At 73.3% G+C, this 56,040-nt stretch carries 53 protein-coding genes and 2 pseudogenes (1 of these 55 only partly in view); 28 read left to right on the top strand and 27 right to left on the bottom strand.

Features of this window, described 5'->3' with window-relative positions; all coding sequences use genetic code 11:
* A pseudogene (locus ABD323_RS07825) lies at positions 1-198 on the top strand (hypothetical protein); the annotation flags it as partial.
* 43 nt (positions 199-241) lie between these two features.
* On the opposite strand, the gene ABD323_RS07830 reads toward ABD323_RS07825, so the two are convergent.
* Positions 242-1,234, bottom strand: a complete 993-nt coding sequence (locus tag ABD323_RS07830) for a GlxA family transcriptional regulator (protein ID WP_344440499.1) — start codon at positions 1,232-1,234, stop codon at positions 242-244.
* 150 nt (positions 1,235-1,384) lie between these two features.
* Here ABD323_RS07830 and ABD323_RS07835 point away from each other — a divergent pair, with 150 nt between their 5' ends.
* From ABD323_RS07835 to ABD323_RS07850, 4 genes are all read left to right on the top strand, one after another.
* Positions 1,385-1,975, top strand: coding sequence for a cysteine hydrolase family protein (locus tag ABD323_RS07835; protein WP_344440500.1), 591 nt, complete (start codon positions 1,385-1,387; stop codon positions 1,973-1,975).
* Between the two features lie 283 nt (positions 1,976-2,258).
* Positions 2,259-5,075 carry an AMP-binding protein gene (locus ABD323_RS07840; RefSeq protein WP_344440501.1) on the top strand — a complete coding sequence of 939 codons (2,817 nt, stop codon included), beginning with the start codon at positions 2,259-2,261 and terminating at the stop codon, positions 5,073-5,075.
* A gap of 90 nt (positions 5,076-5,165) precedes the next feature.
* Positions 5,166-5,783, top strand: a complete 618-nt coding sequence (locus ABD323_RS07845; protein ID WP_344440502.1) for a malonic semialdehyde reductase — start codon at positions 5,166-5,168, stop codon at positions 5,781-5,783.
* An 89-nt stretch (positions 5,784-5,872) separates the two neighbouring features.
* Positions 5,873-6,898: a methyltransferase gene (locus tag ABD323_RS07850; protein WP_344440503.1), complete on the top strand. Its 1,026-nt coding sequence runs from the start codon at positions 5,873-5,875 to the stop codon at positions 6,896-6,898.
* A gap of 60 nt (positions 6,899-6,958) precedes the next feature.
* Here ABD323_RS07850 and ABD323_RS07855 read toward each other — a convergent pair whose 3' ends face one another.
* The 9 genes from ABD323_RS07855 to ABD323_RS07895 form a co-directional block, all read right to left on the bottom strand.
* On the bottom strand, positions 6,959-8,404 hold the full coding sequence (locus ABD323_RS07855) for a cytochrome P450 (protein ID WP_425555907.1): 1,446 nt from the start codon (positions 8,402-8,404) through the stop codon (positions 6,959-6,961).
* Complete coding sequence (locus tag ABD323_RS07860; protein ID WP_344440505.1) at positions 8,398-9,027, bottom strand: GTP-binding protein; 630 nt, start codon at positions 9,025-9,027, stop codon at positions 8,398-8,400. Before ABD323_RS07860 ends, ABD323_RS07855 begins: the two co-directional genes overlap by 7 nt.
* Positions 9,008-9,391, bottom strand: coding sequence for a DUF742 domain-containing protein (locus ABD323_RS07865; RefSeq protein WP_344440506.1), 384 nt, complete (start codon positions 9,389-9,391; stop codon positions 9,008-9,010). The genes ABD323_RS07860 and ABD323_RS07865 overlap by 20 nt, the downstream gene beginning before the upstream one ends.
* On the bottom strand, positions 9,388-9,774 hold the full coding sequence (locus ABD323_RS07870; protein WP_425555908.1) for a roadblock/LC7 domain-containing protein: 387 nt from the start codon (positions 9,772-9,774) through the stop codon (positions 9,388-9,390). The genes ABD323_RS07865 and ABD323_RS07870 overlap by 4 nt, the downstream gene beginning before the upstream one ends.
* A 17-nt stretch (positions 9,775-9,791) precedes the next feature.
* A complete protein-coding gene (locus tag ABD323_RS07875) occupies positions 9,792-11,309 on the bottom strand; it encodes a sensor histidine kinase (RefSeq protein WP_344440508.1) in 1,518 nt (505 codons plus the stop codon).
* A gap of 413 nt (positions 11,310-11,722) precedes the next feature.
* Entirely contained in the window at positions 11,723-13,900 is a 2,178-nt protein-coding gene (locus ABD323_RS07880; protein ID WP_344440509.1) for a TerD family protein, read from the bottom strand.
* Positions 13,901-13,997: 97 nt separating this feature from the next.
* Entirely contained in the window at positions 13,998-15,677 is a 1,680-nt protein-coding gene (locus ABD323_RS07885; protein ID WP_344440510.1) for an alpha/beta hydrolase, read from the bottom strand.
* A gap of 103 nt (positions 15,678-15,780) precedes the next feature.
* A complete protein-coding gene (locus tag ABD323_RS07890) occupies positions 15,781-16,425 on the bottom strand; it encodes a response regulator transcription factor (protein WP_344440557.1) in 645 nt (214 codons plus the stop codon).
* Between the two features lie 77 nt (positions 16,426-16,502).
* Positions 16,503-17,831: a sensor histidine kinase gene (locus ABD323_RS07895; protein WP_344440511.1), complete on the bottom strand. Its 1,329-nt coding sequence runs from the start codon at positions 17,829-17,831 to the stop codon at positions 16,503-16,505.
* A 77-nt stretch (positions 17,832-17,908) separates the two neighbouring features.
* Between ABD323_RS07895 and ABD323_RS07900 the strand changes: the two genes are divergently transcribed.
* The 4 genes from ABD323_RS07900 (at position 17,909) to ABD323_RS07915 (ending at position 22,150) form a co-directional block, all read left to right on the top strand.
* Positions 17,909-18,466 carry a GNAT family N-acetyltransferase gene (locus ABD323_RS07900; protein ID WP_344440512.1) on the top strand — a complete coding sequence of 186 codons (558 nt, stop codon included), beginning with the start codon at positions 17,909-17,911 and terminating at the stop codon, positions 18,464-18,466.
* A 31-nt stretch (positions 18,467-18,497) separates the two neighbouring features.
* Positions 18,498-19,067 carry a TetR/AcrR family transcriptional regulator gene (locus ABD323_RS07905; protein WP_344440513.1) on the top strand — a complete coding sequence of 190 codons (570 nt, stop codon included), beginning with the start codon at positions 18,498-18,500 and terminating at the stop codon, positions 19,065-19,067.
* Between the two features lie 158 nt (positions 19,068-19,225).
* Positions 19,226-20,569, top strand: coding sequence for a carotenoid oxygenase family protein (locus tag ABD323_RS07910; RefSeq protein ID WP_344440514.1), 1,344 nt, complete (start codon positions 19,226-19,228; stop codon positions 20,567-20,569).
* A 102-nt stretch (positions 20,570-20,671) separates the two neighbouring features.
* Positions 20,672-22,150, top strand: coding sequence for an MFS transporter (locus tag ABD323_RS07915; RefSeq protein WP_344440515.1), 1,479 nt, complete (start codon positions 20,672-20,674; stop codon positions 22,148-22,150).
* Here ABD323_RS07915 and ABD323_RS07920 read toward each other — a convergent pair.
* The 7 genes from ABD323_RS07920 to ABD323_RS07950 all read right to left on the bottom strand — a co-directional run bounded on the left by ABD323_RS07920 (position 22,132) and on the right by ABD323_RS07950 (position 28,982).
* Positions 22,132-23,142, bottom strand: a complete 1,011-nt coding sequence (locus tag ABD323_RS07920) for a TauD/TfdA family dioxygenase (protein WP_344440516.1) — start codon at positions 23,140-23,142, stop codon at positions 22,132-22,134. The two genes, ABD323_RS07915 and ABD323_RS07920, sit on opposite strands and share 19 nt — an antisense overlap.
* A gap of 42 nt (positions 23,143-23,184) precedes the next feature.
* The gene (locus ABD323_RS07925) at positions 23,185-24,243 is read right to left on the bottom strand and encodes a hypothetical protein (RefSeq protein ID WP_344440517.1); all 1,059 of its coding nucleotides are present in this window, start codon (positions 24,241-24,243) and stop codon (positions 23,185-23,187) included.
* A gap of 205 nt (positions 24,244-24,448) precedes the next feature.
* Positions 24,449-24,868, bottom strand: a complete 420-nt coding sequence (locus ABD323_RS07930; RefSeq protein WP_344440518.1) for a hypothetical protein — start codon at positions 24,866-24,868, stop codon at positions 24,449-24,451.
* Between the two features lie 219 nt (positions 24,869-25,087).
* Positions 25,088-26,776 carry an FAD-binding protein gene (locus ABD323_RS07935; RefSeq protein ID WP_344440519.1) on the bottom strand — a complete coding sequence of 563 codons (1,689 nt, stop codon included), beginning with the start codon at positions 26,774-26,776 and terminating at the stop codon, positions 25,088-25,090.
* Between the two features lie 133 nt (positions 26,777-26,909).
* On the bottom strand, positions 26,910-27,122 hold the full coding sequence (locus ABD323_RS07940) for a DUF397 domain-containing protein (protein ID WP_344440520.1): 213 nt from the start codon (positions 27,120-27,122) through the stop codon (positions 26,910-26,912).
* Positions 27,119-27,931, bottom strand: coding sequence for a helix-turn-helix domain-containing protein (locus ABD323_RS07945; RefSeq protein ID WP_344440521.1), 813 nt, complete (start codon positions 27,929-27,931; stop codon positions 27,119-27,121). The genes ABD323_RS07940 and ABD323_RS07945 overlap by 4 nt, the downstream gene beginning before the upstream one ends.
* Positions 27,932-28,082: 151 nt before the next feature.
* Entirely contained in the window at positions 28,083-28,982 is a 900-nt protein-coding gene (locus ABD323_RS07950; protein ID WP_344440522.1) for a hypothetical protein, read from the bottom strand.
* A gap of 208 nt (positions 28,983-29,190) precedes the next feature.
* On the opposite strand from ABD323_RS07950, the gene ABD323_RS07955 reads away from it, so the two are divergent.
* Positions 29,191-29,664 (top strand): ATP-binding protein, encoded by a 474-nt coding sequence (locus ABD323_RS07955; RefSeq protein ID WP_344440523.1) that lies wholly within the window; start codon positions 29,191-29,193, stop codon positions 29,662-29,664.
* Between the two features lie 164 nt (positions 29,665-29,828).
* Here ABD323_RS07955 and ABD323_RS07960 read toward each other — a convergent pair whose 3' ends face one another.
* On the bottom strand, positions 29,829-30,791 hold the full coding sequence (locus tag ABD323_RS07960) for a protein kinase family protein (protein ID WP_344440524.1): 963 nt from the start codon (positions 30,789-30,791) through the stop codon (positions 29,829-29,831).
* Between the two features lie 32 nt (positions 30,792-30,823).
* Here ABD323_RS07960 and ABD323_RS45920 point away from each other — a divergent pair.
* Positions 30,824-31,021: pseudogene (locus ABD323_RS45920) on the top strand (IS701 family transposase); the annotation flags it as partial.
* A 224-nt stretch (positions 31,022-31,245) separates the two neighbouring features.
* Here ABD323_RS45920 and ABD323_RS07965 read toward each other — a convergent pair.
* Both ABD323_RS07965 and ABD323_RS07970 read right to left on the bottom strand, forming a co-directional pair.
* Complete coding sequence (locus ABD323_RS07965; RefSeq protein WP_344440525.1) at positions 31,246-32,577, bottom strand: esterase/lipase family protein; 1,332 nt, start codon at positions 32,575-32,577, stop codon at positions 31,246-31,248.
* Between the two features lie 306 nt (positions 32,578-32,883).
* Positions 32,884-33,750: an alpha/beta fold hydrolase gene (locus tag ABD323_RS07970; protein ID WP_344440526.1), complete on the bottom strand. Its 867-nt coding sequence runs from the start codon at positions 33,748-33,750 to the stop codon at positions 32,884-32,886.
* Between the two features lie 136 nt (positions 33,751-33,886).
* On the opposite strand from ABD323_RS07970, the gene ABD323_RS07975 reads away from it, so the two are divergent.
* Positions 33,887-34,501 (top strand): TetR/AcrR family transcriptional regulator, encoded by a 615-nt coding sequence (locus ABD323_RS07975; RefSeq protein ID WP_344440527.1) that lies wholly within the window; start codon positions 33,887-33,889, stop codon positions 34,499-34,501.
* A gap of 6 nt (positions 34,502-34,507) precedes the next feature.
* Here ABD323_RS07975 and ABD323_RS07980 read toward each other — a convergent pair whose 3' ends face one another.
* Positions 34,508-34,891, bottom strand: a complete 384-nt coding sequence (locus ABD323_RS07980) for a DUF488 domain-containing protein (protein WP_344440528.1) — start codon at positions 34,889-34,891, stop codon at positions 34,508-34,510.
* 160 nt (positions 34,892-35,051) lie between these two features.
* A complete protein-coding gene (locus tag ABD323_RS07985) occupies positions 35,052-35,681 on the bottom strand; it encodes a TetR/AcrR family transcriptional regulator (RefSeq protein ID WP_344440529.1) in 630 nt (209 codons plus the stop codon).
* Between the two features lie 105 nt (positions 35,682-35,786).
* On the opposite strand from ABD323_RS07985, the gene ABD323_RS07990 reads away from it, so the two are divergent.
* From ABD323_RS07990 to ABD323_RS08005, 4 genes are all read left to right on the top strand, one after another.
* A complete protein-coding gene (locus ABD323_RS07990; protein ID WP_344440530.1) occupies positions 35,787-37,382 on the top strand; it encodes a CocE/NonD family hydrolase in 1,596 nt (531 codons plus the stop codon).
* A 29-nt stretch (positions 37,383-37,411) separates the two neighbouring features.
* Positions 37,412-37,846 carry a DUF6069 family protein gene (locus tag ABD323_RS07995; RefSeq protein ID WP_344440531.1) on the top strand — a complete coding sequence of 145 codons (435 nt, stop codon included), beginning with the start codon at positions 37,412-37,414 and terminating at the stop codon, positions 37,844-37,846.
* An 82-nt stretch (positions 37,847-37,928) separates the two neighbouring features.
* Entirely contained in the window at positions 37,929-38,396 is a 468-nt protein-coding gene (locus tag ABD323_RS08000; protein ID WP_344440532.1) for a cupin domain-containing protein, read from the top strand.
* Between the two features lie 96 nt (positions 38,397-38,492).
* Entirely contained in the window at positions 38,493-39,371 is an 879-nt protein-coding gene (locus ABD323_RS08005; protein WP_344440533.1) for a class I SAM-dependent methyltransferase, read from the top strand.
* Here ABD323_RS08005 and ABD323_RS08010 read toward each other — a convergent pair.
* A complete protein-coding gene (locus ABD323_RS08010) occupies positions 39,352-39,972 on the bottom strand; it encodes a TetR/AcrR family transcriptional regulator (RefSeq protein ID WP_344440534.1) in 621 nt (206 codons plus the stop codon). The two genes, ABD323_RS08005 and ABD323_RS08010, sit on opposite strands and share 20 nt — an antisense overlap.
* Before the next feature lie 141 nt (positions 39,973-40,113).
* Here ABD323_RS08010 and ABD323_RS08015 point away from each other — a divergent pair, with 141 nt between their 5' ends.
* Positions 40,114-41,304: an FAD-dependent oxidoreductase gene (locus tag ABD323_RS08015; protein WP_344440535.1), complete on the top strand. Its 1,191-nt coding sequence runs from the start codon at positions 40,114-40,116 to the stop codon at positions 41,302-41,304.
* Between the two features lie 19 nt (positions 41,305-41,323).
* On the opposite strand, the gene ABD323_RS08020 is transcribed toward ABD323_RS08015, so the two are convergent.
* On the bottom strand, positions 41,324-41,782 hold the full coding sequence (locus tag ABD323_RS08020; protein ID WP_344440536.1) for a cupin domain-containing protein: 459 nt from the start codon (positions 41,780-41,782) through the stop codon (positions 41,324-41,326).
* A 289-nt stretch (positions 41,783-42,071) separates the two neighbouring features.
* Here ABD323_RS08020 and ABD323_RS08025 point away from each other — a divergent pair, with 289 nt between their 5' ends.
* Positions 42,072-42,788: a DUF6193 family natural product biosynthesis protein gene (locus ABD323_RS08025; protein ID WP_344440537.1), complete on the top strand. Its 717-nt coding sequence runs from the start codon at positions 42,072-42,074 to the stop codon at positions 42,786-42,788.
* Between the two features lie 211 nt (positions 42,789-42,999).
* Here ABD323_RS08025 and ABD323_RS08030 read toward each other — a convergent pair whose 3' ends face one another.
* The gene (locus ABD323_RS08030) at positions 43,000-44,208 is read right to left on the bottom strand and encodes an IS701 family transposase (RefSeq protein ID WP_344440538.1); all 1,209 of its coding nucleotides are present in this window, start codon (positions 44,206-44,208) and stop codon (positions 43,000-43,002) included.
* 55 nt (positions 44,209-44,263) lie between these two features.
* The gene (locus ABD323_RS08035; RefSeq protein ID WP_344440539.1) at positions 44,264-47,080 is read right to left on the bottom strand and encodes an AfsR/SARP family transcriptional regulator; all 2,817 of its coding nucleotides are present in this window, start codon (positions 47,078-47,080) and stop codon (positions 44,264-44,266) included.
* Positions 47,081-47,391: 311 nt separating this feature from the next.
* Between ABD323_RS08035 and ABD323_RS08040 the strand changes: the two genes are divergently transcribed.
* Entirely contained in the window at positions 47,392-47,919 is a 528-nt protein-coding gene (locus tag ABD323_RS08040) for an RICIN domain-containing protein (protein WP_344440540.1), read from the top strand.
* 84 nt (positions 47,920-48,003) lie between these two features.
* On the opposite strand, the gene ABD323_RS08045 is transcribed toward ABD323_RS08040, so the two are convergent.
* Positions 48,004-48,381: a hypothetical protein gene (locus ABD323_RS08045; protein WP_344440541.1), complete on the bottom strand. Its 378-nt coding sequence runs from the start codon at positions 48,379-48,381 to the stop codon at positions 48,004-48,006.
* Positions 48,382-48,578: 197 nt separating this feature from the next.
* Between ABD323_RS08045 and ABD323_RS08050 the strand changes: the two genes are divergently transcribed.
* From ABD323_RS08050 to ABD323_RS08090, 9 genes are all read left to right on the top strand, one after another.
* Complete coding sequence (locus ABD323_RS08050; protein ID WP_344440542.1) at positions 48,579-49,571, top strand: GlxA family transcriptional regulator; 993 nt, start codon at positions 48,579-48,581, stop codon at positions 49,569-49,571.
* A 193-nt stretch (positions 49,572-49,764) separates the two neighbouring features.
* Entirely contained in the window at positions 49,765-50,520 is a 756-nt protein-coding gene (locus ABD323_RS08055) for an MBL fold metallo-hydrolase (protein WP_344440543.1), read from the top strand.
* 215 nt (positions 50,521-50,735) lie between these two features.
* Positions 50,736-51,533: a GNAT family N-acetyltransferase gene (locus tag ABD323_RS08060; RefSeq protein WP_344440544.1), complete on the top strand. Its 798-nt coding sequence runs from the start codon at positions 50,736-50,738 to the stop codon at positions 51,531-51,533.
* Positions 51,534-51,568: 35 nt separating this feature from the next.
* A complete protein-coding gene (gene infA / locus ABD323_RS08065) occupies positions 51,569-51,793 on the top strand; it encodes a translation initiation factor IF-1 (RefSeq protein WP_344440545.1) in 225 nt (74 codons plus the stop codon).
* A gap of 251 nt (positions 51,794-52,044) precedes the next feature.
* Positions 52,045-53,199: an inositol-3-phosphate synthase gene (locus ABD323_RS08070; protein WP_344440546.1), complete on the top strand. Its 1,155-nt coding sequence runs from the start codon at positions 52,045-52,047 to the stop codon at positions 53,197-53,199.
* Positions 53,196-54,275: an anthranilate phosphoribosyltransferase gene (trpD, locus tag ABD323_RS08075; protein ID WP_344440547.1), complete on the top strand. Its 1,080-nt coding sequence runs from the start codon at positions 53,196-53,198 to the stop codon at positions 54,273-54,275. The genes ABD323_RS08070 and trpD overlap by 4 nt, the downstream gene beginning before the upstream one ends.
* Positions 54,272-54,682: a RidA family protein gene (locus tag ABD323_RS08080; protein ID WP_344440548.1), complete on the top strand. Its 411-nt coding sequence runs from the start codon at positions 54,272-54,274 to the stop codon at positions 54,680-54,682. The genes trpD and ABD323_RS08080 overlap by 4 nt, the downstream gene beginning before the upstream one ends.
* Positions 54,679-55,626, top strand: a complete 948-nt coding sequence (locus ABD323_RS08085; RefSeq protein WP_344440549.1) for a carbohydrate kinase family protein — start codon at positions 54,679-54,681, stop codon at positions 55,624-55,626. Before ABD323_RS08080 ends, ABD323_RS08085 begins: the two co-directional genes overlap by 4 nt.
* A protein-coding gene (locus ABD323_RS08090; RefSeq protein WP_344440550.1) for a dTMP kinase crosses the window boundary here: on the top strand, positions 55,617-56,040 show its 5' portion. 239 nt of this gene lie beyond the right edge of the window; 424 of the gene's 663 nt are visible here — the first part of the coding sequence; its start codon is at positions 55,617-55,619; its stop codon lies beyond the right edge, outside the window. Before ABD323_RS08085 ends, ABD323_RS08090 begins: the two co-directional genes overlap by 10 nt.

Here is a 56,040-nt window from a genome sequence, read left to right on the forward strand (position 1 = left end):
TACTGGAGCGCCGGCTCGCCGGTCCCCGGCCGGGTCACCGCGGGCGTCGCGGCGCTGTCCCCCGTGCTGCTGCTGGTGCAGCAGGCGGCGGTGCTGCTGCCACTGGCCCGGTTCACCGGTCTGGCCTGGCTGATCGCCGCCGGCTTCCTGCTGCCCACCCGGCGCGCCCGCCGCGCGGCGGGCCCGAGCGCGCAGTGAGCGCCGCCGCCCTGGCCCGCGGGGGCCGCCGCCCGCCGCCGGCTCAGCCGGGGACGGTGCGGAAGCGGAGCCGGTACTCGGTGGGCGTGGTGTCGAGCCGGCGGCGGAACGCCCGGACCAGCGTGTCCGTCGTGCCGAACCCGCAGTCGGTCGCGACGCGCTCCAACGTCACGTCGCTGGACTCGAGTTGGTTGCGGGCCCGCTCCACCCGGGCCGACTCGACGTAGGCGCTGGGGGTCGTCCCGAGTTCGGCCTTGAAGATCCGGGTCAACTGTCGCTCGCTGACGCAGGCGTGCGCGGCGAGGTCGGCGACGCTCAGCGGCCGGGCCAGGTTGCGCGCGATGTGGTGGCGCAGGTCCTCGGTCCGCCGGGTGGTGGAGGGGGGTTCGAGCGGGACGCTGAACTGGCTCTGCCCGCCGGGCCGCTTGAGGTACATCACCAGCTGCCGGGCCACCCGCAGCGCCGTCGTCTCGCCGAAGTCGTCGGCGACCAGGGCGAGCGACAGGTCGAGGCAGGCGCTGATGCCCGCACCGGTCCACACGTCGCCCTGGCGGATGAAGATCGGGTCGGCGTCCACCTCGACGGCCGGGTGGTCGGCGGCCAGTCGCCCGGCGGTCGACCAGTGCGTGGTGGCGCGCAAACCGTCGAGCAGTCCCGCCGCGGCGAGCAGGTGCGCTCCCACGCAGACCGAGGCGACCCGGCGGGACCGCGCGGCCAGCACCTTCACCCAGGCGACCACCGTCGGGTCGGTCAGCGGGTGGACCCGGCGCCGGCTGTCGACCTCGACGGCGCCGGGCACCAGCAGGGTGTCGATCCGTCGCGCCGCCGCCTGCTCGAAGGTGAGGTCCGGCAGGATCCGCACGCCGGCGGAGGTGGTGACGGGGTCCATCGCCGCGGCCGCGAGGACGACGTGGTAGCCCGTCGCGTCGTCCGTCTCGCGGTGGAGCAGGGAGAACACCTCCGGCGGCCCGGTGACGTCGAGCAGGTCGACGCCCTCGAACAGGAGGATGACGACGAGTCGTCCGACGGTGCCCACGGAACCCCCATCCGGTCGGCCGATGCGATGTCGGTATCTGCGGGTCGGATGACATTGCCGACACGTCAGCACCGACCCTAGCGTTTCCGGTGCGGCCCACCCCCGGGTGGGCCCCCCGACATCCGGCACGGAATCCGAGGCGGTACAGCCATGCCCACCACCACCCTGCGCGCCCTCAACGGCTTCGACGAGACCCCCGCGTCCCTCGCCGGCGCGACCCTGATCCTGATCGACTACCAGAACACCTACGTGGGCGGCGTCATGGAGCTGGCGGGCTGGCGGGCCGCGCTGGAGTCCGGCGCCGCGCTGCTGGAACGGGCCCGGGCGGCGGGCGCGAAGGTCGTCCACGTCGTCAACGACGGCGGCGCGGGCACCCCGTACGACATCCGGGCGGAGATCGGGCGGATCCACCCGAGCGTGGCGCCCCTCGAGGGCGAGCCCGTCGTCGTCAAGCGGGTGCCGGACGCGTTCGTCGGCACCGACCTGGCCGAGCACCTCGACGCCGCCGGCCACCAGGACGTGATCGTGGCCGGATTCATGACCCACCTGTGCGTGGCGTTCACCGCGGCCGGCGCGTTCCTGCGCGGAAACCGGCCCACCGTGGTCGCCGACGCCTGCGCGACGCGCCCGCTCGCCTCGGCGGTCGGTGAGCTGACGGCCGAGCAGCTCCACCAGGGCGCACTGGCCACGATCGCCGACCTGTACGGGGTCGTCGTGCCGTCCCACACGTCCCTGAGCTGAGCATATTCACCACGCGCCCCACCTGAGGGAAGGCCCGGTTCACCCGCGTCCGACGGACCGTCGGGTGAACGGGCCTCAGGTGAACGAAGGTCAACTGTCGGATGGCCACGGCACGAAGACCGGGCGCACCATCCGGATGCTCCGCACGCCATCCGTGATGGCGACTCATGAGACGGTCCAGGTCGGGAGTACCGCGGGCGGGGAGTCCCACGTATCCTCTGCTGGACCTTGTTGGGTCCGCGACAGCTTCGGCGGACCCGTCTTCGTGCATCGAGGGGCAGCCATGAGCACCGAAAGTGCGTACGCGAACGCCGTTCGTCCCACGCCCGCCCATCGCCAGGACGTCGGCATGCTGGCCGAGTTGCTGCTGCTGGCCGCCCGCGACGCGGCCGACCGCGGGGTGGGCTACTGCACCTCGGACGCGGTGACCCGGGTCGGCTACCCGCAGCTGCTGGACCAGTCGCTGCGCCTGCTGGCCGGGCTGCGGGCACTGGGGGCCGAACCCGGCCGGACGGTCGCGCTGCTGCTCCAGCGTCCCGAGGAGTTCCTGCCGGCCCTGTGGGCCTGCCTGCTGGGCGGACTGACGGTCTGCCCGCTGGTGCCGATCCGCGAGGACGAGCCGCGCTGGGCCGCCCAGCTGACGCACGTGAACACCCTGCTGGACGGTCCGCTGCTGCTCACCTCCGAGCAGCTGCTCGCCGAACTGCCGGCGGTGGCGGGCCTCGCGGTGGCCACCGTGGACGAGGCCTCCCGGCACGGCGTGGACATATCCGCGGCCGAGGTGGCGATCCACCCCTCGCACCGCGACGACGCCGCGCTGCTGGTGCTCACCTCGGGTTCGACCGGGAACGCCAAGGCCGTCGTGCTCACCCACGCCAACCTGCTGGCCTCGATGGCGGCCAAGGCCGAGGTGCAGCGGCTGACCGGCGAGGACGTGACCCTCAACTGGGTCTCCTTCGACCACGTCGCCGCCCTGCTGGAGACCCACCTGCTGCCGCTGTCGGTCGGCGCGGCGCAGTTCCACACCACCGCGGACTCGGTGCTGGCCGAGCCGGCCCGATTCCTGAGACTCGTCGACACCCACCGGGTGACGATGACCTTCACCCCCAACTTCCTGCTCGGCCTGCTCAGCCGCACCCCGCTCCAGCAGTTCACCGGGCTCGACCTCTCCAGCCTGAAGAAGATCATCTCGGGTGGGGAGGCCAACCCGGTCGCCACCGGCCGCGCGTTCCTGGACCGGCTCGCCCCCTTCGGCCTGGCGCCCGACGCCCTGTGGCCGGCCTTCGGCATGACCGAGACCTGCGCCGGCAGCATCTACAACCGCACCTTCCCCGAGGGCGACGCGGGCGCCGAGTTCGCCGCCGTGGGCCGCCCGGTGACCGGCCTGCGGATCCGGGTGGCCGGGGCGGACGGGGGCGGGCCGGAGGGAGTCCTCGCGCTGCCCGAGGGGGAGGTCGGCGAGGTGCAGCTGCACGGCCCGATGGTCACCGGCGGCTACCACAACGACCCCGCCGCCACCGCCGCCGCCTTCACCCCCGACGGCTGGTTCCGCACCGGCGACCTGGGCCGGCTCCACGAGGGCCGGCTCACCCTGGTGGGCCGCAGCAAGGACAGCGTCATCGTCAACGGCGTCACCTACTACAGCCACGACCTGGAGTCGGTGCTGGAGCAGTTGGACGGCGTCGAGCGGTCCTACGTGGCCGCCTTCCCCACCCGCCCGGCGGGCAGCGACACCGAGCAGCTGGCCGTGCTGCTGGCCACCGACCCGCCGCAGCAGGACGAGGCGGCGCTGCACCGGCTGCTGATAGCCGTGCGCAACAGCGTCGTGCTGCACTGGGGCTTCCGGCCCGCCGTGGTCCTGCCGCTGCCCCGGGAGGAGTTCGCCAAGACCAGCCTGGGCAAGATCCAGCGCAGCCTGCTGCGCCGGCGCCTGGAGGCCGGTGAGTTCGGCCGCGAGCGGGCCCGGGTGGAGGAGTTGGTGACCCGCCAGCTCGGCGGCCTCGTGGTGCCGGCCGAGGGTACCGAGCAGGCGCTGGCCGAGCTCTACGCGGAGATCTTCGACACCCCCGCGGGCGGCATCAGCGCGACCGCGAGCTTCTTCGACCTGGGCGGCACCTCGCTGGACATCCTGCGGCTGAAGAGCCTGATCGGCGCCCGGTTCGACGTCGAGCTGCCGGTGCTGGCGATCCTGCGGGCGCCGAGCGTGCGCGCGCTCGCCGGGCAACTGGCGACGGCGGCGAGCCGGGGCGCGGGTGTGCCCGAGCCGTACGACCCGATCGTCACCCTGCAGTCCGGCGGCGAGCGCACCCCGCTCTTCTGCGTCCATCCCGGGGTCGGCGAGGTGCTGGTCTTCGTCAACCTCGCCAAGTACTTCGTCCACGAGCGCCCCTTCCACGCGCTGCGGGCCCGCGGTTTCAACCCCGGGGAGAAGCCCTTCGAGAGCTTCGAGGAGATGGCCCGCTGCTACGCGCAGGCCATCCGCGCCGTCCAGCCGCACGGGCCGTACGCCCTGGCCGGCTACTCCTTCGGCGCGGCCGTCGCCTTCGAGGTCGCCAAACTGCTGGAGGAGCAGGGCGAACGGGTCGACTTCCTGGGCAGCTTCAACCTGCCGCCGCACATCAAGTACCGGATGAACGAGCTCGACTACGTCGAGACCGCGGTCAATCTCGCCATGTTCCTCGAACTGGTCTCCAAGCAGCAGGCCGAGGAGCTGCCCGACCAGCTGCGCCCCTTCCCCCGCGAGGAGCAGCTGGCCCGGCTGCTGGCCCTGGCGCCCGCCCACCGGCTGGCCCAACTCGACCTGGACCTGGAGCGGTTCGGCGCCTGGGCGGACCTCGCCGACGGCCTGACCGACCTCGGCCGCGGCTACCAGCCCAGCGGCACGGTCCGCTCGATGAGCGTCTTCTACGCCGTGCCGCTGCGCGGCACCAAGGAGGAGTGGCTGGCACGGGAGTTGAGGCGCTGGGACGAGCACACCAGCGAGCCCAACCGCTACCTGGACGTGCCCGGCGAGCACTACACGCTGATGGGCCCGCGGCACGTCGCCGCCTTCCAGTCGATCCTGCGCGCCGAACTCGACCGCGCCCTGGACGGCAACTGACCCCACCCGAGCACCACCCGCACGACCCGTACGACCCCGCACCACCGGCACCACCGGCACCACGTTCAGAACTCATCGAGGCGGTCTCCCGTGAACTCCCTGCCCCACTCCCCCGACGACCTGCTCGCGCTCGACCCCGCCGCCCAGGACCTGCTCTTCCGGGCCGCGCACACCGCGCACACCTTCACCGACGAGCCGGTGACCGAGGAGCAGATCGAGGCCGTGCACCGGCTCGTCCGCTGGGCCCCCACCGCCGTCAACGGCCAGCCGCTGCGCGGGGTGCTGGTCCGTTCCGAGCAGGCCCGCGAGCGGCTGCTGCCGCACCTGTCCCCCAAGAACCAGGAGAAGACCCGCCGGGCGCCGCTGGTCGCCGTGCTCGCCGCCGACCTGGACTTCCACGAGGAGCTGGACCGGCTGGTGCCGTTCCTGCCCGGCGCGAGCGCGCTCTTCGCCGACCAGGCCGTGCGCCGCCAGGTCGCGGTGCACAACGCCTACCTGCAGATCGCCTACCTCACCATCGGGGTGCGCGCCGCGGGCCTGGCCGCCGGGCCGATGGGCGGCTTCGACGCGCCGGCGGTCACCAAGGAGTTCTTCCCCGACGGCGCCCACGAGGCCCTGGTGGTGATGAACATCGGCCGGCCCGGCCCCGACGCCTTCCACCCGCGGGCTCCGCGCCTGGAGTTCGCCGAGGTCTTCAGCACCGTCTGAGCGCAGCCGGCCGCGCGAGCGGCCCCGCCGCCCGGGCCCGGTGACCGGCCCGTCCTTTCCTCACCCACCGCAACGACCTGGAGAGTGCCATGACCGACAGCCAACCCCAGCCCGGGCAGCGGATGTTCCAGCTGATCTCCGGCTTCTGGGTCGCGCACGCGATCCACGCCGCCACCCAGCTGGGCCTTCCCGGCCACCTGGCCGAAGGGCCGCTGACTCCCCAGGAGTTGGCCGAGCTCACCGGCACCCACCCGCAGTCCCTCTACCGGCTGCTGCGGGCGCTGGCGGGGTACGGCGTCTTCCACGAGGACGAGCGGGGAGCCTTCGCGCTGACCGACCTCGGCCACACCCTGCGCCCCGACGTGGCCGGCTCGCTGGCGCCGTACGCGCAGATGCACCTCAGCGACGCCCACCGCTCGGCCTGGGGCGAGCTGGTCCACTCGGTGCGCACCGGCGAGCCCGCCTTCGACAAGGCCGTGGGGCAGCCGGTCTGGGAGTTCTTCGCGCAGAACGCCGAGATGGCCGCCCACCTGAACCGGGCGATGCACGGGCTGACCGAGCTGACCGTCAAGGCGGTGCTGGAGACCTACGACTTCACCCCCTACCGGCACCTGGTGGACGTCGGCGGCGGCGAGGGCGGCCTGCTCACCGGCCTGCTGGCCGCGCTGCCGCAGGCCACCGGGGTGGTCTTCGACCTGCCACGGGTGGTGCCCGGCACCGGCGAGCGGATCGCGGCCGCCGGGCTGGCGGACCGCTGCGAGGCCGTCGGCGGCGACTTCTTCGCCGAGGTCCCCGGCGGCGGCGACCTGTACCTGCTCAAGTGGGTGCTGCACGACTGGAGCGACGCGGAGAGCGTCGAGATCCTGCGCAACTGCCGCAGCGCGATGGGGCCCGAGGGCCGGCTGCTGATCATCGACACGGTGGTGCCGACCGGCAACGAGCCCGCCCCGGGCAAGCTGATCGACCTGACCATGATGGTGCTCAGCACCGGCCAGGAGCGCACCGCGGCGCAGTTCGAGGCGGTGCTGCGCGAGGCGGGCTTCGAGCTCACCCGGATCCTGCCCATGCACGGCTCGCCCAGCAGCGTCGTCGAGGCCCTCCCGCTGCCCTCCTGAGGGCCCACGGGCGCCACCGGGTCCCGCTGCGCCCCGCCGGCGGGGCGCAGCGGGCCGCGGTCAGCTCACGCCGCGCCCGGTGAGCCGGGCCCACCAGCCCCGGCGCGGGGCCCGGTCGACGGGCACCGGCTGGGCGTACGGCGACACCGGCTGCGCGTAGGGCGACAGCGGGGTCACCGGCGCCGCCACCGGCGCACTGCGCTGCCCGGGCACCGGTGCGGCGGCGGACCGGGGCCGGGTCGCGGTGAACCGGGTGGGCAGTGCCACCAGGTGCCGGGCCATCCAGGAGGAGGTCCAGCGCAGCTCCGACTCCGGCACGCCCAGCCGCAGGTCCGGCAGCCGGGTCAGCAGCACGTCGATGCCGGTCTCGGCGATCGCCCGGCCGATGTCCTGGCCGGGGCACTCGTGCGGGCCGGCGCTGAAGGCCAGGTGCGCCCGGTTGCCGTACAGCGGCTCGGAGAGGTCGGGGCGGATCGCCGGGTCGACGTTGCCCGCCGCCACGCCGAGCAGGAGCATGTCGCCCTCCCGAATCGGCTGCCCGGCCAGCTCGGTGTCCCCGGTGGCCCACCAGCCGGTGACCACCAGGGCCGGCGGGGAGTCCCAGAGCACCTGGTCCAGCGCCTCCAGCAGGGTGCGCTGGCCGCCGGAGAGGTTGGCCCGGAAGCGCGGGTCGGTGAGCACCGTCCACAGGGTGTCGGCGATCAGGTTGATCGTGGTGACGTTGGAGGCGCTGAGGATCAGGCGCAGGTGCGCGATCACCTCGTCGTGGCTCAGCTGCGCCTCGTGGCGCAGCAGCCAGGAGGTGATGTCGGCCCCGGGCGTCTGCGCCTTGCGCTCCACCAGCTGACGCAGCGTGGAGACCACGTAGTGCTCGCTGGTGATGGCCGTCTCGGTGGCCTTCATCAGGTCGAGCGTGGCGTTCACCAGCTGCGGCCCGTTCTCCTCCGGCATCCCCAGCAGCTGGGTCATCACCAGCATCGGCAGCCGCTCGGCGAACTGCGCGATCACGTCCGCGCTGCCGGAGCCGGCGAACTCGTCGATCAGCTGGTCGGCGAAGCGGGTGACGTGGCGCCGCACGCCGCGCCGGTCCAGCTGCTCCAGGCTGTCGGTGACCGCCTTGCGCAGCCGCAGGTGCTCGGCGCCGTCCACGCAGACCGTCACCGGCTGCCAGGTGACCATCGGCAGCAGCGGGGAGTCGGCCGGGACGAGGTTGTCCCGGAACGCGCTCCAGCGGCGCGAGTCGCGCGAGAAGCGCGAGGGGGTCCGGGCCACCTCCAGGGCCTCGCGGTGGCCCAGCACCAGCCAGACCGGCAGGTCGCCGTGGAGCAGCACCGGCGCCACCGGGCCGTAGTCGGCCCGCAGCGTGGCGTACAGACCCATCGGGTCGGACTCGGCCTCGGGCCCGTACAGCCGCCGCAGGCCGCCCGGACCCAGGCCGTGCGCGGGGCACCCGGGCGGCGGGGTGAGGGCCGGGTCTGCGGTGGTGTGGTCTGCCGTGGTCACGATCGCTCCGAGGAGAGGGTGAGGGAGTGGAGGTAGCGCATCAGGGCCATCAGCACGTCCCGGCTGGACTCCCGGCTGCGGGCGTCGCACAGGACGATCGGCACCTCGTACGGCAGGTCCAGCGCGCCGCGGATCTCGTCGATCGAGTGGCTGGGCGACTGGGGGAAGTCGTTGATGGCGACCACGAACGGCACGCCGCGCTCCTCGAGCCGCCCGATCACGTCGAAGCTGACCTCCAGCCGGCGGGTGTCCACCAGCACCACCGCGCCCAGCGCCCCCTCGAAGAGGCCGTTCCACAGGAACCAGAAGCGCTGCTGTCCGGGGGTGCCGAAGAGGTACAGCACCAGCTCGTCGGTGATGCTGATCCGGCCGAAGTCCATGGCGACGGTGGTGGCCGTCTTGCGCTCCACCCCCGAGGTGTCGTCGACGTCGGCACCGGCCTGCGTCATCGTCTCCTCGGTGGTCAGCGGGCGGATCTCGCTCACCGCCCCGACCAGGGTGGTCTTGCCGACTCCGAAGCCACCCACGATCACCACCTTGACCGCGGTGGCGGCCGACGACGGCAGACTGTCCTCGTGCCGTGGCCCGACCGGCCCGACGGCCGTCTCAGAGTTTCTGAAGTCCACGCATCACCGCCTCAATCAGGGCACGGTCAGGAAGTTGGGCCTTGGGAACGGGTGCGCGTGCCTCAACCCGTTTCTCGGCCAGCAGGTCGGCGAGCAGCACGGCCGTCGCGCTCATCGGCAGACCCAGGTACGCGGAGATCTCGGCGACCGACAGCGGCGAGTGGCACATCCGCAGGATCGCCGCGTGTTCGGGCTGCATGGTCGGCGCGGGCTCGGTCCGGGCGACGATCAGGGTCACCAGGTCCAGCCGGACGGCCCGTTCGCTGCCCTTCTCGGCGGCTAACGAGGCACTGCGCCCGCGGGTGATCACATACAGCCGCTCAGGGTTGCCCTCCTGCCAGTCCGCCCCCCTGCGGCCACTCATGCGCCCTGCTCACCGGCGCGCGGTGGTGTGCTCAGGTGCTCGCCGATCCTGGCCACCAGGTCGCGCATCCGCTGGCCCATCAGTCCGGCGTCCACGCCCTCGTCGGCCAGCACCGCGAGGTAGGCGTGGCTGCCGGCCGCCATCAGGTAGAAGAAGCCGCCGCCCATCTCGATCACCACCAGCCGCATCCGTCCGTCCCCGTGCGGGAACTCGGCGGCCACCGCGCGTGCCAGGCTCTGCAGGCCCGCGCAGGCCGCGGAGAGGCGGTCGGCGGTGTCGGTGTCCGTGCCGTACTGGCCCATCCGCAGGCCGTCGGCGGAGAGCACCACCACGTGCCGGGTCTGCGGAACGCTCTCGGCCAGATCCTTGAGCATCCAGTCCATGTTGGCCCGCTGCTGAATCACTGCTCACCCTTACCTGACGACTGGTCACTGTTGCCGCCCTCGGCACGGTTCTCCGGTGCCAGGCCGTTCACCCCGCTCTGGAAGGCCGCCAACCACATGCCGGGCTGCACCGGCGCCGCGGGGGCCTGCGCCACCGCCGGGGAGGCGGCGACCTCGGGGGTCACCTCCGGGGCCGCGTGGCGCCGGCGCCGCTGCGGCAGCCCGTTGGGCGTGCGCTCGTCGACCACCACGACCTCCTCGGGGTCCACCGCCGGCGCGCCCTGCGGCCCGGCGAAGGACCGGGCGGTGGCCGGCGCGGCCGGCGCGGCCGGCGGCGGCACCGCGCGCGGGCCCGAGGAGGTGCCGATGCCGTGCGCCCGCCCGGTGGCGGCCGCCGTGGTGATCAGCTCCTGCGGTACCACCAGGATGGCCCGCACCCCGCCGTAGGCCGAGGGCCGCAGCGAGACGTGGAACCCGTACGCCTGCGCCAGGCGGCCGACCACGGCCAGGCCCAGGCGCGGCGTCTCACCGAGGTCGTTGAGGTCGATGCCGGCCTGCGCCTCCTGGAGCATCCGCTCGGCGCGGGCCCGGCCCTCCTCGCTCAGGCTCAGGCCGCCGTCCTCGATCTCCACCGCGATGCCGGTCTGCACCTCGACGGCGGTCAGGTGGACCCGGGTCTGCGGCGGCGAGTAGCGGGTGGCGTTGTCCAGCAGCTCGGCCAGCGCGTGGATCAGCGGCTCGACGGCGGGACCGACGACGGCGACCTCGGAGACCGGGTGCAGCTCGACCCGCTGGTAGTCCAGGATCCGCGAGACGGCGCCGCGCAGCACGCTGTACAGCGGCACCGCCTTGCCCCACTGACGGCCGGGGCGGGCACCGCCGAGCACCGCGATCGAGTCCGCCAGGCGGCCGACCAGCGCGTTGCCGTGGTCCAGGCGGAGCAGGTCGTCGAAGACGGCCGGGTCGTTGCCGTGCCGGTCCTCCATCTCGCGCAGGTCCTGGGCCTGGCGGTGGACGATCGCCTGCACGCGGCGGGCGATGTTCACGAAGGCGCGCTGCGCGGACTCGCGCAGGCCCTCCTCGGCGTCGACCGCCTCCAGCACGCTGCGCAGCACCGCCTGACGGGCGGCCAGGAACTCCGGCGCGATGGTGCCGTCCTGGGCCTCGACGTCCTTGAGCACGTCCTCGACGAACTCGCCGTGCTGCATCCGGGCCACCGCCGAGGGCAGCAGCGACTCGGCCAGCTCCAGGGTCTGCGCCTCCTGCTGGGCCAGCCGCGAGAGCAGGTGGGTCTCGCGCTGCGCGGAGCGGCTCCGCAGGTCGGCGATCACCCGCCCCCGCCGGGCGGACTCGGCCGCCAGCACGCCGACCGCCACGGTGGCGACGCCCCCGCAACACGCGACGGCGACCCACGCTCCGGGACCGGTCAGCACCGCGGCGACCGCCGTGGCGGCCGCCGTCAGTACCGGGGGAAGAATCCACCCCACGGCAGGAGCGGAGCGCCTGCCCTCGGGCGACGATCCATCACGAAGCATCAGCGTCCTCAAACGATCGAAGGTCGTGGAACAACGAGCGAGAGAGGCCACAGCAGTGTGCGGGCGACGCGCGACATCGCAAGCCGTCCGGGTCCCCCCGGGGACACGAAAAGGATTGACATGGCGTCATGAGGGTGCAGCCTGCTGAGCCCGAAGTAGCATAGCCGGTTCTTCAGATCATCCTGACGGTGCCTCAACAAGGCGGCCCTCATAGTGCAATCTTGAACAATTGATGCCCTCTCAATTCACCGTGAATTCATCCGAATCCGGGACACCGGGCGCCGAAACGACGACGCCGGGGTGCTGGTGGGCACCCCGGCGTCGGACGAGAGGGCGAGGAGAGCGGAGGGACTAGTTTCAGGGAGTTTGAGAAGGAAGTCCGTCCATGGCCTCGCCGGGGCCAACGGTAGCAGTCAGCCCGGGATCAGGTCGCGCAGGTTTTCCGGGGTGATGACCCGGGAGTCCGGGTGCAGTCCCTCCGGGCGCTGCAGGCCGAGGTAGGTGACCGGGCCCGGCGGGACCGTCGTGCCGTCCCAGGGTGTGCTCGCGGTGGCGCGGTCGGCCATCAGGTCCAGGAGGTAGCGGACCGTGAGGTGCTCGCGCTCGACGATGCCGCGCAGCAGCGTCGCCACCGACACCCGGTTCTCCTCCACCCGGTTGGCGTTCGGGCTGCCCTGGAGGTACAGGTGCAGCCACTTGGCGCGCCAGCGGCCGTCGTCGCGCACGAACGCCAGCGGCAGCGCGACTCGGCCCGCGCCGCGCAGGTCCGACTTCATCCGCACGGTGCGCGCCTCGAAGGGCCGGCCCCGCTGCTCGCCCTCGCGCAGCATGAAGCCGAAGAACGACTCCTCGACCTCCTCGAAGCCCTCCCCCGCGTAGATGTTCACCTGCGGGACGATGAAGGTGCCGCGCACGGCGCCCAGGCGCAGGTTGATGAACTCCGAGGCGCCGTGGCGCGCGCTCGTGATGTCGCCGGAGTGCTCGCCCTCGACCGCGGTGAGGGCGGTGTACGAGAGCCAGGTGACGGTCTCGTAGGAGGCGTCCAGGATCAGCGCCGACAGGTCGAAGTCGGTGGTGCGGCTGGTCTGCTTCCAGTAGACGAAGAACCGCAGCAGCTCGCCGTCGACCGGCGAGAGCGAGCCCCGGGGCAGCACGCCGAGCCCCGCGCCGGTCGCCCGGCCGCTGAGCGGGAGCGCGACGTCCAGGACGTCCGGGTCGATCAGCAGGTGCCCGGGGTCCGGCAGGCGGCGGCGCACCTCGGCGTCCAGCAGCGCGATCAGTCGCTCGCGCTCGGGCGCCGGCACGGGCGGGCGGGTGTCGGCGGCGACCCAGGCGCGGCCCAGGCGGTTGACGAAGACCCGGCGCTCGTCGGCCTCCTGCGCGCGGTTCTGGAGGTGCTCGCGGACCGAGAGCAGGACCCGGCCGGCGGCCTCGGGGGCGGCCCGCTCGGCGGCGGCCAGCACCGCGTCGCGCTCCTGCTGGGTGCGGCAGGCGCGCAGCAGGCGGTCCACGGCGCGCAGCAGCCGGCCCGGGCCGGCCAGCAGCAGCCGCCCGGCGCCGGTGACGTCGCCGGCGCCGAGCAGCTCCTCCAGGTGGCTGTCGAAGGAGCGGGCCCGCTGCTCGCCGCGGGCCACCGCGAACACCTGGGCGGCGTGCGGCCAGCGCGGGTACTCGTGCGGGTGCAGGCGCTCGCCCAGGCGCTTGAAGGCCTCGCGGTTGGTCTGCACGTCGGCGAGCTTGGCGGGGCCGGCCGCCAGCACCGCGTCCAGGCCGGCGAGCAGGGCGCGGCGCACCGGTCGCCGCAGCGCGCGGAACCGGGTCGGGGTCAGCAGGCCCACGTCGCCCTCGCAGAGCGCGCAGGCCAGCCGCAGCACGTCGGTGACGGTGTCCAGCAGGAGGTCCGCGCCGGCCTCCAGGCGGGCCAGGTTGACCACCGCGCGGTTCTCCCGCACCGGTATCGCCTCGGGCTGCGGGCCCGCCACGCAGTGCCGGGCGAGGATCCCCAGGTCCCGCAGGGCCTTCTCGCCCAGTGGGGTGCCGCTGCCCGCCAGGGCCAGGTACAGGTCGCTGACCTCCTCCTCCGCGCCGCCGCCCAGGTGAAGGACCGTCAGGCGGTCGCCCGCGGCGGCGATCAGCTCGTCGTGGGCGGCCAGCATCTCGGCGTAGGTGTGCCGGTAGTCGCCGTAGGACGGCAGGGTCAGCAGGTCGACGACCCCGGTGCGCAGCTGGGCGAGGGTGCCCGCGCGCGCGGCGTCGTCCGTGAGGGCCTCGGCGATGCAGCGCATCCAGAAGTCGAAGGTGTCCGGCACGTTGAGCGGGAAGTCGATGAAGTAGACGTTGTGCCCGACGTGGTCGCCGGCCATCGCGCGCACGGTCTGCAGCGTGCGCGCGGCGGTCTCGAGGACGCTCTCCTCGCCGAGCTCCGACAGCCGCTCCAGCAGGTCCGCGGAGAGCTTGAAGCCCACCGACATCAGCGCGGCGTCGAACTGGCGCGCCGCGACGTCGCCCGGCCCGCGGGAGCCGGTGGCGCCGGTGGGGTCCGGGAGGCGGTGGGTGTGGCGGATGACCAGCGGGGTCAGTGGGTGGGCCATCCGGGCATGATCCCAGACCCGAACGCGGCGCCGCACGGGGGTTTTCGGGCCGGTTCCCGGTCGGGCGGCCGGCACGCGGGGCGCCGGCCCCCCGCGGTCAGCCGGTGGCGGGGGCGAAGGGCTGGACGTCCCCGCGGCAACGGGTGGTCGCCGGCGCCGGGGCCAGCGGGTGGAGCAGGTAGCCGTACATCGCGTCCGTGACGCAGCCGGACGTCAGCAGCGCGCCGTGCCCCCAGTTGTCGCTGGCGACCAGGCGGCTGTCGGGCAGCAGACGGGCCACCTTCACCGCGCTGTCGTAGCTGGTGGCCGGGTCCCAGGTGCTGCCGACCACCAGGACGGGCGCGGCGGTGCGGCGGTTGAACGGCCCGCGGTAGACGTCCCCGTCCCGCGCGGTCCAGGTGTCCTGCGCGCACTGGACGGTGGACCAGGCCCACAGCGCGCCGAAGTACGGGCTGCGGCGGTCGGCGGCGTCCGCGGCGGCGGGCCAGGAGGCGGCGTCCGCGGCGTGCAGGCCGTCGGCGCAGACCACGCCGGAGACGGCCTCCAGGCGGTTGTCGTAGCCCGGCCCGGACGGCTCCTCGACGCGCCGGAGCAGGAAGCGCCGCACCACGGCGGCGGTGTCGGGGCCGGTGGTGTCGGGCGCGGCCTCGCCGGGCGCGGTGAGCTGCGCCAGGTCGGTCAGGTCGGCGAACAGGTCGCGGTAGCCCTCGGGGTCGCGCAGGCGTTGCCCGGTGTCGGCGATCAGCCGCGCGTAGGTGTAGTCGCTCACCGTGCCGTCGGCGGCGACCAGCCGCAGCGGCCGGGTCCGCAGCCGGTCGGCCAGCCGGTCGAACCGGGCCTGGGTGTCGGTGTCGGCGAAGGAGCACCGCTGCGGGCCCACCTGCTGGCAGCGCGTCAGCAGCTCGTGCAGGGCGCGGTAGCTGGCGGCGGCCGAGCCCATCCGCTCGAAGACGGGCCGGCTCGCGGTGGTGGGCGTGCCGACCCAGGCCTGCGGGTCGACGACGCCGTCGATGGCCAGCGCCCGGACCCGGTCGGGGAACAGGTTCGCGTAGACCTGCCCGAGGTAGGAGCCGTAGGACAGGCCGAGGAAGCTCAACCGGGTGTCGCCCACCGCGCGTCGCAGCACGTCCAGGTCGCGGGCGTCGTCGGTGGTGGACATGGCCGAGGCGATCGGGCCCGCCGTGGTGGAGCAGGCCCCACCGAGCGTCCGGGCGGCGTCGGTCCAGGCGCGCTGCTCGTCCGCGGTGACGGGGAACGGGGTGGCGGTGAGCGGGGCCAGCGCCCGGCTCTGCTCCTGCGGGTCGGCGAAGCAGCGGATCTGCCGGCTGCCGCCGACCCCGCGCGGGTCGACGCCGACCACGTCGAACCGCTCCAGCAGGTCCTCGCTGAGGAACTGCGGCGCCTGGACGGCCAGGTCCTGGGCGGAGTCGCCCGGTCCGCCGGGGTTGACGAAGAGGGTCCCCAGGCGGTGGCCGGGATCCTTGGCCGCGATGCGCAGCAGGGCCACCTCGACGCTCGCGCCCTGCGGATCGTCGTAGTCCAGCGGGAGCTGGACGGTGGCGCACTCGGCGGTCTGCCGACAGGTCGTCCAGTGCAGGGCGGGGGTGGGGACCTGGTCCACCCGGCGGGCCTCGGCGGGGGTCGTCCGGTCGGCCGCGGGAGTGGGGGCGGTGGCGGGGGCGGGAGTGAGGGCGAGGCAGGGCAGCGCCAGGGTCAGGAGGGCCGCGGTCACGATCCGGCGGGCACCATGGCGGTCAGCGGTTGCGGTGGCTGTCATGCCGTCCACCGTCGCCCGCCGGCGCCGCGCGATCACCGGAGCGGGCCGGACACCTGGGGGTGGGGCAGGCCACACCCCCGACCCCGCGCTCGGCCCCGCGCGGTCAGCCGCCGAGGTAGGCCAGGACGGCGAGCACCCGGCGGTGCTGGGCGCCGTCCGGCGGCAGGCCGAGCTTGGCGAAGATGTTGCCGATGTGCTTCTCCACCGCGCTGGCGGAGAGCACCAGGCGCCCGGCGATCGCGGTGTTGGACCAGCCCTCGGCCATCAGCGCCAGGAGCTGCCGCTCCCGCGCGGTCAGCACCTCCAGCGCGCCGGCGCGGCGCCGCCCGGCCAGCAACTGGGCGACCACCTGGGGATCGAGGACCGTCGCGCCGCGGGCGACCCGGTGCAGCGCGTCCAGGAACTCCGCGAGCCGGGCGACCCGGTCCTTGAGCAGGTACCCGACCGCGCCGGAGCCGTCCGCGAGCAGGTCACCGGCGTAGGAGGCCTCCACGTACTGGCTGAGCATCAGCACCGGGGCGCCGGGCCGGTGCGAACGGGCGGTGATCGCCGCGCGCAGGCCCTCGTCCGTGTGGGTCGGCGGCATCCGCACGTCGACCACCGACACGTCCGGGTCGTGGGCGAGGACCGCCTCCACCAGGGCCGTCCCGTCCCCGACGGCGGCCACCACCTGGTGACCGTCCTCGACCAGCAGCCGGACCAGGCCCTCGCGCAGCAGCACCGAGTCCTCGGCCACCACGACCCGCAGCCCTCCGCGCGCCGCGCCCGCCGCCGACGGCTGGGGCCCGGGTCCGGGCGTGGCCGCGTTCGGCGCCTGGCCCGGGGTCAGCAGCACGGCAGCTCGGCGGTGATTATGGTGGGCCCGCCACCGGGACTGCTGACCCGCAGCCGGCCGCCGAGGGCGAGCAGCCGCTCCTGCAGCCCGCGCAACCCGTGCCCCTTGTCCGGCGCGGCGCCGCCCACGCCGTCGTCCGTCACCCAGACCCTCAACGTTCCCGCCCTGTGCCGTAGTCCGATCGCACACCGGTGCGCGTGGCTGTGCTTGGCCACGTTAGTCAGGCTCTCCGCGACGACGAAATACGCGGCCGTCTCGACGTCGGCGTCCGGCCGGCACTCCAGCGCGCCGAGGTCGAGTTCGACCGGGACGGTGCAGCGCGCGGCCAGCGCGGTGAGCGCCGCCGGCAGACCGCGGTCGACGAGGATCGGCGGGGCGATGCCGCGCGACAGCGCCCGCAACTCCTCCAGCGCCTCCTGGGTCTGCCGGATCGCGTCGGCCAGGGCTCCCCGGACGGCCTCCGGCCTGCTGTCGAAGTAGTGCTGGGCGCGGCCCAGTTCCAGTGCCAGGCGGACCAGTCGCTGCTGGGGCCCGTCGTGGATGTCGCGCTCCAGCCTGCGCAGCGCCCTCGCCTCGGCCGGCGCCGCGGCGGGCGTCCGTTCCCCTTCCGGTCGGCCGATCCCGTGCCGCGGCGCGGGCGCGTCCCCGAGCAGCGCCCGCCCCAGCCCGCTCTGGGCGGCGGCGCACGCCCGGGTCACGAACGGCAGGGTGAGGAGCAGCAGCAGGCCGACCGCGGTCCCGAAGGCGACCCGCCCGGCCGGCGACACCAGCCCCAGGCTCACGCTGATGTGCGACTGCGCGTCGCCCGCGCTCAGCGAGATCGGGCGCAGCGGGGTGGACGGTGCGTACCGGCCGCGCAGCGCGCAGGTCGCGGCGGCCAGGCCGACGAACCACCACAGCGCCGTCAGCACCGAGGTGACCAGAGCGACCGGGAGCACCAGCACCGCGTGCGCCGCGTCCAGCCACGGCCCGCGGCCGGGGCCCGGAACCGGCGCGCCCGCCCGCCGCCGCTCCCCGCGCTCCGCCCCGGCGACCGGGTGACGCACCCTGGCGATCCGCCACCACTCCAGCTCGGCGAACCACCGCGCCGGCGCCAGCGCCCCGGCCACCACCGGTGAGCCGCCGGGCAGCAGCAGGCCGGCCGTCGCGAGGACCGCACCGCCGAGCGCCGGCAGCAGCCCGGCCGCGGCCGTCACCGGCGCGGTGAGCAGGTAGAGGGTCTCCACGAGCGCGTGCCGCCGGCCGCGGCGACACGACCCCGCGCCCAACCACCACCTCCACCACTGCCACCGGCCCGCGGCGGAAAGCGACTTGGTCATGCCCCCACGGTAGGGCGTGCATCGAGGGTGCCCGTCGGGGATGGCGCGCAGCCCGTGGGGTGATCCAGGATGACCGGATGGTCACACTCGAGACTCCCCGTCTGATCCTGCGTCGCTGGCGCGAGGAGGACATCGCCCCCCTGGCCGCGATCCACGCCGACCCCGAGGTCATGCGGTGGATCCGTGACGGCAGCGTCCGTGACGAACAGCAGACGCGCAGCGGGGTCCAGGCCTGGGAGAGCGAGTGGGAGGCCGAGGGCTTCGGCCTCTTCGCCGTGGAGATCCGGTCCACGGGTGAGCTGGCCGGGTTCACCGGGCTGTCGGTGCCCCACTTCCTGCCGGAGGTGCTGCCCGCGGTCGAGGTCGGCTGGCGGCTGGGGCGGGCCCACTGGGGACGGGGCCTGGCCACCGAGGCCGCCGCGGCCGCCGTGCGGTTCGGCTTCGAGGAGCGGGGGCTGGAGCGGATCGTCAGCATCGCCCAGGTGGGCAACGACGCCTCCGAACGGATCATGACCAAGCTGGGGATGCGGCCGGTCCGGGAGACCGTCAACCCCACCTGCGGTCGGCGCGTGCGGGTGCACGCGGTGTCGTCGTCGGAGTACGCCCGCGGCCTGTCCCGTGCTCCCGAGGCTTGACCGGCAAAAGTGTGAGTGGTTTATTACTCCTATGCCCACGCCAGCGAGCCGCCGACAGCTCTCCACCGCCGACGAGCGGCGCGAGGTGGTGCTGCGCACCGCCATCAGCGCCTTCGCGGTGCGGGGCTACTTCGGGACGACCACCACCGAGGTGGCCCAGAGGGCGGGGATCTCGCAGGCGTACGTCTACCGGCTCTTCCCCGACAAGGAAGCGCTGTTCACGGCCGTGGTGGAGTACTGCTTCGCACGGATCCGGGACAGCCTGACCGACGGCGCCGCCGCGGCCACCGGCAGCTCCCCCGACGCGGTCCTGGACGCGATGGGCGAGGCCTACGCCCGCCTGATCGCCGACCGGGACCTGCTGATGGTGCAGCTGCACGCCCAGTGCGCCGCCGCCGGGGAGCCCGCGATCCGCGAGGTCGTCCGTAGCGGGTACGCCCGCCTGGTGGAGTACGCGCGGGGCGTGTCCGGCGCCGACGAGGCCGACGTCCAGCGCTTCTTCGCCACCGGCTCGCTCTGCCAACTGGTCGTCACCATCGGCGCCGAGGAGGTCGACGCCCCCTGGGCGCGAACCCTGTCGGCAGGGATCCGGCACTACTGACGGGGCCGGCGCACGCCGCCGGCCCTTCGTCCGGCCCGGCAAGTGAGTAATCAACCACACACCATGCTCCACACCGCACCCCTCCCCAGAACCCCCTTGCACTCGCTCGCCCTTGGAGTGAGCGATCGACCACTCATTCATCCGAAGGGACACCTCCGATGACCCAGCCCTACCTGACCGGCCACTACACGCCGCACGTCGACGAGATCACCGCGCGGGACCTGCTCGTGGAGGGCCGGATCCCGCCGGAGCTGACGGGTCGGCTGGTCCGCAACAGCCACAACCCGAAGCCCGGCGTCACCCCGGCGCACTGGTTCAAGGGCAGCGGGATGGTGCACGGCCTGCGACTGCGGGACGGCCGCGCCCAGTGGTACCGCAACCGCTGGGTGCGCACGCCGGCCCTGGAGGGCGCGCCGTACCTGACCGAGCACGGTCCGGACCTCACCGCGAGCACCGCCGGCACCCAGGTGATCGAGCACGGCGGCCGACTGCTGGCGCTCTGCGAGTCCAACCTCCCCTTCGAGCTCACCGCCGAGTTGGAGACCGTCGGCCCCTACGACTTCGACGGCAGGCTGACCACCGCGATGACCGCTCACCCCAAGAGCGACCCGGTCACCGGTGAGCTGCACTTCTTCGGCTCCTCGCCCCTGCCGCCCTACCTGACCTACCACGTCGCCGACGCCCAGGGCGCGATCACCTCCAGCGAGGAGGTGCCCGGCGCCTCCGCCGCGCTCAAGCACGACTTCGCCGTCACCGAGCGGTACGTGGTCTTCATCGAGGGATCGGTCACCTTCGACCACACCGAGGCCTCGGGCATCCCGTACGCGTGGAGCGACGCCCAGGCCGCCCGCATCGCGATCATGCCGCGCGGCCGGGGCGGCGCGGCCCGGGTGCGCTGGTTCGACATCGAGCCCGGCAGCCTGCTGCACGCCGCCAACGCCTACGAGGACCGCGAGGGCCGCGTCGTCCTGGAGGGCCCGGCGGTGGACCGCGAGGGCTTCCGGCGCTCCTGGAACTGGTGGACCGGCCGGCCCGGCCGCGGCACCGAGCCGAACTCCCGGTCGCTGACCCACCGCTGGACCGTCGACCTGGGCACGGCCCGGGTCACCGAGTCCGTCGTCGACGACCTGGTGGTGGAGTTCCCCACCATCAACGACGCCTGGCTCGGCCGGGAGCACCGCTACCAGTACGCCGTCAGCTTCCCCGACGACCGCGGCCTGGGCGGCTACGGCGTGGTCAAGTACGACCGCGCCACCGGCGCCCGCCAGGTGCGGGAGGTCGGCGACGGGCGTCTCCCCAGCGAGGCGGTCTTCGTCGCCGCCGCCGACGCCCGGGGCGAGGACCACGGCTACCTGCTGACCGTGGTGAGCGACCTGAAGCAGGACGCCTCCCAGCTGCTGGTGCTGGACGCCACCGACCTCACCCGGGACCCGCTCGCCACCGTCCACCTGCCCCGCCGCGTCGTGGCCGGCATCCACGGCTCCTGGATCCCCGAGGAGTGACCCACCCTCCCCCACCGCGGCGGCGGGCCGGACCTGTCCCCTTCCCCGCCGCGGTGGGGCCCCTGTCCCGCGCCGCCCCCCGACGTCCGCAAGGAGTGCACCGTGCCCGTCCCCTCAGCACCCGGCGGAGCGGCCGGCCCGGCCACCCCACCGGCCCCTCACATCACCCGCCGCGGCCTGGCCCTGGCCGGCCTGGCGACGGCGCAGTTCATGGTCGTCCTGGACTCCTCGATCGTGAACGTGGCGCTGCCCTCGATCCGGCGGGGCCTGGACCTGACCCCCGCGCAGCTGTCCTGGGTGGTCGACGGGTACCTGGTCGCCTTCGCGGGCCTGCTCCTGCTGGGCGGACGGCTGGCCGACGTGTTCGGCCGGCGCGCGGTGCTCCTCGGCGGCCTGACGGCGTTCGCGGCGGCCTCGGCCCTGTGCGCGCTCGCCCCGAACGGGCCGGTCCTGGTCGGCGCGCGGATCGCCCAGGGGGCCGCCGGGGCCGTCATGGCGCCGGCCGCGCTGTCGATCGTGATGACGCTCTTCCCCGACGGTCCCGACCGGGCCCGCGCGCTGGGGGTCTGGGGCGGGGTGTCCGGCGCGGGAGGCATCGCCGGGGTGCTGCTGGGCGGCGTCCTCAGCCAGACGCTCGGCTGGCCGTGGATCTTCGTCATCAACGTCCCGGTGGCGCTCGCGGTGGGCGCGGTCGTGCTGGTGTCGGTCCGCCCGTTCCCGGCGGCCGGCGGCTCCTTCGACATCGCGGGCGCGGTCACCGTCACGCTGGCCATGGCGGGCCTGGCGCTGGGCGTGGTGATGGGCTCCGACGCCGGGTGGACCGCGCCGGTCACGCCGGCCGCCCTCGTGCTGGGCCTGGCCGCGCTGGCCGCCTTCGTCGCCCTGGAGCGCCGCGCCGCACGGCCGTTGGTACCGCTGCGGGTGCTCGCCCGGCCCCGCCTGGCCGTGGCCAACACCATCATGCTGCTGCTCGGCGCCACCGCGGCCGGCCTCTTCTACTTCCTGCCCCAGTACCAGCAGAACGTGCTCGGGATGAGCCCCCTGACGACCAGCCTCACCCAGCTGCCGATCGCGCTGACCATCACCGCCGGCGGGCTGCTCGCGCCCCGCGTCGCCGCCGTCCTCGGCGTCCGCCTCGCGCTGACCACCGCGCTGGCGTGGCTCGCGGTCGGACTGGCGTGGCTGGCCCGGGCCGACCCGCACGCCCGCTTCCTCGACGGCCTGCTCGGCCCGTTCCTGCTGATCGGCGCCGGCCTCGGCACCGCCTTCGTCTACGTCACCACGCTGGCCGTCGCCGGCTCCGCCCCCGGCGAGACGGGCCTGGTCAGCGGCCTGGTCAACACCGCGCGCCAGATGGGCGGCGCCGTCGGCCTGGCCGCCCTGGTGGCCCTCGCCACGGCCACCGGCACCCCTGCGGGCACCGGGACCCCCGCGGGCCACCAACCCAACCTCACCGCCGCCTTCCTGGGCGCCGCGGCGCTCGCCGCCACCGCCCTGCTGCTCTCCCTGACCAGCGCCCTGCACCACCCGGCCCCCACCGCCGCCTCCCCCCTGCTGCCCGGTCAGCGCACCAGCACCTGACCGTCGCTCGGACGGTGGTCGCGGGAGCGGCGCAGGTCGGTGCTGACGTAGGTGCGTTGCAGCCAGCGGTCGGCTCCGTCGTAGCGGGGGCGGAAGGCGGTGCGGCCGTGGACGGTGACGCGGTTGTCGAGGACGACCAGGTCCCCGGAGGTCAGGCGCAGGGTGCGGGCGGTCGCCTCGCAGGCGCGGCCGAACTCGGCCAGCGCGGCGGTCGCCCGCGCGGTGAGCGGGGTGGTGACGAGCTGGGCCATCCGGATGTCGGGATCGTCGGCGGCGCCCGACAGCACCGGTCGGGGCTCGACCCCGGTCCCGTTCCCGGTACTGCCAGGGTCGAAGGAGGGCGGCGGCGTGGTGATGAACTCCGGTGCGAACAGCGCCTGTCGGGCGGCCGGGGTGAGCCGCGGCAGCACCTGGCGCAGGCTCGCGACGCGCAGGCCGGCCATCCGGTCGTGGTCGGCCCGCAGGCAGAGGAAGACCACGTAGTCGGGCGGGTGGGGGTGGAACCCGTTCTCGGTGTGGAACGACAGCGGCGCCGACCCGGCGTTGCCGTGGAAGCTCTCCTGCCCGGGCACCGGGACCACGTCCTGCACCAGGGCACCGGACTTCTCGGCCAGGTACGCGAGCGGCTCGCCGAGCCCGCAGGCCACCATCGTGAGCACCGCGGCCGGGACGGTGACCCGGCGCTGCACCGAGCCGGGTACCGCCGGCGTCGCGGGCAACGCCCCCCGGTCGACGGGCAGGCCGCCAATCACCAGGGTCCCGTGCGGACCGGAGTGCCGGCGGAACCGGCGCACCGCCCGGCGCAACGGCAACGGCAGCTCCTCCCAGGCATCCCGGGCCCGGGCCACCCAGGCGGGACTGTCGACCAGGTCGTGCCCGCCCGTGCACAGGGCGCGGGCCAGCCGGTCGCACGCGACGGCGTCGGCCGGGCGCAGCTCCCAGTCGGCGGCGGCGAGCCTGCTGCGGGGGGTGCCGGGCGTCGTCTCGGACATCGGGCTTCTCCTACCGGTGATGTGGGCGGCGGATCCGCGGACTCAGGCGTGGCGCAGAGCAGCCACGGCGTCGGCGACGTAGTGGTCCCCGAACCGGATCAGGGCGGCGTACCGGGCCGCGCGCCGGTGGCGCATCAGCCGCAGTTCGGCGACGGCGTTGTCGGGGCCCTCGGGCTTCTGGGCGATGGAACGGCGCAGCCGCACCATCGAGTACGCGAGCGTGACGTGCCGTTCGCCGTCCACGATGTCGGCCTCCAGCAGGGCGCCCCGCGCCTCGGCCAACTCCGATGATCGGGATTCGAGTTGCTCGTAGGAGTCGGGAACCACGGCCAACAGGTCGTTCATCGCGGCCCGGAACAGCTTGTACCCGCGGTGCTGGCGCCCGCTCAACGGGACCTCCACCGACGGCGGCGCCATGGTGGGGCGGATGCCCGCCAGGTAGTGGTCGGCCGGGATCGTGCTCGCGTGGGTCATGGCCGCCGGGAAGCCGCGCACGTACACCGTCGCGTCCGCCAACCGCTCCAGCGCGGGCTCCACTTCGCCGCTCCGCAGGCAACGGGCGGCGTCGGCCACCGCGACCGCGGCGCAGATGTTGAACAGCACGTGGACCTGGTGCCCGATGAGCCACCGGGCACTCCACACCTGCTCCAACGACGCCTCAACCTCGGGGACGGGAACGGGGACGGCCGTCGGCGACGGCGGGCCGTCCGGCTCGGCCCCCGGCACCGCCCCGGTGAGGTCGAGCACCGCCTGCCGCATCCCAGCCACCTCCACCGCCAGGTCGGCGCCCGACAGCGGAGCCTCGCAGAGGTCCGCCAGGCCGCGGTGGATGACCAGCGCACCGTGCAGGGCGGCCTGTTGGTCCGACAGCTCCACCTCACGGACCCGGAAGAACGCCTGACTGATCGACTCCGCCGGCACGTCCTCCCCGACCACCGCCGGCCCCAGCGCCGCCAGCGCGGCCACCAACTCCCCCGCCACCGCCGTGGCCTGCTTCAGCGCGACACTGCGCTCGACCGGTCTGCCATGGGTCGCCAGCCCACCCAGCACCCGGGCGGTCCGCTCCGCCTCGCCCACGACCCGCGGCCCCAACACCGGCACGGGCCGCCCACCTCGCGGCTCACGGAAGACAGCGACAGCAGGATGACCGGTAACCAATGGCATGCCCATGGTGAACATATTTGGCCACGAACACGCCGAGGGAAACCCCGCCCCACAAGACCATTCCGGTGCCCCGAACGAGCCCGATGCTTCCAGGGTGGTGAGGCCACCGGCCGCGCACGCCAAGGGCATCGGACAGGAACCCCTAGTCGGAGGCCACTTCGAACCGGGCCAACGCCGTCCAGTCCAACGGCCGCACGATCTCGGCCAACCGGCTGAAGGGATCCTCACCGGCCTGCTGGAACCACTCCACCGACACCTCACTGTGGCCGGGATCACTCACCCCGTCCGGGCGCCAGGACGCACTCAGCCGGGCCCGCACCCTGGTCCGCGGCAGCCAGGTGTCCACCCGCGCGGCGGCATCGGCCCGGATGCCCTCCAGATCGTGGACGTACACACCCGGCCGGTCTGCGAGCTGCTTCTCCCACTGCATGATCCTGAACCGACGATGCAGGTACGGCGTGCCCTCGATCATCCCTTCGAGGTCGTCCCACAGATGCAGCTGCCGCAACTCGGCGCGGATCCCGCCCACCTGAAACGTACGCAGCTCGAGATTCCCGGTCACAGCACGCAGCCTAACGACGGCACCGGTTGCCGGCGAACGAAATCCGGAGCACCCCGACTCCTCGTCCGAGTCAGACCACCATCGACGCACTCACGTCGGCGACCGGCTCGGGCGCGAGGATCCGCACCCCGCCGTAGTCCATGGGCGGCCGGCCTCCCGGCCATCCGCGCCTGCCGGTGAGTCGGAGACCGAGGAGGGGCACCGACGCCGCCCGACGCCTCAGTGCGCCACGATGCCCTGCGGGAAGCGGAAGAGACCATCGGGGTCGTAGGTCCGCTTGATCCCGCGCAGCCGCGGCGCGTTGGCGCCGTAGTACGCCTGCTCCCAGTCGGCCAGGTGCGGGTCGACGTAGTTCTGGTAGGCCTCGCCACTGGCGTACGGGCGCATGGTGGACCAGACGTCCTGCAGCCAGGCCTGCGACTGGTCCACGCCGGCACCCGAACCAGCGCCGGGGGAGGCGTAGTTGGCGATGTACTGGGCGAGGAACAGGCCGCTGCGGTGGACGAACGCGGTGTCGGTGGGCCGGACCCGGTTGACGGCGCCGCCCAGCGAGTCGAAGGCGACCGAGGAGCTGCCGCCCTGGGGCGCCGTCCGGGCGTAGCGCGCCACCGCGGCGACCAGGGCGGCGGTGCCGGCCTGGTCGATCGGCCGGGTGTAGAAGTCGGAGCGGGCGGCGTACGACTCCCGGGCGAGACGGCCCTGCGGGGAGTGGCCGGGCAGCGTGCCGGCCAGGTGGGCGGCTTCCTGCGTCCAGCCGGAGACGCCGCCCATCACCTGCATCGTCTGCAGGTAGGGGGCCGAGTGCAGCGCGACCGACTGCGGCCGGACCCCGAGCCGGTCCACGAGGTTGGCCAACTCACCCTGCGCACCCAGATAGTTGACCGTGCCGGCGACCTCCAGCCGGCCGTCCGGCCAGGCCTGCAGATGCAGGTCCGACCAGAGCTGGTCCGGCGCGGTGGGCGCCCACTGCTGCCAGGCCGCGACCACCTGCGCCGCCTGCGACCAGGGCCAGGAGAGGAAGCCGTAGGAGCAGTCCACCGCCGGATGGGTGCGCAGCGACAGCGAGGTGACCACGCCGAAGTTGCCACCACCGGCGCCCTGCAGGGCCCAGAGCAGGTCGGCGTCGGCGGTGGCCGAGACCTGGCGGATCCGGCCGTCGGCCGTGACGATCTCCGCGCCGGTCAGGCTGTCGCAGGTCAGCCCGTACGCCCGGCAGGTCACCCCGACCCCGCCGCCCAGGGCCAGCCCCGCGACCCCCACGCTGGGGCAGGAGCCGGCGGGCACGGTGAGCCGCTGGGCCGCGAGCCCGCTGTACACGTCGATCAGCCGGGCCCCGGCCCCGACCGTCGCCGTGCCGCCGGAGGCCGCCACCGCGTTCAGCCGGCCCACGTCCAGCACCAGCCCGGGCCCACCGGACCAGCCGGCGTAGCTGTGCCCGCCGCTGCGCGGCGCGATCGGCACGCCGTAGCGGCGGGCGAAGGCCAGGCAGGTGACGGCGTCCTGGGCCCCGGCGAGGTAGGCGACCGCGCTCGGGCGCAGCGTGTCGAACTGCGGCTGGTAGAGCCGGCTCGCCTCGGGGTACGCCGCGTCCCCGGGCCGCACCAGCGTGCCCTGGAGGTCCTTGGCGAGCGCGTCCCAGTCCGCCGGACCGACACTCCCGGTGCCACCGGAGGCGGAAGGGCTGACCACCGGAGCACTCGCCGACCCCCCGCCCGGCGTCGGCATGAGCGCGGGCGCGGACGCGGACGCGGACGTCTGGACGGCATCGGCGGACGAGGCCGCCGGACCGGGCCGCCCCGGCCCGCACCCGGCCACCGCCGCCGCGACGACCCCGCCACCGGCGAGCCGCAGCGCAGCCCGGCGGGACAGCCGCCCGGCACCGGGCGAGGAGGTGGACCCGTCGGTCATGATCACGCTGCTTTCGCGAATTCGCCCCGGCACGCTACCGGTACCGACCCTCGCACGCCACGGGGCCGCCGTCACCTCGACGACACCTCCCACGCCCCACCCGGTTCCCGCCGGGCGGGTGGACGTCGGTCCCTCAGGCCTCACGCCCGACGACGAACCCGACGAACGCAGCCCACTCAGCACCACCGAAGCTCAGCACCGGGCCGGCCTGGTCCTTCGAGTCCCGCACGTGAACGGCTCCCAGCGGGGCGGCCACCTCGATGCACTCACCACCCGCGCCGCTGCTGTAACTGCTCTTGAACCAGGCGACCTCGGGCACAGATCGCACAGGCTGTTCGACGCTCATGTCTCTCCCAGCAACTTCTCGATCAGGGCCAGCGATTCGCGCGGAGGGAGCGCCTGCGCCCGCAGGAGGCCGTACTGCTCCTCGAACCCCCGGACCGACTGCCGCTCCGTGTGAAGACGGCTGTCCTGGTGCGCCTCCACGTAGGCGATCCTGCGCCCTTCTTTCGTCTCGATCAAGGTGAAGGGGCCTCCGAGTCCCGGGTGCTCCTCGCGATTCATCGGCATCACCTGGATCTCGACATTGCGTCGCTGACCGTACAGCAGGGCCTGCTCCAGCTCCCCCCGCAAGACCTCTCGACCACCGAGAGGGCGGAGCAGCACCGTCTCCTCGATGACGAAGCTGACGGTGGGCAACGGCGTACGCGAGAAGATCGCCTGGCGGGCCAGCCGGGCCGAGACTCGTCGAGCGATGGTGTCCTCATCGAGCAGCGGCCGCCACATGCGGAACACCGCCCGCGCGTACTCCTCCGACTGCAGCAGTCCCGGCATCGCCTGCGTCGCGTACACGTGCAGCTCCACCGCCTCCGTCTCCAGCTTCGCCGCATCGCGGAAGAACGCCGGATACCGAGCCCGCTGCACCTCCTCCTTCATCGCCCTCAGCAGCCCGCCCGCGTTCAGCAACTCGTCAGCGCGGTCGATGAACTCGGGCTTGGGGATGCGCCGACCGAGTTCCACGGAGGCGATCTGGTCCTCGCCGTACCCGAGCCGCGCGCCCAGCTCCGGACGGGAGAGCTTCTCGCGTTCGCGCAGGAGCTTCAGCTGCAGTCCGAAGCTCCGCAGGAATCCGGCGCCGTCGTCCTGGTCCGCCATGCCGCCCACCTTCCGCCCCTGCCCCGCGCGCCAGCGCATCACTCACCGCGCAGCCCCGCCGCGAGGGCAGGCACACACGGTCGACCACCAGCACGATACGAACGGCGAGCGCCCATCGCGGCCGAAATGCGGCGATCTCCACCCGCCCTGGCTACACCGCGCCCGCTGCCACCGCACCGCCCCGCAGCAGGCTCCGCACCCGCGCGGCACCCCGCCGGTTGCGCTCGACGGCGACCGGGTCCGGCGCGGCGACCGGCGGCGGCGCGACTCCCGCGCAGCAGCGGCAGATCACGCCCCCACCGGCCACCGGAGCCGCACAGTGCCCGCACTCCCCCACAGCCGGCACCCCCAGCCCCCGGTCCGCCCCCGGCGGCGCCGGCATCTTGCGCTCCAGGCGCGACCGCACCAAACCCGCCGGCGACAGCACCGCAGGGGGCAGCCCCGACAGCAGCGCGTCGCGCAGCCGCCCCACGTCCGCATCCCGTGCGAGCCAGTCGGCCACGAGCGGCGCGAGTTCGAGGGTCTCGACCGCGCCCAGGCGCAGGCGCCCGTCCCGGGCGGTCAACCGACCCAGCAGCATGGCGGCGGCGCCGACCTGGCTCTCATCGGTCGTCGGGACGACCGCCGGGCCGGGGAGGGAGGTCTTCCCCTCACTCTTCTCCCTCTGGGGGGAAGTACCGACGTCCCGACCCCTCCCCTCACCGAGTGCCGGGTTTCGGACAGCGCCGTGCCACGCCGCCTCGACCTCCTGAGGCTCCGTCAGCGGCACGCTGCTGACCAGGATCCGGGTGGTCCAGGTGCCCCTCGTCGGGTGCTGGACGCGCCGCACGTGGAGGTACCCCTCCTCGATCAGCTGGGATCGGGCCCGCGAGACGGCCGTGCGACCCTCCGGCATCCGGTTGCCGATGGTGAGGACGGTCTCCCGGCTGCCGGGCGGCAGGGAGAGCGCCCAGAGCAGCAGCGTCTTCGCGGTGGCCCGCAGACGCGGGTGGCGGATGATCTCGTGTGACGCCCGGAGATGACGTTCGGGCGCGATAAAGTGGACGTGCATGAGGAGCTACTACTCCGAGTGTCGGGCCCCGGGGTGTTCCAGCACCGCCGGGGTCAACTGTTGATCTGTAGTCGCACGGTAGCACGCCGTGACCGTCACGTTCCAGGCCCCGACAGCCGCGTACAAGGTCACCCAACCCCCGTACAGTGCGCGGCCGTACGCGCGTCGCCGCTGGTCAGCGCCTTGCCGAGGCGGCACGCTGCTGCGCATGGAACCTCCGTGCACCCCGTCACCGACCCTGGCGACCGAGCTCCCCGAGCCCCACCCCACCCGCCCGTCCGCCGACTTCACCATGCGCTTCAGCTCCACGCCGCGCGGTGCGCGGCTCGCCCGGCGGCTCGTCTCGCACCGGCTCGACGAGTGGGGTCACGGCTACGACTCCCCCGCCAACGAGACGATGACGCTCATCTGCGCGGAACTCGCCGCCAACGCCGTCCAGCACGGACGCGTGCCGGGCCGGGACTTCGAGGTCCGGCTGGCGCAGTCGCCGGAGGTCCTGCGCATCGAGGTCTCGGACACCCGCACCGAGCGGGTGCCACCGCAGGCCGTGCCCACCGCGCCGCCGGGCGAGGCGCAGTCGGGTCGCGGACTGCTGATCGTCGCCTGCCTGGCCACGCGCTGGGGCACCCACCCCCGAGCGGCCGCGCCGGGCAAGACCGTCTGGGCCGAGCTCGTCCGGTGACGGCCCAGGGTCATGTCCCGCTTGGTGCAACACCGTTGCGTTTGAGGGCGTGGTGGTGAACCGTGCTGTAGCTCACGCGGGCGCTGGGCCGGGCGCAGCCGCAGCGACACTCGAGGGCCCCGTCCCCGATCGCGAGGGATGAAAGGGGCGAATCGCTGAGCCCGTCAGCGACTCACGTCCCGACGAATCGAGGCCGACTCTGCATCTTCCCGCAACGTGCTGATCTCCTTTGTGGGGAATGGCGGCACCTCGGGCCCGTTGGCGAGTCCGTCGAAGAAGGCCTTGGCACGCGCCGCAACGGGGGCGTACCGCTGGATGACGGCCAGGGCCTCGTCACCGAGTCCTTGGAGGTTGTCGCCCACGACGTTCACGAGCTCCGAGAAGGTCAGCATCCAGTCGTAGTCCGCGTGGGCGCGGTGGAAGTCGCGCTCCTCGTCGGTGAGGGTGAAGTCCCGACTCAGCGCCTGTGAGTAGTTCTTGATGTAGAAGTGTGTTCCATCCGTCAGGATGTTGGCACGGTGTGTATCAAAGTGCACGAGGCCGCGCGAACCCATGAACGCCACGCCGGCCTCCAGCGCCGCCGCCGCGGAGGTGACTGCACGGTCGAGCGTCGAGCTGCCTGCGGCCGCCTGCCGTCGCATCCATTCCGCGAGCGTCAGGGGAACGTTTTCCAGGAACACCACGATGTCCGCCTGCCGCGGGTGCGCGGTGATCTCGGACCTCGGTAGGGCGGATATCGGCAGTACGCGCGCGTGGAAGGTGAGCGGGAAGCCATCGTGTTCCCCGTTGAGGACCCACGCGGTGGTCTGGTCATGCAGGGCCGACTCACGCCACGCACCGAGCCCGTCAGAGCCGATGCCGTAGTGGCTGTGGAGCGGCAGCCCCTGGAGATTCGCCGTTGAGCCGACGTTCTCCGGCAGTTGCTCCAGCTCGGTGAGCGGAATTCGCTTGATGAAGACGGTATGGCCGGCGAACTCGGTCAGCGACATCTTTCCGATGCGACCCAGCGGCTTCGCGGCGGTGACAAGCGCACACAGCTCGGCATCTGTGAATTCGGCAAGCGCCTGGGATACGGCTGCATGCACGGAAATGCGTTCGCTCTGCCGCTGAAGCGCTTCGGTCGTCACAGATCCGTGATCATACCCGCACTGCTCGGCCTACTTCGCAGGTCCACAGCCCCCGCATCGACCACCTCTTCCGCCAGTCCCCGCCCGAGGCATGGCAGCGGCTGTCCGCCGGGGCCGGCACGAAAGGTGAGCGCTTCTACGACTGGGCCGCCGCCCGTCTGCCCGCTATCTGGGAGTTCGACGGTGACGAACCCACCCGCCGGCGTTGGATGCTGGCCCGGCGCAGCATCGCAGCAGCAAGTACCAGTTCAACTCCGGCAAGCACCCGCGGTAGTCCCTGGCGTACACCCTCGACATCCAGATGATCAACGACGCGAGCATTGACAAACCCAACAGGGCTTAAACGCAACGGTGTTGCACACAGAGGGGCGCCATCCGGCCCAGCGCGGCCACCGCGGGCCGGTGCCCGAAGTGGCCGCGCTGCCGGAGCTCATGGCGTCATGGCGTCAAGGCGTCAGTCGACGATGCGCTCGATGATCCAGTCGACCAGCGGCTTGGTCACCTGGCTGTGCACGGTGTTCTGGCTGTCGCACTTGAACTCGTCGAGGGCGCTCTTCTGGGCGGCCGCCTCGACCTTCTCGTACGGGTCGACGTTCCACTCGACCGGGTCGTAGTCCAGCGCGACCGCGCTGACCGCGGGGACGAAGCAGCTGAACTCGTACTTCGCCGGGATCTCGGCTCCGAGCGCCGCCGCGATCTTGCCGAAGGAGTCGAGGGTGCCGCCGGGGACGCCGTCGAGGCCGGGGACGTGCGAGGTGAAGCCCCGCCGGACCTGGCCGGCGGCCCGCATCTCGCCGATCGGCTTGCGTACGCCGCCGTCGGGCTGGAAGTTCGCCTGCGCGTAGACGACCACCGGGACCTGGTACTTGAACACCTCCCCGCCCGGCGGCAGGTCGCGGCCGGTCCCGTCGCCGGTACCGTTGGACACACCCAACTTCCGCGGCCGCTGCGGGAACTGGCCGAACTCGCGCAGCTCGCTCAGGAACTGCGTGCGCAGGTCGCTGGAGGTGGCGACGGGCCCTTCGTACTTCGCGTCCGGGACCCACGCGTACAGCAGCTGCTGGGCGGCGGGGCTCCTGATCAGCTCGGCCTCCTTGACCTTGCCGGGCTCGGCCGGCAGCGACTCGAAGAAGTAGGCCATCTGCTGGAGGACCAGCGGGATCCAGGCGCCGTTGTGCGGGGAGTCCCAGGAGAGGTAGGTCCCGGTCTCGTGGTCCTGCTCCTTGCTCTCCATCTCGGCGAGGGCGTAGCGGGTGATGATGCCGCCCATGCTGACGCCGCCGACGATCAGCGGCGCCTGCCCGCTCCGCCGCGCGATGACCTCCTGGATGGCGCTGATCACCACGCCGGCGTTGGCCTGGATGTAGGTGTGCCGCTGCTCGAAGCCGACCAGGACGACGTCGATGCCCGCGGTGAGCAGCTGGTCGAGGAAGCCGACCTGGCTGCCCGGGTAGGGCGCGTTGAAGTGCGCGAAGAGCCCCGGCAGGTCGCTGGGACCGTAGTTGAAGCCGTCCGCGAAGATGAACGGGCGCTTCAACTCCTCGTGACCGTCGGCGAGGTAGACCGCGGCCTCGCCGAGGGCCACCTCCCGCCGGTACGGGCGGGCCGATCGCAGCGGCAGGGTGTACTTCGGCTCGCGGCCGGCGGCGCGCGCCGCGCCGATGGAGGTGCCGAACCACGGGCCTTGCGGCAGGCGCGCGGCGAACGCCGCCACCTTCTCGGCCGAGGACTTCTCCTCGGCCTGGGCCCACGTCAGTTCGACATCGATTCTGGCTTCCTGTGCCATGGGGACTGGTACCGCCTCTGGTTGGGCACTGCTCACGGACCTGACACGGCGCATCGCGGTCGCAGGCGAACGGGCGGGCACGGCATGGGGGTTGCCCCAACGCCAGGAGGACGGCGAGATGCGTCTCCCACCCGTCGCGGTGATCCGACCGCAACAGCGCCGTTACTCAGCGTGCCGCAAGTTCGCACAGAAACCTGTGCGCCCCGCCGACCGGACATCGAGCAACCGATCCGGCGGGCCGGCCCGGCGGGTGGGCGCGCCCGGGGCGTTGACACGCGCCCGGGTACAGCCGCCCGCCGTCCGACGTCAGTTGCCCTCGACCTCGGGCTTGACCTCGGGCTTGACCTCGGTGTCGACGAAGTCGCCGATGGCCCCGAAGACCGCGCCGGGCTGCTCGATGTGCGGGAAGTGCCCGGCCTCCGGGACGACGTGGAAGGTCGCGCGGGGGAAGGAGTCGGCCAGGTCGCGCTCGTACGCCACCGGGACGATGCCGTCCTGCTCGCCGGCGAGCACCAGCACCGGGACGGTGACGCGGTGCAGGCGGCCGCGCAGCTTCGGGTCGTAGCAGAACGGGTCGCCCGCGTAGACGGCCAGAGTCCGCTGGTTGGCGCCCATCGCGGCCTTCTGCTCATCGCTGAGGGCGGCGGGGTCGAGGCGCAGCTGCGGCTTGTGGAAGGCGAGTTCGCCGGTCCTCACCGGGCCGAGGACGGCGGGGTCGGCGATCTCCAGCGGGGGCACGGGGGCGATTCCGGTGGAGGCGAGCAGGACCAGCGCGCCGATCGCTCCGCGGTTGTCGCGCACGCCCATCTCCGCGGCGATCCAGCCGCCGACCGAGTTGCCGGCCACCAGGACGCCGCGCAGGCCGAGGACGTCGAGCAGGTCCAGGTAGGTGGTGGCCAGGTCGGCGACCGTGTCGATCCGGTCCGGTCGCGGCGTGCCATCGAATCCGGGGTGGGTCGGGACGACGACGTAGGCGTGCTGGGACATCCCGGCGGCGAAGCCGGCCATGGTGCGCGGCCCGGCGCCGCCGTGCAGCATCAGCACGCCGGTTCCGTCGGTGTTCTCGCCGAACTCCTGGACCGTGACGGTCAGACCACCGGGCAGGTCGATGGTGCGGGTGGTGCTGGCGGGGACAGTGGTTGTGGTGGGGACGGTGGGGGCGGCGGCAGTCATGGTGGCGGATTCCCTTGTCGTCGAGCCGAACAGAGCTGACTCTCTTCCCGAGAGTCGACTGTCATTACAGTAGAGAGCTCACTCCACTCATGCAAGTGCTCTCTCATCATCGGAGTCGACTTGCTATGCTGGCCCCATGCAGACGAGCGAATCCCCGGCAGCACGGGGTGCGGACGGCCGCGCCAACCAGAAGCAGCGCACCCGCACGGCGATCCTCCAGGCCGCGGGCGAGCTGATGCGGACCGGCCGCGAGGTCACCATGCCGGAGGTCGCCCAGGCCGCCCTGGTCTCCGAGGCCACCGCGTACCGCTACTTCCCCGACCTCGCCACCCTGCTGCAGGAGGCCATGGTCGGGCAGTGGCCCACCCCGGCCCAGGCGCTCGCCCCCGTCGCCGACTCCGGCGACCCGGTCGAACGCGTCGCCGCCGCGACCAGGTACCTGCTGCGCACCGTGCTGACCTACCAGGGCGCGACCCGCGCCATGATCGCGGCCACCATCACCCGCCCCGCGGCCACCTCCGCCCGCCCGGCACTGCGCGTGGGCCTGATCGACCACGCGCTCGCCCCGCTCGACGACACCCTCGGCGCCACCGACCCCGCCGCCCTCGCCCAGCTCAAGAACGACCTCGCGGTCGTCATCAGCGCCGAGGCCCTCTTCACCCTCACCGACCTGTGCGGACTGGACCCCGAGGCCGCCATCGCCAGCGCCGTGCACACCGCGACCACCCTCACCCGGGCCGCCCTGAGGTAGCGGGCCTCAGCTCCGCCGCTCGCCCTGCCACCGCCTCAGGTGCTCCACCAGGACCGGGACATGGCTGCGGTCCGGCTCCTTCACGGCGGTGACCAGGGTGACGGTGGACGTACCAGCGAGGTCGAGCAGGTGGCCGACCGCCACGGCGTGGTCGGGCTCGGCCAGTTCCGCCCGGTAGCGGCTCCGGAAGGCGTCGAAGTCCAGCCGTCCGGCGTGGTAGTCGGTGCGCAGGCCGGCGGAGGGCGTCACGTCCTTGAGCCATTCGTCCACCGCCGCCCGCTCCTTGGAGAGCCCGCGCGGCCAGAGGCGGTCCACCAGGACCCGGCGGCCGTCAGCCGGCTCGGGCGGGTCGTAGACCCGGCGCACCCGGAACTCGGGACCGGCCGTCACGATGCACCTCCTCGACTGCCGCGGCGCCCCCGCTCCCCACCAGTCCACACCGCCCACGCCGCCCCGGCCACCGCTCCACCCCCGCCCCCCGACCCGCGCCCCGACCGGCCGCCCGCCACCCGTCGGCCGCCGCCCGTCGGCCCGGCCCGGCCCGGCCCGGTCAGCCCAGACCCCACCCGCCGCCGTCGCCGTCGCCGAACTGCGCGGGCAGCGGGTCGGTGAGGTAGCGCTGGATGGTGGGGGCCAGGAGGTCGATGACGGTCCCGGCGGGGAGGGTGGCGATGTCGCCGACCTGCCAGATGTAACGGTTCATGACCATGCCGACGATCTGGGTGGCGATGAGACTGGCCCGCAGGTTGCGTTCGGCCTCCGAGAGGCCGTGCGAGACGACGGCCAGCACGAGCTCCGAGAACAGCTCCCGCAGCCGCTGCATGGCGGCGGGTTCCTGGGCGGCGGTCAGGATGATGGCGCGCAGGATCTCGGCGGAGCCGGGATCCTCCCACAGGCGCAGGCTGGCCTCCACGAACGCGCGTCCGCGCTGGTGCATCGGTACGTCGGCGGCGGCGGCCACGGCCGCGCCGAACGCCTCGGGGGGCTGCATGACCGCTTCCAGCAGCCCGGGCTTGGTGCGGAAGTAGTAGTGCACCAGGCCCGGGTCGACGCCGGCGTCCTGGGCCACCGACCGCAGTGAGGTCGCGGTGTAGCCGCGACGGGCAATGGACCTGCGGGCGGCGGCGAGGATCCTCTCCGCCTGCTCACCGCGTTCTCCCCGGGGACCTCGACCGGTCACACCGCACCACCTTCCGTGCCGGATAGGCGAAGGGGCTTCCCCTCCCCAACAGTTTCAGCATACGCTGAAATTAGTTTCCGCATGTGAGGAAATTAGGAGTTGATCATGCACACGCTCAAAGACGAGTGGATCACGGCGTCCGACGGTGTCCGGATCTGCGTCGATGTCCACCTGCCGCCCGGGGACGGCCCGTTCCCCACGCTCTACGCGGTGGCGCCGTACCAGAAGGACCTGCTGCACCTGCCCCCGGTGTCGGTGTTCCGGTCCATCGAGACCGGCCCGGTCGACTACTGGACCGGCCACGGCTACGCGGTCGTGGTCGGCGACCAGCGCGGCACCGGCAAGTCCGAAGGGGAGTTCGCGCTCTTCGGGCCCGCCGAGCAGCGCGACTTCCACGACACCATCGAGTGGATCGCCACCCGGCCCTGGTCGACCGGGAAGGTGTCGATGCTCGGCGAGAGCGCCTACAGCGTCAACCAGTGGCTGGCCGCCGCGCAGCGCCCGCCGCACCTGACCTGCGCGCTGATCTACAACGGGTTCACCGACCTGTACCGCGACGCGGTGTACCACGGCGGGATCTACTCCCTGGGGTTCCTCACCTCCTGGTCCACCGACCACCTCCGCGCCGCCGCCACCATCGGCGGCGGCACCCCGCCCCGACCCGGCGGTATCGGCACCGACGTCATCGGCCTGACCCTGGAGCGGCCCGTCGTCGACGACTGGTGGGAGCAACGAGCGGTGAAAGTCGAGGAGATCGACGTCCCCGTCCTCAACATCGCCTGGTGGTACGGCATCGGCCTGCACCTACGCGGTCAGCTCGACGGCTACGAGCGGCTCCGGGGCACCGACAAGCGCCTGCTGGTGCTCGCCGGCACCGACAGCCACGAGCGCTACTACCAGGCCGAGTTCCTCGACGCCCACGTCCGCCCCTGGTACGACCACTGGCTCAAGGGCGTCGACAACGGCGTCATGGACGGCCCCCCGGTCCGCATCGAGGTCGCCAACTCCGGGCGCCCGCCCCGGCCCGAAGCGGAGTGGCCGCCCCGGCGCGCCGTGCCGACCGCGTTCCACTTGACCCCCGAGCCCGCGAACGCCGTCGACTCACTCAACGACGGCAGCCTCACCACCACCGCGCCCACCCGCCCGAACGGACCGCCGACCGGCTACGCCTACCCCGACCCCCGCTGGACGGTGGGCACCACCGTCATCACCGACGGCATCCCCCAACCCACCCGCGGCATCCTCACCTTCACCACCCCGCCGCTGGACCACGACACCGAGGTCACCGGGAAGATCACCCTCGTCCTGTACGCGGAGTCGGACCGGACCGACACCGACTTCCACGTCAAGATCTCCGAGCAGAAGGCCGTTCCGAAGCTCAGGCGGGCCCTCATGCGCAAGGTCGCCGCGAACGTGCCGCCGCCCTCCGTGATGGTCACCCGCGGCTGGCTGAAGGCCTCCCACCGCACCCACCCGCCCGAGCCGATCGAGCCCGGGACCGTCGTGCGCTTCGAGATCGAGGTCTGGCCGACCTCCTACCTCTTCCCCCGGGGCAGCCGGATCCGCCTGGAGATCGCCAACGGCGACTCCCCGGTCGCCGACGGCCTGTTCCACCACTACTACGGCCACCAGGTGGGCCGCCTCCTCGTCCACCACGACGCCGAGCACCCCTCCCACCTCGTCCTGCCCGTCATCCAGTGACCCCCGACCCCTCCCAGGGAGCAGCCACCGTGCCCACCGCACCGCCGAGCACCCTTCGCCCCCGCGAGACCGCCCACCGGGTGGTGCGGCCGGCCGCCATCGGCATCGGTCTCCTCGCGAACCTGCTGTACGTGTTCGTCCTCACCCACCTCGCCGGGTACGACCTCAGGACGCCCGAGGCCTTGGGCCGACCGGCCCAGTCCATCCCGATCAGCCTGGTGATCGCCGCCTCGATCGTCCCGACGATGCTCGGCTGGGGCCTGCTGGAACTGCTGGAACGACGCGTCCCGCGGCGGGCCACCGCCATCTGGACGGTGCTCGCGCTCCTGGTGCTCGTCGGTGGCCTGCCCTACCGCGGCGCCGGGATCACGCCGTCCGACCGGTTCCTGCTGGCGCTGATGCACCTGATCGTCGGCGCGGCGGTGGTCCCCGCCTTCGTGATCACCTCGCGGCGCAGATCCTGACGCCGCCGTCCGACCCTCGTCTCACCTTCCCGCCGGACCGTCCCGTCCCGGCGACCGCGACCGCGTCACCCCGGAGAGCACCATGACCATGCCCTACCTCGCCCAGCGCGACCAGCATCAGAGCCTCGAATGGCTCCACGGCGGACTGTTCACGGTCCTGCTCGACAGCCGGGCCACCCAAGGGCAGCTCACCGTCGGCCTGTTCGACGTCCCCCGGGGCGAGGCCCCGCCCTTCCACCTCCACACCCGCGAGGACGAGGTGTTCTTCCTCCTGAAGGGCGAGGCGCTCGTCTGGGTCGGGGACGAGTGCCACGAACTGGCCGAGGGCGGCATCGTCTACCTGCCGCGCAACATCCCGCACAGCTACCGCGTCACGTCCGACCGGGCGGACCTCCTGCTCATCACCACGCCCGGAGGCATCGAGGAGATGTTCCGCCACGCCGGGCGCGACATCACCACCCCCCGCCCGGACGGGTTCGAGATCACCGCGGACCGGCTCACCGAGGCCGCCGCCCTGCGCGGCAACGTCATCCTCGGCCCGCCCCGCTGACCCGGGCCCGGATCGGCGCGCTCCACCGCATGTTTGACGGACCGTCAGCCCATCTGTCGCCTACTGTCGTCGACATCGACACGGAGGTGGGCCCGAATGACACAGCGTTCCGGTGCGACCGAGCACCCGATCCCGCCCGCGGTGCAGGAGACGTACGGTCCGGCCGATCTCGGTTCGACCTCCCTCTTCGGCGGCGGTTTCATCAACTTCGGCCACTGGCAGGGCATCGACCTGGACCGGCCGCTGACCGAGGCCGACCGGATCGGCAGCCAGCAGGCCCTGTACCGCCACGTGCTCGCCGCCCTGGCACCCACCGACGGGCTGCGGGCCGTGGAGGTCGGCTGCGGACTGGGGGTCGGCGCCGCGGCGGCCCTCGGCGAGCACGGCTTCGCGCAGGTCACGGGCATGGACATCCATCCGCAGCAGCTCGCGCGGGCCGGGCAGGCCAACGCCGACCTGCTGGCCCGCCACCCCGAACGGCTGCGCTTCGTGCGCGGCGCGGCCGAGGAGATGCCCTTCGGCGACGGCGAGTTCGACCGGCTGTACAGCGTCGAGGCCGCCCAGCACTTCCGCGATCTCGGCGCGTTCGCCCGGGAGACCGCGCGCGTGCTGCGGCCCGGCGGCCGTGCCGTCGTCGCCAGCTTCTTCGTCCCCGGTGCCGAACCGGACGACGCCGACCCGGACAGCGCCGACCCGAACGCCGCCGACCCGGCCGGGGCCGGGCGGCTGGCGGAACTGCTCGACACCTTCGCCAGCGGCCTGGACGTCGCGCACACCGTCCCGCTGCTGGTCGCCAGCCTTGAACGGGCCGGCCTGACCGACGTCCGCGTCACCTCGATCGGCGCCCACGTGTGGCCCGGCTGGGACCGCTGGCTGTCGCGGACCTGGGAGCCGGGCAGTTGGCCCCGCAACTTCCTGCGGGCCTTCCGCGAAGGCGGCCTCGACTACTTCACGGTCACCGCGGAACGCCCCTGACCGGCAACGTGGCCGTCCAGCCCTGGTCGAGCAGGAGGCAGGCCTGGTCGACGGCGGCGGCGGGGTCGGGGCGGGAGCCGGCGAAAGCGAGGGTCTCCAGGGTGAACCGGGCGTAGGCGGCGCAGAGGAGGTCGTCGTGCGGCCGGCCGGTCTGGTCGGCCAGCACGCGGGCCAGCGCGTCCTCATGGCGCAGCCACATCGTGCGGGAGTACTCGCGCAGGGCCGGGGTCTCGTGGACGAGCCGCTGGAAGTCGGCGAAGCGGGGGTCCCTGGTACGGCCCGAGTCGGCGAAGCCGGCGAGGTGGGCGCGCAGGGCCTGCGGGATCGTCCAGCCCGGCGGCCGGTCGGTGACCGCCCGGACCAGGGCGGCCTCGTTGCGGGCATCCTCGTCGAAGACCAGGGCCTCTTTGCCCTGGGGGAAGTAGTTGAACAGCGTCGACACCGACACGTCGGCGCCCTCGGCGATCTCGCGGACGCCGACCTGCTCGTAGCCGCGCTCCAGGAACAGCCGCAGCGCCGTGTCGGCGATCGCCTGACGGGTGGCGGCCTTCTTGCGTTCGCGCCGCCCACCGGCCGCCACGTGATCGCTCGTCTCTGCCATGTCCCCGATCCTAGCGCAATCTTGGCACTGCGCCATAATTGGAACTGTTGTATGTTTGCAGCTGTTGCAATGACTGGACGGCGCCCGACGGGTCCGCGGCACGGGGCCGCAGCCGTGATCGACGCCGGCGAAGGGAACACCATGAACTCCGTAGCACCCGCCCGGGCCAGGATCAGCGTCATCGGCGCCGGACCCGGCGGGCTGACCTGTGCCCGCATCCTCCAGCGGCGCGGCCTCACGGTCACCGTCCACGACCGCGACCCGGGCCCCGACGCCCGCAACCAGGGCGGCACCCTCGACCTGCACGCCGACAACGGTCAGCTCGCGCTGCGCGAAGCCGGGCTGCTCGACGCGTTCTTCGAGCTGGCCCGCCCCGAAGGGCAGGAGATGCGCCGCCTCGACCCGACCGGCGCGATCACGTCCCACCGGATCCCGGAGCCCGACGAGCTCTTCAAGCCCGAGATCGACCGCGGCCAGCTGCGCGACCTGCTGCTCGGCTCCCTGCACCCGGGAACCGTGCGCTGGGGGCAGGGCCTCGAGCGGATCAGCGGGCCCGCCGACGGGCCGCGGCGGCTGCACCTCACCGACGGCACGACCATCGAGACCGACCTGGTCATCGGCGCCGACGGCGCCTTCTCCCGGGTGCGGCCCACCGTCTCCCCCGCCGTCCCCCGGTACACCGGGGTGAGCTTCCTGGAGGCCCGGTTCTCCGACGTGGGGAACCGCCATCGCGACATCGCCGAACTGGTCGGCCAGGGCGGCGCGCACGCGGCCGACGGCGAGCGCGGTCTCTTCGCCCAGCGCAACAGCGGCGACCACATCCGGGTCTACCTGATCCGGCGGGTCCCGGTCGACTGGATCGGCCGCGGCGGCCTGAGCGCCGACGACACCGGCGCCATCCGCGCCCTGCTGCTGGAGGAGTACGCCCACTGGTCGCCCCGCCTGCGCCGGCTGATCACCGACAACGACGGCCGCTACGTCGACCGTCCGATCTTCGCCCTCCCCGTCCCGCACACCTGGGAACACGACCCGACCGTGACCCTGCTCGGTGACGCCGCCCACCTGATGCCCCCGCTCGGCGTCGGCGTCAACCTCGCCATGCTCGACGCCGCCGAACTCGCCCTCGCCCTCGCCGACTGCGCCACCGTGGACGACGCCGTCCGTGCCTACGAGGCGACCATGCTCCCCCGCTCCACGCGGACGGCGAAGCTCCTCGAAGGCGGCGCCGAGCACCTGCTGTCCGCCGACATCCCCGACCTCGACGGCGGCAACGACGGCGACGGCGAGGCGGACGGCGACGGCGACAGCGACGCCCTGCTCACCAAGGCGTGAGCCGCGGGCGGGCGGGTACTCAGGCGAAGTCGGTGGCCGGCTCGGTGGCGTACCGGCCCATCGCCTCGATCGTCGTCTCGGGGGTGAGCGGCCGGCCGGCGGCGATCATGTCGCGCAGGTCCCGGAAGTAGTCGACGTACAGGTCGGGGGTGAAGGTGTTGAGCAGGACCGTGGTCCCGTCGGTCGGGTTGGCGAAGGTGTGCGGGGCGCCGGGCGGGATCATCACCAGCGTGCCGGCGGGCGCGTCGTACACGCGCTCGCCGACGGTGAACCGGGCCGCGCCGGAGACCACGTAGAAACCCTCGTCGTGCCGGGCGTGCCGGTGCTGCGGCGGCCCGTCGGTGTGCGGGGCGAGCGTGATCTCCCCGACGCCCAGCCGGTGTCCGGTGGTGCTGCCGTCCTCGAGGATCCGCATCACGGTCGGGCCGAGCCGGATCGACTCACCGGCATCCGGGCCGACCACGGAGACGTCTGCCATCCGAACCTCCAGGGGAGAGACGACTGTCGTCGCCAGAGTGAACTCTCATGAATGTAGTCAGGCCGCACCACTGGCGCAAGTGAACTCTCATCATGCGAGTCAGCGCCAATGCTGGGAGCCGGGTAGCGGGCGGGCGGGCCCAGCCGGGCAGTGTCCTGGCGATCACGAGTGTTGCCAGACGATGAGCGCGGCTTCGGTGATGGTGCCGAGGTAGACCTAGCCGCGCTTGTCGTACCACCGGCACCTGATCGACCGGGACCGTCGATGCGCTCGGCGGCATACTGGCGGGATGGGCCTCGGGGTGGGGTCCGGCGAGAGCGACTGGGGCGGCGGGGTGCTCGGGGAGATGTTGGGGCGTGCGGCGGAGGGCCTCGGGGTGGTCCTGCCCGAGCCCGACGGGCAGCGGAGCGGGAGCGGCACGGCGGAGTACGCCGACGCGGGGCTCGGCCGGCGGGTGCGGGTGCATCCGGCCGACGAGCAGCGACGGGCCTTCTGGGTGTACCTCCAGAGCAACGGAAAGCGCCTGGCCTGCGGGTGGACCGCCGATCCGGCCGAGGTGGTCAGGGCGGCGGCGGCCTGGACCGGCGGAGCGGGGCTCGAGGAGACCAAGGAGCAGGCCCCGTGCATCGAGTTCCGCCCTTGGGCCCTCGCGCACGAGCGGGAGCCGCTCGGTGCTGTCGAGTTGGCGTGGTGCCTCAAGATCGACGACATCCACATGCCGTCGATGAGCCGATTCCCGCGCGTGCATGCGCTGTTGGCGGCGGCCTACGCCCAACCGGTGCTCCGCCAGCTGATGCCGGTGACCAGCCACTTCAACCTCTGGTTCTCCATCAGTACCACAGTGCGCTGGAAGACGACGCGGGTCGGGTACATGATCTGGCCCCACGACGAGGGGTTCTACGGAGTACGGAACGGGAGTGAGTTGCTCGCGCGCTTCGAGACGCCGGAGGAGGCCGTCGCCTTCGTGGTGGCCGTCCTGCCGGAGGGGATCGGGCCGGCGCGTTAACGCGTCGTTCGAGCGGTACCGGCAGCGATCGTGTTCATCGCCACGTTCGGCTGCACCTGGCTCCAGCGCTCTTGATCGCCAGGACACCGCCTAGTAGTGCTTTGTTAGGTGGTGTCGTAGGTCTGCCATGGGATGGGTTGTCGGCAGGTGGGGCAGGTGCCGGTCCAGGTGGTGATGAGGTGTTGGAGGAGTGCCAGGGTCTGGTAGAGGGTCAGGCCCTGGCAGGGGCTTTTGGGTGGATGCGTTGTTCGGTGAGGAACAGGTGGGCGGCGCCGACGAGGGTGACGTGGCGGTGCCAGCCGGTGAATGAGCGGCCTTCGAAGTGGTCCAGTCCCAGCGAGGTCTTCAGTTCGCGGTAGTCGTGCTCGATGCGCCAGCGTGACTTGGCGAGTCTGACGAGGTCCTTGGCGGGGATGTCGGCGGGCAGGTTCGAGATCCAGTACTTGACCGGTTCCGCCTGGCCGTCGGGCCACTGCGCGATCAGCCAGGTGAGCGGGATCGTGCCGTCGGCGGCGGGTTGGGGTCGTCGTCCGGCCAGCCGGACGCGCAGGAGGACGAAGTGTGAGCTCATCGCGGCCTTGGAGCCCTTGCGCCAGCTCACGGACCGTCCGGTGTGTCGGCCTGCGGCCAGCATGTGCTCGCGCAGCGACACGGGGCGGGTGCGGTAGCGCGGCAACGGCCGCGGGCCCAGGCCTCCGTAGGGCGGCTGGTGCGGTCGGGCGCTCTCGGCGTGTGCGGTCATCTCCGCTTTCACCTGGAGCACGTAGGCCAGGCCACGATCCTCCAGGCCGTGGCGGAAGTCGGCGTTCGCCCCGTAGCCGCTGTCCGCGACCAGAGCGGCGGGCCGCAGGCCCGTGCCGGCGAGTTCGTCGAGCATGTCCAACGCGAGCTGCCACTTCGGTCGGTGGTGCTCGTCCTGGGGGATGCGGCAGGCCGCTCGCCGGCCGGCAGCCTCGGGCCCGTCCCAGGAGGCGGGCAGGAACAGCCGCCAGGACAGCGGGCACGAGGCGGTGTCGGAGACCGCGTGGACACTGACGCCGATCTGGCAGTTGCCGACCTTGCCCAGCGTGCCGGAGTACTGACGGGCCACCCCCGGCGAGGCTGTGCCGTCCTTGGGGAAACCGGTGTCGTCCACCGCCCAGACCTCGGGCCGCACCGCTCGCACCGCCCGCCACGCCAGCCGGGCACGCACGTCTCGAACCGGCCAGGTCGAGGACGTCATGAACTGCTGCAGCTGCTGGTGGTCGATCCCCAGGCGCTCGGCCATGGGCTGCATCGACTTGCGCCGGCCCTCCAGCAGCAGGCCCCGCAGATACAGCCCACCCTTGACCCGCTGATCACGCCGCACCAACGGCGCGAACACCTCGTCAGCGAACTCCTCCAACCGGCCCCGACACACCGCAAGCTCCCCAGCCCTCATACAACCAGCGAACTACCGAACACACGCCGTGACAAGAGCAGCTAACAAAGCACTACTAGACCGTGGGCGTCAGCCGGGTCAGTTCGGCCTGCACCGTGGCGCGTTGCCGGGGGTCGAGGGCGGCGTAGACCTTCACCAGTTCGGTGCGGCACCGGTCGACGTCGGCCGGCCGCCGCTGGGCGCGGTAGGCCAGCGCCGCGATCTCCAGGACCAGGGCCGGATCCTGACGGCTGCCGCTGCGGCGCAGGGCGACCAGGGCCTGCTCGCTGCGCTCCGCGGCCTGCTCCATCCGGCCGGTCACGTACAGGATCTCGGCGAGGCTGGTCAGCGTCTTGCTCTGGCCGACGACGTCGCCGAGCTCGGTCTTGATCCGCAGCGAGGCCTCCAGGTGCCGGATCGCGGCTGTCGACTCCCCGGCCTGGTGGCAGACGATGCCGAGGTTGTTGAGCACGTACGCGGCCCGCGACGACTCACCCGCCTGCTGGTACCGGGCCGCCACGGTCTGAAGGGTCGCGATCGCCGGCGCGTTCCGTCCGAGCCGGCCGTAGGCACACGCCACGTCCACGGCGCAGGCGAGAGCACCGGCCTCGTCGCCGAGTCCGGAGCGGATGGCCTGGGCCTGCTCGAACTGGGCGAGGGCCTCCTGCGGCTTGTTGCCGCTCAGGAGCACGATGCCCAGGGTCTTGCGCATGGTGGCCTGTGCGGCCAGGTCGCCCAGTGCGGCGGTCGCCCCGATGGCGGCGGCGCAGATGCCCTCCCAGCGCGGCTCGTACTCGCCGCGGACATACACGCTCGCCCAGAAGGCCGAGACGAGCCGGTGGGCCAGCCCGAGCAGCCAGGGCTCGGACCCGGCGCAGGCCAGGTGGACGGCGGCGACGAGGTTCCGGCTCTCGGCGTCGAACCAGGACTGCGCCTCGTCGAACCCGCCGAGGTCCGGGCGCGATGCCCCGACGGGGAGGTTGTCCGCGCTCCAGTACCCCTCCTCGGCCGCCGGCACCCGGGACGGGGTGAGCAGTCCGGCCGCGTGGTCGGCGGTGTGCAGGTACCAGTGCAGCAGGCGGTGGAGCCCCTGCCGCTCACTCGGTTCGGCGGCCGTCGCCAGTTCGACGGCGTACACCCGGATCAGGTCGTGGAAGCGGTACCGCCCCGGGCCGGCCGGCTGCAGCAGGTGCGCGGCGAGCAGGGCCCACAGGGCGTCCTCGGTCTCCCGCGCCGAGCCGGCGGCCAGCGCGAGCGCCGCGGGCAGGCTGACGGTCGGGCCGGGAACCAGGCCGAGCAGCCGGAATAATCGGGCGACCGGTTCGGCGAGCGCGGCGTAGCCGACGGCGAAGCCGGCGCGCACCGCCCGGTCCTCGACGTGCAGTTCGTCCAGCCGCCGGCTCTCGTCGGCCAGCCGGTCGGCGAGCATCCGCGCAGTCCAGCCCGGTTGGCAGGCCAGCCGGCTGCCCGCGATGCGGATGGCGAGCGGCAGTCCCGCGCAGATCCGCAGGACCTGCGCCACCGCGTCCGGCTCGGCGGCGACGACCTCGCCGCCGACGATCCGGGTGAACAGCTCCCGCGCCTCCTCCTCGGCCAGCACGTCGACGGCGACGCGGTGCACGCCGTCCAGTCCGGGCAGCGCGCCGCGACTGGTGATCAGCGCCGCGCAGCTCCCCGAGCCGGGCAGCAGCGGGCGGACCTGCGCGGCGTCCCTGGCGTTGTCGAGCAGGATCAGCAGCCGCCGTCCGTACACGGTGCTGCGGTAGAGGGCCTCGCGCTCCTCGCGGTCCGTCGGGATGTCGTGGGCCGCGACGCCCAGCGCGCGCAGGAACCGGGCCAGGACCTCGCCCGGGTCGGCGGGTTGAGCGTCCAACCCGTGCAGGTCGGCGTGCAGTTGCCCGTCCGGGAAGCACGGGAGAACCCGGTGCGCCACATGGACGGCCAGCGAGGTCTTGCCCACGCCCCCGGCGCCGTTCAGGGCGGAGAGCACGACCGGCCCGCCGCCCTGGCCCGCGCCCCCGAGCAGGTCCAGCAGCCGCCCGACCAGTGGCTGGCGTCCCGTGAAATCCGACAGGTCAGCCGGAAGTTGACGAGGTGTCACGGCCGGGTGCAGCGGGACCTGCGCCCGCACCGCGCTGTCGTGGCCGGCCGGTTCGGCCAGCGAGGGGTCCGCCGTCAGGACGCGCCGGTGCAGCTCCCGCAGCGCCGGCGCGGGGTCGACGCCGAGGTCCTCGGCCAGCAGCAGGCGGGTCCGCCGATAGACCTCCAGGGCCTCACCACGGCGGCCGCTGCGGTACAGCGCGAGGATCGCCTGCTCCGCCACCAGCTCGTCCAACGGGTGCTCGCGCAGCAGCGCGTTCGCCTCGTCGACGACTTCACGGTGGCGCCCCAGGGCCAGCTCCAGGCCCAGGCACTCCTTGTGCACGGCGGCGCGCAGGGCGTTCAGACGAGCGCCCTCGCTCTCCAGGGCCCGGCTCGACAGGTCGGCGAGTGCCGGACCGCGCCAGCAGGCCAGCGCGCGTCGCAGGCCGGCGACGACCTCGGCCGTCCCCGCCCCCTGCTGCGCCAGTCGGCGTTCGTTCTCGAAGGCGAGCAGGTCGAGTTGGGCCGTCTCCAGCCGGATCCGGTAACCGCCGCGGACCGTGCCGATCACGTTCGCCGCGCCGCACCCGGCCAGGTTGCGGCGCAACCCCGAGACGGCGTCCTGCACCTGGCGGACCGCGGTGGCGGGCTGGTCACCGTCCCACATCACGTCGACGAGCCGCTGCATCCCCACCGTGCGGCCCGCCTCGACCAGCAGTGCCGCCAGCACCTTGGCCTGCCGCGGGCCGTTGAGCGGGACGTCCACCCCGTCGACCCCGGCCAGCAACGTCCCCAGCACGCCGAACCTCATGTCCCCCACCCTGGCCGCCCCCGAACAGGAAACCGTCACCGTCAACGGTAGGACGAACCTAGGACGGATCCAGGACGGCTGTCCATAGCCTCAGGACAACCGCTCCCGCCGGGCACCGACGGGGGAGAGCAGGGCGGACGGACCGTCGGGGGCGGCCAACGGGGGAGCACCGCAAGGCGGTCGGCCGTCGCCCCGGCACGGGGCGACGGCCGGTCGACAGCGTTTCCGACCATCACAGTCGAAGATCCAACCGAGGGGGAACCGTGCGTTCGACCCAAGCGAGGCTGCGGGCAGCCGCGAGTGTGCTGACCGTGTCCGTGCTCAGCGTGCTCGGCACCGGGACGGCGGCCCACGCCACCGTCAATCCGCACCACCAGATCCACAACAGGTACGCGGGCTTCTGCCTGGACGCGGCCAACTACGGGCCCCAGAAGCCGTCCAACAACGGCGACAAGGTCCAGGTCTGGCCCTGCAACAGCTACGACCAGCAGGGCTGGACCTACGTCCACGTCGCGGGCTGGCCCGACAACGTCGTCACCATCCACAACGACGCGGCCCCCGGAAGCTGTCTGGACCTCGACGTCTCCCACTCCGGCCCGAACTACGACTTCGGTGGGAACAACGTCCAGATGTGGCAGTGCAACGGCTGGGGCAACCAGATGTGGGAGGTCAACAACAACGGCCTGCTGATCAACCTGGTCAACACCAACCGGAACGCGCCCACTCCGGTCCTGGACGCCCAGAACTTCGGCGGGACCAATCCGGGCGTGGCCGGCGACCAGGTCCTCGCCTGGAACGACTGGAACTACGGCGGCAGCCAGATCTGGTCCTGGAGCTGAACCCCGCAAGCCCTCGCACCGAGCGCTGAGGCCGCCCCTCCCGGGCGGCCTCAGCCGCGTGATCGGCCGATCGGCCGGACGTTCCTAGCCGCGCAGGGCGGGGTCCTTGAGCGTGCGGTCGGCCCCGCTGACCAGGACGTGGTCGCCGAGGTGGTCGCTCTGGTAGCCGGCTTCCGCCAGCATCGTCGCGAGGCGCAGGGTGAGCCGGAAGTCCTCGGACCGGACGGCGGCCCCGCCGTGCACCGGGACCCGACCGGAGGTCGCCCTGGCCGGCGCCTCCGGGGCGGGCCGGCCGCCGCGGGTGCCACCGCGCCAGGACACCGTCACGCCGTGACTCGCGCAGGAGACGACCACCCCGTCACTCACGTCACCGCCCGCGGTGAGCGGGAAGCCCGCGGTGCGCAGCGTGTCCACCACGGACTGGAGCAGGGCGGACTGGGGGTCGTGGTCCTGGCAGGGCATGACAGCCAGGCTACAGGTGAACAGAAGACATACGGATGGCGACATTGACATGTCGTCAGAGTGGATGGCTCGGTCACTCCGACGACTGACACACCATCAGCCCAGCCGTGGGACTTGCTCCCGTACAGGAAGCGATGTCCGGATCTGCCAGAATCCCGTCATTGCGGCCATCCGCGCACGCGGGCCATGATCGGGGCATGCCCGCACCCCACCGCGTCGTGATCACCGCCTTCCCCGGCGTCGAACTGCTGGACGTCACGGGACCCGCCGAGGTGTTCTCGGTCGCCTCCCGCCTGGTCGGCACCGAGCGCGCGGACTACCGGGTGCAGATCGCCACCGCCGACGGCGCCCTGGTGACCACCTCCAGCGGGGTGCGGCTGATGCCCGACCTGGCCCTGGCGGAGGTCGAGGGGCGGGTGGACACCCTGCTGGTCTCCGGCGCGATCCGACCGACCGGCGACGGCCGGGGCATCGAGGCGGTCGTCGACCCGGAGGTCACCGCGTGGCTGCGCTCGGCGGCGCCCGCGGCCGGGCGGACCGGCTCGGTCTGTGCGGGCGCGCACCTGCTGGCCGCCGCCGGCCTGCTGGACGGACTGCCCGCCACCACCCACTGGCTGACCGCCGCCCAACTCGCCGCCGACCACCCGCGGATCACCGTCGACCCGGACCCGATCTTCATCCGGGCGGGACGCCTGTGGACCTGCGCGGGGGTCACCTCCGGCATGGACCTGGCCCTGGCGATGGTGGCGGCGGACCACGGCCACGCACTGGCCCTCAGCACCGCGCGGATGATGGTCATGTACGTCAAACGCCCCGGCGGCCAGAGCCAGTTCAGCGTCCCGCTCGCCGCCCAGAGCACCCAGGGCGGCCCGGACGACCGGATCGAGGCGGTGCGGCGGTGGATCGCCGACCACCTCACCGAGGACCTGTCGAGCGACCTCCTCGCCGCACGGACGAACCTGAGCGTGCGGCACTTCTCCCGGCTCTTCCGTGCGAGCACCGGCAGCACCCCCGCCGGCTACGTCGAGGCCGCCCGACTGGAGGCGGCCCGCCGGCTGCTGGAGGAGACCGGACGCAGCCTGCCGGACATCGCCGCGGCCAGCGGGCTGGGTGTCGTGGAGACCCTCCACCGCGCCTTCCAGCGGCACCTGGGCACCACGCCCGCGGAGTACCGTCGCCGGTTCCGCTGACCCGCGCTCCCCCGGACCCACCGCTCCCCGACCCACGACCCCCGACCCACCCCTCGACGCCCCCACCCCTCGACGCCCGGCGCACCGCGACGGGCGGACCTCCGCCGCGCCCGCACCCGCCACCCCGCCCCGGGGTGGCACCCACGAGCGCGGCACCCCCACCGAGCCACCACACGACACGACGGAGCCCACCATGTCCCGCACGAAGGTCATCCCGATCCCGGTCCTCGGCAGGCACGCGATCAACGCCTACCTGCTGCTGGGCCGGCGCCCGGTCGTCGTGGACGCCGGCACCCCCGGCAGCGGGCGACGGATCCACGACGAGGTCGCCCGGCACGGCGTCGACCCCGCCGACATCGCCCTCATCGTCATCACCCACGGCCACATCGACCACTTCGGCTCGGCCGCCGAACTGCACCGCCTCACCGGCGCGCCCCTGGCCGCGCACGCCGCCGATCTCGAACCCTTCCGCACCGGCCGCGCCCGCCGGCCCTACCTGCCGACCGGGCCCATGGGCCGGCTCATGCAGCGCGACCGCCGGCTGCACGTACGGGTCGAAGGCTTCGAACCCGACCTGCTGCTGCGCGGCGAGACGAGCCTGGACGACTTCGGGATCGCGGGCCGCATCATGCCCACCCCCGGCCACACGGCCGGTTCCGTCTCCGTCCTCACCGACGAGGGCGACCTCGTCGCCGGTGACCTGGTCGCCAACTCCTTCATGGGCCTCATCCCCGGCAAGCCCGCCAACCCGCCCTTCCACGACGACCCGCAGGGCAACCTCGCCAGCCTGCGCGCCATGCTCGCGCTCGACCCCCGGGCCCTGCACGTCGGCCACGGCTCCCCGCTCGACCCCGCCCGCGTCGGGCGCTGGGCCCGCCGGGAGGACCGCCGCCTCACCCGCCGGGCCGCCGCCGGACGCCTCACCGTCCGCACCCGGACCAGTGCCTGAGGGGCCTCTGCACGCGAGGGGCGGCGGCGGAAAAGGCGGTTGGGCGCGACGGCTCCGGCTGCTAGCTTGCAGTCGACCGTGAAACCGCCTCAGGAGGTGAGACCCGTGAACGCTGTGTCCCCAGGGTGCTCCCCCCTGTCCTTCATGGTCGGGCGACTGACGTAGGTGTCGCCGGGAGCGCCTGAACACCAGGCTCTCCTGAGAGGCAGACACCTATGAACACTCACCAACTCCCCGCGGACGCGGGCGAACACCCGCTCGTGGTCACGCGGGTCGAGGAACGCGCCTGGCACGCCCTGGCGGACGACCAGGTGGTCGGCCGCGGCGATGTCGCCCTGCGGCCCGACGGGCGGACCTTCCTCAGCATCGACGCGTGGGACGAGGCGGTCTTCGACCGGATCGCCCACACGATGCTGGCCGACCTGCCCACGCCGCTGTACACGGTGGTCGACGAGGCCGACCGCGGCCTGACGGCCGGTTGGGAGCGGGCCGGCTTCACGGTCCGACGCCGCGAGTGGGAGTACCTCGTACCCACCGACCCGCGGATCACGGGGCTCGCCGCGGTGCGAGCGCCGTCGGGCGTGAGCGTCGTCCCCCTCGGCGAGGCGGCGGAAGACCTGCTGCGCGCGGTGGACCGCGCCGTGCGCGAGGAGGTCGAGGCGACCGTCGGATGGCGGTCGATGCCCGCCGAGGTGGTGCCCCGCCCGCACGGGACCACCGTGCTGTACCCGTCCAGGTACGCGGTGGCGGCCGAGTCCGGTCGGTACGTGGGCCTGGTCAGGGTGGCACCGATCACCCGGCAGCCGCGGATCGGGCTGATCGCCGTCCTGGCCGACCGGCAGCGCCGCGGCATCGCCCGGGCGCTGCTGGCCCACGTGCTGGGCTCACTGCACCACGCCGGGATCGACACGGCGTCGGCCGAGGTGAACGAGGCCAACCGGGCCGCGATGGCACTGTTCGAGGGCATCGGCTCCCGGCGCGCGGGCAGCAACCTGGAGCTGGTGCACCACTGACGCCCCGTCACACCGTCGACGACAAGAGGGAGAGCATGGCACGGACCACCGAAGGCATCGACGTCGAGGGAACCGTCGTCGAGTGCCTGCGCAACGCCACCTTCACGGTGGAACTCCAGAACGGGCACAAGGTCCTCGCGCACATCAGCGGGAAGATACGGAAGAACCACATCAAGATCCTTCCGTACGACCGCGTGCTCGTGGAGCTCAGCCCGTACGACCTCACCCGCGGCCGGATCCGCTTCCGGTACCGGACCTAGGAGTCGGGTGAGGCGGTGATCGGTCGGCGGGTCCCCGCCCCTCGGGGTGCGGGACCCGCCGGCCTTTCCCCGCACCCGCACCCCGCGCAGCCCGGTGGGCCGAGCCCCACGCTCCGTCAGATCCGGCCCGGTCAGGGGCAGTCACCGGCACGACCTGCCGCAGATCCGTGATCACATAAGTAATGTGACATGTTACAGTGCAATGCCACTGAGGCGTGTCCTCATCACTCGCGGGGGAACTTATGGAACCGATGGAACCTGTCCGGATCGGCGTCGTGGGCGTCGGGAACAACATCTCGGCGCTGCTCCAGGGCGTGCAGGTGTACCGGAACCTGGAGGCCGCGCACGGGCGTGACGCCGAGGGCCTGCCCGGGGTCACCCGCTGTGACATCGGCGGGGTCCGCGTCACCGACGTGCGGATCTCGGCGGCGTTCGACGTGGCGGCGCAGAAGGTCGGGCTGCCGCTGACCGAGGCCGTCTTCGCCGCTCCGAACAACTACCCCCGCATCGTCGAGGTCCTGGAGTCGCAGCCCGTCAAGGTCTCGCCCGGCGCCCGCTTCGACGGCGTCCCCGAGCACCTGGCCGCGCTGGTCCCGGTCGACGCCCACGCCGACCGCGGCATCGAGGGCGTCGTCGAGGAACTCCTCGACACCCGGACCGAGGTCCTCCTCTACTCCCTGCCCACGGGCTCCCCGCAGGCCGCCCGGTTCTACGCCGAGTGCGCCCTGCGGGCCGGCGTGGCGCTGGTGAACTGCACGCCCGACCCGCTCGCCACGGACCCGGCGATCGCCGCCCGCTTCACGGCCGCCGGCGTTCCGCTGGTCGGTGACGACCTGGCCAGCCACCTGGGCTCCTCGGTGGTCCACCGCACCCTGCTCCAGCTGGTCGCGGACCGCGGCCTGGACGTCGACCGCAGCTACCAGGTCAACCTCGGTGGCAACGCCGACTTCAAGAACCTGCTGGTGCGCGGCGAGGCGAAGCGGACCTCCAAGCACAACGCGCTCGGCGACACCTCCAGCGACCGGGTCTGCGTCGTCCCCTCGGGCGGCTACGTGCCCGTGCTCGGCGACCAGAAGGTCGGCTACGTCTTCGTCGAGGCCCTGGGCTGGGGCGGCATGCCCGCGACCCTGGAGGTCAAGCTCACGGTGCAGGACTCCAGCAACGCCGCCGGGGTGATCATCGACCTGGTCCGCCTGGCGGCACTGGCCCGCCGGGCCGGGGTCGGCGGGCCCGTCCACGGCGCCGCCTCGCTGCTCAAGTCGCCGCCCCCCGGCGACACCGACCGCAGCCCCGACGCCTTCGACCGGGCGGCGGCCGAGCTGGCCCGCCGGATCACCGGCACCCCTCTCCCGGGCGAGGCCACGGCCGTCGGCGAGGCGGCGGTCCTCGGCGGGTCCCTCGGATGAGCGCCCCCGGTCCCCTGACCCGGGCGTTGCGCGCGGTGGTCGCCGGCACCGACCTCTCCGACGCGCAGGCGGCGGCCGTGATGGCCGAGCTGATCGCCGGGACCTTCACGCCCGCCCAGTTCGGTGCCCTGGCGGTCGCGCTGCGGATGAAGGGCGAGTCGGCCACCGAGATCGCCGCCTTCGTGCGGGTGCTGCGCGGCGAGGCGACGCCGGTCGACCTCGGTGAGCGGCGCGGCCGCGCCGTGGACCTGTGCGGCACCGGCGGGGACGGTCCCAGCGCCCAGGTCTTCAACATCTCCACCACGGCCGCCCTGGTCGCCGCCGGCGCGGGCGTGCCCGTCGCCAAGCACGGCACCAGCGCCGTCTCCAGCCGCTCCGGCAGCAGCGACCTGCTGACCGCACTGGGGGTGCGGATCGGCCGCGACCCCGGGCAGGTCGCCGACGACCTGGCCCGGCACGGCATCTGCTTCATGCACGCGCCGTCCTTCAACCGCGGCATGCGGCACCTGATCGGCCTGCGCCAGGAGATCGGCCTGCGGCTGGTCTTCAACCTGCTGGGCCCGCTCTGCAACCCGGCCGGGGTCCAGCGGCACGTCGTCGGCGTGTACGAGGACGGCTACCTGGAGGTCGTCGCCGGGGCGCTGGCCCGCGGCGGTGCGCGCCGCGCCTGGGTGCTGCGGGCCCGGGACGGCCTGGACGAGCTGTCGACGACCGCGCCGACCCGGGTGGTACGGGTGGACGACGGGATGCTCTCGGAGACCGTGGTCGACGCCCGGGACCTGGGGCTCACCCCGGCCACCCTGGACGAGCTGCACGGCGGCTCCCCCGAGGAGAACGCACGGACCACCCGGGCGATCCTGGCCGGCACCGCGAGCCGGGCCCGGACCGAGGTCGTGCTGCTCAACGCGGCGGCCGTGCTGGTGGTGGCCGACCGGGCGGCGGACCTGGCCCAGGGCCTGGAGCTGGCCGAGGCCTCGATCCGCACCGGCGCCGCCACCGCCGTCCTCGCGGGCTGGTCTGCCGGTGGCGAGGCCGCTTCCGGGGCCGTCGCCGAGGCGAAGGGGTACGCCGGGTGACCACACCGCTGCTCCCGCCCGACTTCGGCGCCCCGATCGGCCGCTACACCCCCGGTCTGCTGAGCACCGGGCCCTGCGGCGACTGGGTCTTCGTCTCCGGCCAGGTGGCCACCGACGCCCAGGGCCGCACCGTCGGCGCGCAGGACATCCGGACGCAGACCCGCCAGGTCTTCGCCAACCTCGCCGCCGTGCTCGCCGAGGGCGGCGCCGCGCTGAGCGACCTGCTCTCGGTCACGGTCCATCTCACCTCGCGCGCGGACTTCGCCGGCTTCACCGAGGAGCGCAACCGGGTCTTCGCCCACCGGACGCCCCCCACCAGCACGGTCGTGATCGTGCGGGGCCTGGTCGTGCCCGAGCACCTGGTCGAGGTCAGCGGCATCGCCCGGCGCGGGACGGCGGGGCGGTGACCGCCGCGACACCCCGCACGAGGACCACCGGTGAGCTCTTCACCGTCGTCGGCGGGGTCAACACCGACACGATCCTGCACACCGCCACCGAGCCGCAGGACGACGGCACCGTCGAGGTCCTGGAGCGCACCGGCGCGATCGGCGGCCACGGCGCCAACACCGCGCTCGCGCTGGCCCGGCTCGGCCACCGGGTGCGGCTGGTCGCGGCGGTGGGCGGGGACCAGGCCGGCGAGGAGGCCACCGCGTCCCTGCGGGCCGCCGGCGTGGACACCGGCGACGTCGTGCGCGTGCGTGCGGCGCAGACCGGTCAGGCCGTCGTGGTGAACGGGCCCAGGACCCGCCACATGATGCTCTGGCGCGGGGCCAACGACCTGCTGCCCGCCCCGGATCCGGTGCGCGGCACGCTGCTGCTGCTCGACCCGCCACTGCCCACGGTCCCCGCCCTGCTGGCCGGACCGCGCCTGGTGGTGGCCAACCCCGGCGGCCGCACCGCGGGCATGCTCCCGATGCTCTGCGCGGCCCCCGGGCCGGTGGTGCTGGTCTGCAACCGGACCGAGTTCGAGCAGGCGGGTGGGGCGGCCCGGCTGCCGGAGCTGGTCCGGACGCTGACCGCCGTCGTGGTGACCGAGGGCGAGCGGGGCTGCCTGGTCCTCGACGCGGCCGGGAGCACCGCGGTGCCCGCCCGTCCGGCCACCGCGGTGGACCCCACCGGAGCCGGCGACGCGTTCACCGCGGGGCTGGCCGCGGCGCTGGCGGGCGGCGCCAGGGCGGTGCGGGCGGCCGGGGCCGGGGCGGCGCTGGCCGCGCTGGCGGTGGAGGTCCACGGCGGGCCGGCGGCGCTGCCCGCGGCCACCGAGGTCCGGCGACGGCTGGACGCCGACCGGAGTCGGGAACACCGGAACACGGAGAGCCGGAGCCTGGAGAAGGAGTCCGCGTGGAGCTGAACCTGCCCCCGCACGGCCTGCCCGGGCTGCTGCTCACCGTCTGCGGACCGGACGGCTGCGGGAAGTCGACCCTGGAGGCGGGCCTGCTGGACCGGTTGGCCTCCCGCGGGGTCACCCCGCAGGTCCTGATCCAGCCCAGTGCCTGGTGGCGCGAGGATCCGCGGGTCCGCTCGACGATGGTCGCCGGCCCGCGCTCGCTCGACCCGCTCGCGCTGGCGCTGTTCGCCCTCGCGGACCGGGTCGACCAGCAGGCGCACGAGGTCCTGCCGGTGCTGGCCGCCGGCGGCACGATCCTCTCGAACCGCTACCTGCTCTCCCTGTGCGCGCACTTCCTGACCACCCGGGAGATCGACCAGGCCCTCCTGACGCCCCTGTACCGGCAGTTGGTCGCCCCCGACCTGATGGTGGTGCTGG

It is taken from the genome of Kitasatospora nipponensis (genome assembly GCF_039528135.1).
In the GTDB taxonomy this organism is placed as follows: Bacteria; Actinomycetota; Actinomycetes; order Streptomycetales; family Streptomycetaceae; genus Kitasatospora; species Kitasatospora nipponensis.

Bases quoted from the DNA above. Each gene is read 5' to 3' on its own strand.
- ABD323_RS07835 (WP_344440500.1), top strand. From the start codon at position 1,385: ATGCCCACCACCACCCTGCGCGCCCTCAACGGCTTCGACGAGACCCCC.
- ABD323_RS07840 (WP_344440501.1), top strand. From the start codon at position 2,259: ATGAGCACCGAAAGTGCGTACGCGAACGCCGTTCGTCCCACGCCCGCC.
- ABD323_RS07850 (WP_344440503.1), top strand. From the start codon at position 5,873: ATGACCGACAGCCAACCCCAGCCCGGGCAGCGGATGTTCCAGCTGATC.
- ABD323_RS07865 (WP_344440506.1), bottom strand. From the start codon at position 9,391: ATGAGTGGCCGCAGGGGGGCGGACTGGCAGGAGGGCAACCCTGAGCGG.
- ABD323_RS07870 (WP_425555908.1), bottom strand. From the start codon at position 9,774: ATGGACTGGATGCTCAAGGATCTGGCCGAGAGCGTTCCGCAGACCCGG.
- ABD323_RS07875 (WP_344440508.1), bottom strand. From the start codon at position 11,309: ATGCTTCGTGATGGATCGTCGCCCGAGGGCAGGCGCTCCGCTCCTGCC.
- ABD323_RS07880 (WP_344440509.1), bottom strand. From the start codon at position 13,900: ATGGCCCACCCACTGACCCCGCTGGTCATCCGCCACACCCACCGCCTC.
- ABD323_RS07885 (WP_344440510.1), bottom strand. From the start codon at position 15,677: ATGACAGCCACCGCAACCGCTGACCGCCATGGTGCCCGCCGGATCGTG.
- ABD323_RS07895 (WP_344440511.1), bottom strand. From the start codon at position 17,831: ATGACCAAGTCGCTTTCCGCCGCGGGCCGGTGGCAGTGGTGGAGGTGG.
- ABD323_RS07900 (WP_344440512.1), top strand. From the start codon at position 17,909: ATGGTCACACTCGAGACTCCCCGTCTGATCCTGCGTCGCTGGCGCGAG.
- ABD323_RS07905 (WP_344440513.1), top strand. From the start codon at position 18,498: ATGCCCACGCCAGCGAGCCGCCGACAGCTCTCCACCGCCGACGAGCGG.
- ABD323_RS07910 (WP_344440514.1), top strand. From the start codon at position 19,226: ATGACCCAGCCCTACCTGACCGGCCACTACACGCCGCACGTCGACGAG.
- ABD323_RS07920 (WP_344440516.1), bottom strand. From the start codon at position 23,142: ATGTCCGAGACGACGCCCGGCACCCCCCGCAGCAGGCTCGCCGCCGCC.
- ABD323_RS07935 (WP_344440519.1), bottom strand. From the start codon at position 26,776: ATGACCGACGGGTCCACCTCCTCGCCCGGTGCCGGGCGGCTGTCCCGC.
- ABD323_RS07940 (WP_344440520.1), bottom strand. From the start codon at position 27,122: ATGAGCGTCGAACAGCCTGTGCGATCTGTGCCCGAGGTCGCCTGGTTC.
- ABD323_RS07945 (WP_344440521.1), bottom strand. From the start codon at position 27,931: ATGGCGGACCAGGACGACGGCGCCGGATTCCTGCGGAGCTTCGGACTG.
- ABD323_RS07950 (WP_344440522.1), bottom strand. From the start codon at position 28,982: ATGCACGTCCACTTTATCGCGCCCGAACGTCATCTCCGGGCGTCACAC.
- ABD323_RS07955 (WP_344440523.1), top strand. From the start codon at position 29,191: ATGGAACCTCCGTGCACCCCGTCACCGACCCTGGCGACCGAGCTCCCC.
- ABD323_RS07965 (WP_344440525.1), bottom strand. From the start codon at position 32,577: ATGGCACAGGAAGCCAGAATCGATGTCGAACTGACGTGGGCCCAGGCC.
- ABD323_RS07970 (WP_344440526.1), bottom strand. From the start codon at position 33,750: ATGACTGCCGCCGCCCCCACCGTCCCCACCACAACCACTGTCCCCGCC.
- ABD323_RS07975 (WP_344440527.1), top strand. From the start codon at position 33,887: ATGCAGACGAGCGAATCCCCGGCAGCACGGGGTGCGGACGGCCGCGCC.
- ABD323_RS07990 (WP_344440530.1), top strand. From the start codon at position 35,787: ATGCACACGCTCAAAGACGAGTGGATCACGGCGTCCGACGGTGTCCGG.
- ABD323_RS08000 (WP_344440532.1), top strand. From the start codon at position 37,929: ATGACCATGCCCTACCTCGCCCAGCGCGACCAGCATCAGAGCCTCGAA.
- ABD323_RS08005 (WP_344440533.1), top strand. From the start codon at position 38,493: ATGACACAGCGTTCCGGTGCGACCGAGCACCCGATCCCGCCCGCGGTG.
- ABD323_RS08010 (WP_344440534.1), bottom strand. From the start codon at position 39,972: ATGGCAGAGACGAGCGATCACGTGGCGGCCGGTGGGCGGCGCGAACGC.
- ABD323_RS08015 (WP_344440535.1), top strand. From the start codon at position 40,114: ATGAACTCCGTAGCACCCGCCCGGGCCAGGATCAGCGTCATCGGCGCC.
- ABD323_RS08020 (WP_344440536.1), bottom strand. From the start codon at position 41,782: ATGGCAGACGTCTCCGTGGTCGGCCCGGATGCCGGTGAGTCGATCCGG.
- ABD323_RS08025 (WP_344440537.1), top strand. From the start codon at position 42,072: ATGGGCCTCGGGGTGGGGTCCGGCGAGAGCGACTGGGGCGGCGGGGTG.
- ABD323_RS08030 (WP_344440538.1), bottom strand. From the start codon at position 44,208: ATGAGGGCTGGGGAGCTTGCGGTGTGTCGGGGCCGGTTGGAGGAGTTC.
- ABD323_RS08035 (WP_344440539.1), bottom strand. From the start codon at position 47,080: ATGAGGTTCGGCGTGCTGGGGACGTTGCTGGCCGGGGTCGACGGGGTG.
- ABD323_RS08045 (WP_344440541.1), bottom strand. From the start codon at position 48,381: ATGCCCTGCCAGGACCACGACCCCCAGTCCGCCCTGCTCCAGTCCGTG.
- ABD323_RS08050 (WP_344440542.1), top strand. From the start codon at position 48,579: ATGCCCGCACCCCACCGCGTCGTGATCACCGCCTTCCCCGGCGTCGAA.
- ABD323_RS08055 (WP_344440543.1), top strand. From the start codon at position 49,765: ATGTCCCGCACGAAGGTCATCCCGATCCCGGTCCTCGGCAGGCACGCG.
- ABD323_RS08060 (WP_344440544.1), top strand. From the start codon at position 50,736: ATGAACACTCACCAACTCCCCGCGGACGCGGGCGAACACCCGCTCGTG.
- infA (WP_344440545.1), top strand. From the start codon at position 51,569: ATGGCACGGACCACCGAAGGCATCGACGTCGAGGGAACCGTCGTCGAG.
- ABD323_RS08070 (WP_344440546.1), top strand. From the start codon at position 52,045: ATGGAACCTGTCCGGATCGGCGTCGTGGGCGTCGGGAACAACATCTCG.
- trpD (WP_344440547.1), top strand. From the start codon at position 53,196: ATGAGCGCCCCCGGTCCCCTGACCCGGGCGTTGCGCGCGGTGGTCGCC.